This is a genomic window from Cryptosporangium japonicum (genome assembly GCF_039524755.1).
GTDB lineage: Bacteria > Actinomycetota > Actinomycetes > Mycobacteriales > Cryptosporangiaceae > Cryptosporangium > Cryptosporangium japonicum.
Genome location: NZ_BAAAGX010000027.1, coordinates 1 through 55,222 on the forward strand (window position 1 = coordinate 1; position 55,222 = coordinate 55,222).

Below are 55,222 nucleotides of genomic sequence, written 5' to 3' on the forward strand. Positions count from 1 at the left end.
GGTGTGGTGGCGGCGCAGGATCCGGGAAACAGTCCGCGGTGGGAGACCGAGGTCGGGGCCGAGCCAGTCCTGGCCGCGGCGCTTCTCGCGGCGCAGCGTGAGGACTTTCTGTTCCACCTCGGCCGGGGTGCGGCGCGGGCTGGAGCGCGGCCGGGACGAGCGGTCGTGCAGTCCGCCGGGGCCTTCGGCGTCGTATCGGACGAGCCAGTAACCCACGGTCTTGCGTGAGACGCCCATCTGTCGAGCCACGTGCGCACGCGGCATGCCCTGACGGCGGACGCGATCGACCAGCAGCATGCGGCCATGAAAGGTCAAACGGGCATTACGGTGAGACACGAGGGCCTCCGGTCAGGTGCGGACTCTAGACAAGCCACACCTCAACCGGAGTCCTCACCAGTTCAACCAACCCACCCGGCGTGTCGGGCAGGTCATCTGCCACCAACGTCCCGGCCGAGTACACCTAGGTCGTCGTGACCGCGCCGGTCTTGGAGTGGGTCAGCCAGTCTTCGAAGTCGAGCGTCCAGTCGCTGTAGCCGTTGCCGAGCTCGACCGTGGTCTCGGTGTTCTTGACCGTGACCGGGTCGCCGACCTGCACCCGCTCGTAGAGCCAGATCGCGTTCGCCTCCGACACGTTGATGCAGCCGTGCGAGACGTTCTCCTTGCCCTGCTGCGCCACCGACCACGGCGCCGAGTGGACGAACTCGCCGCCCCAGGTGAGGCGCATCGGGTACTCGACCTTGGTGCGGTAGCCGTCGGGCGAGTCGACCGCGAGACCGTAGGTCGACGAGTCGAACATCGCCTCGCGCCGCTTGTCGATGATGACCATCGTTCCGCTACTCGACGGGTACTTCGGCTTGCCCAGGCTGACCGGCATGGTCTTCACGACCTCGCCGCCCTCGGTCACCTTCATCGTGTGCGTCGAGGAGTCGGCGACCATCCGCCGGTCGGTGCCGATCTTGAAGTCGATGGTCATGTCGGTGCGGCCCCAGACGCCGTCGGCGACCGGCCGACCGGCGCTGTCGACCGTGACGTGGACCTTGCTGCCCGCGGCCCAGTACTCCGACGGCCGGAAGTGCAGCTCGGTGGAGCTGACCCAGCCCCACGCGCCGGTCGTCGGCGGCTCCGAGCTGACCTTGAGCATCTTCTCGTACGCGGTGCGCGCCGCGTCGCTCTTCACCGAGCGGCTCAGCTTCAGCACGATCGGCATGCCCACGCCGTAGGTCTTGTTGTCGCCGAGCGGGCTCGACGCGCGGACCGAACTGTCCGCGCCCGGCGTGGGAACGGTCGCGAACTTCGAGGTCAGCGGCGTCCCGCCGCCGGTCGTCGTGACCGAGACGGTGTACGTGGCGCCGAACGAGAGCTTGCCCTTGCTGGCCCAGCTCCGTTTGTCCGCGCCGAGCTCGCCCTCGACCGCATCGCCCTTGTCGGACTTCACCGACACCGCGCTGATCGTGTCCTTGTCGATCGACAGCGTGATCGGGTCCGTCGGCGGCACCGCCGTCGCGTCGGCGGCCGGCTTCACGGTGAGCTTCGGTCCGTCGGGCGAGGGGGACGTCGTCGGGTCGGCGCCCTTGCCGCCGCCGTCACCGCCACCGCTGCCCGAACCGGAGCAGCCGGCCACCAGAAGAGCGGTCGCGAGCAGCGCGACCAGCAGGATCAGACGGCCCCGGACGCCGCGGGGGCCGGCGCCAGAGAGGACGGGGGGAGTCACGAGCAGCTCCGGGGAGAGACGGTGCGCCACAGGACGACCTGGGGCGCGATCAGCCGCTCCATCGTGCCTCAAGATTTCAAGTCTGAAGGATGAGGCCAACTCGGGCGGTCGAAGGCGGTTAATAAGCTCCAGTTAACGCTAGTTGTGGTTCAGGCTAAGGCACGACCCCGCGACCCTTTGTCCGGTGTACCCCTCCGCCGAAGAGGCGGAGATTTCCGTCCGGACCGCTTGCAACCGACTCACTCGGGTGGGCCGTCGGGGCCACCGCGGGCCGCGAGCACGACCTTGGCGTCGTCGGGGTCGAGCGGCGGGTAGAAGAAGAAGCCCTGGGCACCGTGGCAGCCGAGTTTCATCAGCTCAGCGCGTTGCTCGGCGGTCTCGACGCCCTCGGCGATCGCGCGCAGGCCCAGCGTGTGGGCGAGGCCGACGGTCATCCGGACCACCGCCTCGGCCTGCCGGGAACTCTCCATCGCGATCACGAACTGCCGGTCGATCTTGATCTCGTCGACGGTGACGCGCGCCACCGACGTGAGCGACGAGAACCCGGTGCCGAAGTCGTCGAGCGAGAGCCGGACGCCCAGGTCACGCAGTGCGGTGAGCACCTCGTCGACGACCTCGAGCTCGCTCATCATCGCGGTCTCGGTGATCTCCAGCACCAACCGGTCCGGCGGCACCTGGAACTCGGTCAGCAGGCGGCTGACCTCGTCGGGCAGGTCGCGGTCGAGGAGTGACCGCGCCGAGAGGTTGACCGCGACCGGCGCGTCGATGCCGTCGTCGAGCCAGGTGCGGTAGGTGCCCAGCGCCAGCTCGAAGACCCGCCGGGTCAGCGGCGCGATCAGGTCGGTGTGTTCCAGGTCGGGGATGAAGGCGGCCGGGCTGAGCATGCCCCGGCGGGGGTGACGCCAGCGCACCAGCACCTCGGCGCCCAGCGGCTTGCCGGCGACGAGGTCGACGCTGGGCTGCAGCTGGATGACGATCTGGTCGTCGGCGGCGAGGGCGGCCTGCATCTCGGAGGCCAGCGCCAGCCGGTCGACGCTCGCGGTGTCGCGCTCGGCGTCGAACTCCAGCAGTTGGACGCCGCCGGCCTTGGCCCGGAACATCGCCGAGTCGGCCCGGCGAAGCAACTCGACCATGTCGCAGCCGCCGGTCTCCACCGCGACGATCCCGGCCGTGGCCTCGATCGAGAGCTCCACCCCGTCGACGACGAGCGGGCCGCCGAGCGCACCGAGGAGCGTCTCGGCCCGGGAGTGCGCGTGCGTCGACGCCGCCCGCTGGCTGGCCTGGCCGGGCATCAACAGGGCGAACTCGTCGCCGTGCAGCCGCGCGAGCGTCTCCCCCGGCGCCACCCGCACCCGCAGCCGCTCGGCGACCACACGCAGCAGGTCGTCGCCGGCCTCGTGCCCGAGCGTGTCGTTGACCTGGCGGAAGTGGTCGAGGTCGAGCAGGAGCAGGGCGAGGTTGCCGTGGCCGCTGGTCAGCACCGCGTTGCCCTCGGCCATCAGGCAGGCGCGGTTGGCCAGGCCGGTGAGCGCGTCCTGCGTGGCGAGGTCGTGCAGCTGCTGGTGGACGTACGCGTTCTGCATGGTGCCGGCCAGCGCGCTGCCCAGCGTGGCCAGCGCGAGCTGTTCGCGCTCGGGCAGCCGGACCTGGGAGCGGAAGCACAGCCGCAGTTCACCGAAGGACGGGCCGGAACCGTTGACCAACGAGACCGGGAACATCGTCTGCTCGGGGCGGTAGAGGCCCGGCTTGCCCTGCCAGATCTCGCCGGCGGCGTCACCGCGGGTGAGCACCGCGTCGCCGTTGGCCCGTTTCCACTCGACCTCCACGACGTCGGCGCCGAAGAGTTTGGCCGACTCGACGATGGCGGTGCGTAACACCGCGTCGATGTCGAGGTGACCCATTTCCTGGGTCGCCGCGGACAGCCGCTGCCACATCCGGCGCTCGATCCGGGTGCGTACCCGGCCGGCGAAGCCTTCGATCAGCAGCCAGAGCACCGGCGGGAGAACTATCAAGAGATAAGGCGCGTAGCGCGCGACCGCGAGAATGAGCGCGCCGATCGCGAGATTGAGCAGCAGGCCGAGCGCACGGGTGCCGACGCCTTCGAAGACGACCGAGCGGAACGTGTCACCGCGCGAATACGCGACCGCGGCCGCGCAGGCCAGCTCGCTCACCACCGCGGAGATCGCGGCCATGGCGGTCAGCGCGAGCGCACCGCGCCAGCTGATCGGGTCGGGTTGCGCGCCGGCGATCGCCACCATGGCGGTCGCGGCCGCACTGACTCCGACAATTGTCGTGGCGACGTTGAACCAGGCTTTGACCGGATCGAATCTCTTCCACGCCATCGCACCGGCGGTGCCGATCGCGGCGGTCAGGACGGTCCAGCCGGGCGGCAGCAAAACCAGCCCGACGATGAGCACGGCCTCGCCCCAGTCGACGAGGATGCCGCTGCCGCCGATGTAGCGGCGCACGATCCAGATCCGACTGATCGCCACCATCAGGGTGACGAGCGGGACCGCCCACCAGTCGGTGCCGGGCGCCGGCAATGTGAGCGCGACCCCGGCAATACAGACCGCGGCCAACACGGTCATACCCGTGATCAAGGCGCGAAGGCGACTGGGAAGTGACAGTCGCTGGGCGCTGATAACCGCGTCCACGCCGCCTCCCTCGATCTCGCCGACGCGACCGATACGGCCACGCAAGCACGATCCTCTCCGACGGAGGCCGGTGCGTCACGGGTTATGAGGCGATAGATGGGTGAGCTTTAACCACTCACGTTCGTAGAGCCCTTCCGGGCATCAATTTATGAGCCGTCAATGACCGGACGGCTACGCTGCGCAGTTTAGCCCCAGGTCGCGCCACGCATCACGCAACTCCCTTCTGGATGCAATTCCCTCCGGACGTCGGGCTTCAGCCCCAGGTCGCACCACGCATTGCGGTTCCCTCCATTCCCACCAGTAACGAATTTCCACTCCGACCACAAAGGGGGCAATCAGCCCCAGGTGGCACCGCGCATCGTCGAGCACCTCCTCTCGTCCTCCACTGCACTCGCCGTTCCTTCGTTCGGTTCAGTCCCTCGGACCTCGTACCGCTGTCCACATCCGACCGTCAGCCCCACGTCGCGCCGCGCACGGTCCACCTCCGATCGCGAGTTCCTGATCCGGCACATCGGACAAACTCAGCCCCAAGTAGCCCCACGCATCACTAAACACCTCCCTTCACTTCAGTCCAACCATTCCCACTATTCATTTAGATTAAATTCAGCCCCACGTCGCGCCGCGCATCGTCGCCTCCCCTTCCCGGAGATCCCCGACTCGGGTCGAAACCACACCGATCCGTACACGTTCGGTTACGGAAACAAGAAATTGATGTTCTGCGCGTATCGGCATCCGAACGCGAGACAACGCAACTAGAAATATCTGGCGGCAAATCTCGCCCGCACTTTCCGGGCTCGGTTCGAGATTTGATCTCGGATCGCGATACGCCGACCGTAGTGGCGTTATCGCAATGGGTGAAGACACTCAATGGCTACCAAAGAATGTGCGTTCGCCCGCTAGTCGAAAATGGTATAAAACGCTACTACGAGCGATACTGCGCGTGCATATCCCCGTGCGACGAGTTACTAGTCGGCGTTCGATCGACACCGACACGCGATAACGGCGCGGATACTCGTAGCGTCCGCGCCGTGCTGACCGCAGATTACTCTCCGTGCCCGGAGAAGGGAAGTCGGGGTCCCGGCGGCGCGCCTGGGTCAGGGCGCGCCGCTACGTCGACTAGTTGTTACCGAGAGTGGTCAGCTCTCGGTGGTGCTCCGCTTCGCGGCGGACTCCGCCTCGGCGACGGGCTCCGCTGCGGCCGGCTCGGCGGGGACCGCCTCGGTGTGCACGGTCGTGCTCTCGGCCTTCTCGGCCGGGAACGACGCGGGCAGCCGCTTGATCCGCGCCGTCATGTTGCGCCACAGCAGGATCGTCGCGATCGCGAGCAGCGCCACCACCGCCAGGGCCAGCGGGCCCGCACCGGCACCCTCCCGGGTGTCTCCGAAGTTGTTCGCCGCCTCGACCACCGTGTCCAGCGTCATCGTGCCTTCACCGCCTCGCGTACTCCTGCGAACAGATCATCTTCCGGCCGCTCGCTCTCCACGGCCGAGCGGGCCAGCTCGTAGTCCTCGGTGGGCCAGACCCGCTGCTGGATCTCCAGCGGGACGCCGAACCAGCGCCCGTTCGGGTCGACCTGGGTGGCGTGGGCACGCAGCGCGTCGTCCCGGACGCCGAAGTACTCACCGCAGTTGATCCGCGTGGTGATGCGCTCGGCGGGGTCGGGCCGGTCGTCCGGCCAGTTCTGCAGCCACTCGTCGTACGGCGACTCCAGGCCGGCGGCCTTCATCGCCTCGTCCAGCAGCAACACCCGGGCCTTGGAGAAACTCATGTGGTAGTAGAGCTTCAACGGCTGCCAGGGCTCGCCCTGCTCGACATAGCGCTCGGGATCACCGGCGGCCTCGTAGGCCTCGACCGACACCCGGTGGCACATGATGTGGTCCGGGTGCGGGTACCCGCCGTTCTCGTCGTAGGTGAGGATCACGTGCGGGCGGAACTCACGCACGAGACGCACCAGGGGCGCGGCGGCCACCTCGAGCGGCTGGGCCGCGAAGCAGCCCTCGGGCAGCGGCGGCAACGGGTCACCCTCCGGGAGGCCGGAGTCCACGAAGCCGAGCCACGCCTGGTCGACGCCGAGGATCGCGCGCGCGTTCGCCATCTCCTCGCGGCGCAGGTCGCTCAGGTTCGCCCAGACCTCGGGCCGGTCCATCTGCGGGTTGAGCACCGAGCCACGCTCACCACCGGTGCACGTGGCGACCAGTACCGAGACCCCATCGTGCACGTAGCGCGCCATGGTGGCGGCACCCTTGCTCGACTCGTCGTCCGGATGGGCGTGTACGGCCATCAGCCGGAGTTGCTCGTCGGACACGCGCCGGATCTCCCTCACCTAGGTGTCAGCCCGTCGGGATACGTTGCTGCGTAGCTGACAGATGAATTGTCCACGACCGGCGGCGCCGCCGTGACAGCGGCTCACCGGCCCCCGATAGCGGAGCGCTCGTGACGGCACCCGTATTTCCTCCCGGCCGCTACGGCCGTCGGCGTAGCCGGCGCGCCTATCCCCGTTGGCTGGTCCCGGCGTTGGTCGGAGCCGTCGTGGTGGCGGGCCTGGCGATCGCCGGAAAGCTCTACTCCACCTACGGCGACGACCACGTGGAAGGCCGCGTTCTCCGGTACGCGGTGGTCTCCGACCGCGAAGTCCGGATCGAGTTCGAGGTCTCCGGGTCCCGGGAGACGCCGATGACGTGCGCGGTGCGCTCGCGGGGGCAGGACGGTGCGGAGGTGGGTCGTACCGAGTTCACGGTTCCGGAGGGTGACTCCGTGATCACCCGGACGGTTACTCTGGCCACCTCGCAGCGCGCGGTCAGCGGCGAGGCCGGGGGTTGCACGCCGGCCGGCTGAACCGGCCACCACGCCCACCCGTGTTCCACGGGGAGGGGGCCGCTGTGCCCAACCGTTCCTCCGAACGACCGAGAGGCGCGTCGGACAGCGGGGTCGCATCCGGACATCACCCTCGCCGTCGTCGAAATCCCGGGGTTCCCTGGGAGCCATGGAAGGCAGTGAGTCGCGTCGCCGTTCGCGGCACTCGGTGGCGCAGACGGATCCGCTGTACTGGGCTCGGGCCCGTGCGGCCGAACAGGACCCGTTCGGCCGGCCGGTCGAGGAGGAGGCGGCCACCGAGGAGTTCCCGTCGGTCGCTCCGGAGTGGTCGGGGCGGCTCCCACTGCCGGCGCCCGCGAACCTGCCCGTCCGGCGTCCCTGGTCGGGCGAGGAGGCCACCACCGCCTCACTCCCGGCGATCCGTCCCGACGACGCCGCGACGACCGTCGACCTGCCCGCCGTCCCGTCCGACGCGGAGACCGTCGACCACCGCGACCGTCCACTGGCGCTGGTGCCGCACCCCTACACCTCCGGGCGCTCGTCGCTCGCCCGGCGGGGCTACACCGGGCGGCACCGCCCGCCGCCGGCCCCGTCGCCCACCCGGCTCGGGCTCTCCACGGTGGGGATGACGGTCGCGGTCGGAGTCCTGGGCGTGACGCTGGCCATGCTGCACGCGCAGCCGAGCGATCAGGCCGACCGCGGCACCCCGCCGCTGTCCGCCGTCTCGCCGACCGGCCCGTCCGACGGCGGCGACGTCGAGGCCACCGAGCCGCAGCCGACGCCGGGGCCGGACGGCAAGCTCATCCCCCGGCCCGCCGCGACCCCGAGCGACGGCCCGGCCGCCACCTCCGGTGCGGCCGTCCCGCGCGTCGGCCGGCCCGCGGTGGCGCCGGGAGCACCGGGCGCCGACTCCGGCGACGACGCCGACGACTCCGGGAACGACGGCGCGACCACCGAGGAGCAGCCGGCCGCACCCACCACCCCCCGCTCGAACGGCCGCCCGCCCCGCACCCGGCAGCCGGGCACCGTCGTCCGGCCGACGCCACGCACGAGCCCCCGCTGCGCGACCGGTCGCACCAACGCACTCGCGGGTGACCCGTCCGCGAGCGCGAGCGCCACGACGCAGGCCGACCCCGACGAGACGCCGTCCGAGCCGGCGGAGCCCACCGACCCGGCCACCGGAGACCCGAGCCCCAGCACCCCCGCCGGAGCGTGCTGACGGGAGCGGATCCGTCCCGGGCACTTCGAACCGCGCCGATCGTTGAACCAAACGGCGAGGAGATGTCATCCTGGACGTCCGGTCGCCTGGGGGCGTCCTCCCCGTGGCGACGAGAGGGGCAGTTGAACGTGGTGAGAGAGATGAGCGGCGATCACGCCCGGACACGCCGAAAAGTGCCGTGTCCGCGGCGGGGATGACGTCGGCTCACAGGCCTCTGCTGTTCACAGCTGAGTAACCGCGCGACTGCACAGGGTTCCCCGACCCCGGCCCGGAAGAGATCATCCGGGCTATCCTTTTAGTTTCCCCGCAGTGTGGAACGACCGATATCCATTGACCCCCGAGGAGCACCCGTGTCTACGACCGATGAGGCGCGCGCAACCTGGCTCACCCAGGAGGCGTTCGACCGGCTGAAGGCCGAGCTCGAGGAGCTCAAGGCGAACCGCCCCGTGATCGCGGCGGAGATCAACGCCCGGCGCGAGGAGGGCGACCTCAAGGAGAACGGCGGGTACCACGCCGCCAAGGAGGAGCAGGGCAAGCAGGAGGGCCGCATCCGGCAGCTCGAGGACCTGCTCCGCAGCGCGCGCGTCGGCGAGGCACCCACCACGGCCACCGTCGTGGTGCCCGGCACGGTGATCACCGTTCACTTCGACGACGACCCGGACGACGCCGAGACGTTCCTGCTCGGCTCCCGCGAGATCTCGTCGACCACCGACCTGACGGTGTACTCCCCCGAGTCGGCGCTCGGTGCGGCCATCCTGGACCACAAGCCGGGCGACAAGGTGTCCTACGAGGCGCCCAACGGCCGCACGATCAACGTCACGATCGCCAACCTCGAGCCGTTCGCGGGCTGAGCCCCCGGCTGCGGGCCGCGGCTACTCCACCGAGTAGCCCGCGGCCCGCAGTGCGTTCACCGTCCGGTGTGAGTGGTCCGGGCCGTCCGTCTCCACCGTCAGCGACACCTCGACCTCGCCCACCCGCAGCGCGGCGTCGTGCCGGACGTGGGCGATGTCGAGGACGTTCGCCCGCTGTTTGGCCAGCGCGCCGAGCAGGCCGGCCAGCATCCCCGGCCGGTCGGCGAAGCGCACGGTGATCTCCAGGTAGCGCCCGGCGGCACCCATGCCGTGCTCGATCACCCGGAGCAGCAGCAGCGGGTCGATGTTGCCGCCCGACAGCACCACCACCACCGGAGCCTCGAACGTCTCCGGCTCGGCCAGCACCGCGGCCAGCGCCGCCGCACCGGCCGGCTCGACCACCATCTTGGCCCGCTCGAGGCTGAACAGCAGTGCCTGCGAGAGCTGCTCCTCGGAGACCGTGCGCACCTCGTCCACCTGGGCGGCGATGTGCGCGAACGTCAGGTCGCCCGGACGGCCGACCGCGATGCCGTCGGCCATCGTCCGCATCCCGTCGAGCGTCACCGGTCGCCCGGCGGCCAGCGACACCCGCACCGCCGCGGCGCCGGCGGCCTGCACACCGACCAGCCGGACGTCCGGCCGCTCCGCGCGGAGCACGGCCGCGACGCCGGCCACCAGGCCACCCCCACCGGTCGGGACGACGACCGTCCGCACGGCCGGACACTGCTCCAGGATCTCCAGCCCGACGGTTCCCTGGCCGGCGACGACGTCCGGGTGGTCGAACGGGTGCACGTAGACCGCGCCCCGGTCCCGGGCGAACGCGGTGGCCGCGGCCATCGCGTCCTCGATCGTGGCGCCGACCAGCTCGACCGTGGCGCCGTACTCGCGGGTGGCCGCCACCTTCGGCAACGACGCCCCGACCGGCATGAACACGGTGGCGTGCGTGCCGACCGCGCGAGCCGCCAGCGCGACGCCCTGGGCGTGGTTGCCCGCGCTGGCCGCGACCACGCCGCGCGCCCGCTCCTCCGGGGACAGCCGGACCAGCCGCAGGTAGGCGCCACGCAGCTTGAACGACCCCGCGTGCTGCAGGTTCTCGCACTTGAACAGCACCGGGCCGCCGACCGGCCCGCGCAGTGGCTCGCACTCCTCCAGCGGCGTGCGGCGCACCACTCCGGCCCCGGCCAGCACCTCCTGGGCGGCCCGGACATCGGCCGACGTCACCAGATCAGGTGGGGTGACGACAGCGTCCGCGCTCGGCATGCGGAGAATCGTGCCAGGGCTCGGATTCCTGACCACTCTTGGGTGGCCAGCGGTACGGGAGGACAGAAACGGTGGTTACGCTGGCCCGCGCCGGGGTGGTTATGAATTCGCTGGGCGGGTAGTGCCGGTGCAAGTGAGAGACGACTGGCAGGAGAAGACTGTGCGTGCTGCGGGGCGGCCTTGACCGCGGCACAGATCGATGGTGACCCTCCGCCCGACGCGGGCCCGGTGCTCGGCCATCAAGCGCTGATCTACTCCTCCCCCGACGAGCTGGCCTCGTGCGGGGCCGACTTCCTGCGCCAGGGCATCGAGCGCGGCGACGCGGTCGTGCTGGCCATCCCGGACGCGGCCGGGTTGGTGTCCGCGCTCGGGTCGCACGCCGACCGGGTCGACGTCGTGGACGACCGGGCGTGGCATCGCGTCCCGGCCTGGACGATCGGCGGGTACGCCCGCCGCTCCGAGCGCGCCGCCCGGAAGAAGCAGCGGCTGCGGGTGCTGACCGAGATCCGCTGGGACCAGCCGTCGGCCATCGCCGAGTGGCAGTGTTACGAGGCCGTGCTCAACACCGCGCTCGCCGGCCTGCCGGTCGACCTGTGCTGCGCGTACGACGCGCAGGGCCTCGCCGAGGACGTGCTCGACGCGGCCCGACGCACGCACCCATCGACGCTCGGGCCGAACGGTGTCGCCCCGTCGGACAGCTTCGTTCCGGCGGTCGAGTTCCTCGCCTCCGGTTCGCAGGCTCCCCGCCTGACCGTGCCGCCGGACGCGCTGCGGGTGGAGTTCGGCGCCGCCGAGATCCCGGCCGTACGGCAGACCGCGCTGCGCTGGGCCCGCGACGGCGGCATGAACGAGGACGACGCGAGCGAGTTCCTGATCGCGATCTACGAGATCGCCAGCAACGCGGTCGAGCACGGGGGCGGCCGGGGCGTCGGACGCTTCTGGTCCGAGGCCGACCGGCTGTTCTGCGACATCTGGAGCGCGCAGCAGATCGGCGACCCGCTGACGGCCGGTTACCGCCCGCCCGGCACCGCCCAGGAGCGCGGCCGCGGCCTCTGGCTCGCCCGCCAGATCTGCGAACAGGTGACGATTTACAACAACGGTGGCGCAACCGTGCAATTGGCGCGCTCGGTCGAGTCGCGCTGATCCACCTCGCCAGCCACGGGATTCCGACGTAGCGTCGAACTGTGACGCGTGATGCCTCGGCGGCCGAGGCGGCAGCCCGGCCCGAACCCACCACTCTTGGCGCCCTCCGGGACGCCGGGACCCCCTACCGCGGCGTGAAGGCCGAAATCCGGCACAACCTGCTGGCCCGGCTCCGCGCCGGCGAGCCCTCCGTCCCCGGAATCCTGGGATTCGACGACACCGTCCTCCCCGAGTTGGAGCGAGCGCTGCTCGCCGGCCACGACCTCGTGCTCCTCGGTGAGCGCGGTCAGGGCAAGACCCGCCTGATCCGGTCGTTGATCTCCCTGCTCGACGAGTGGACTCCGGTGATCGCCGGTTCCGAACTCAACGACCACCCGTTCGCGCCGATCAGCGTGTACGGCCAGAACCTCGTCGCCGAACTCGGCGACGCCACTCCGGTCGAGTGGCTGCACCGCTCGCTCCGGTTCGGCGAGAAGCTCGCCACCCCCGACACCTCCGTCGGTGACCTGATCGGCGACGTCGACCCGATCAAGGTCGCCGAGGGCCGCACCCTGGGCGACCCGGAGACCATCCACTACGGACTCATCCCACGCACCAACCGCGGCATCATCGCCGTGAACGAGCTGCCCGACCTGGCCGAACGTATCCAGGTGGCGCTGCTCAACGTGCTCGAGGAGCGCGACATCCAGGTCCGCGGCTACACGCTGCGGCTCCCGCTGGACCTGCTCGTGGTGGCCAGCGCCAACCCGGAGGACTACACCAACCGCGGTCGGATCATCACCCCGCTCAAGGACCGGTTCGGGGCCGAGATCCGCACCCACTACCCGCTCGACCTGCCCGGCGAACTCGCCGTCATCGAGCAGGAAGCGCTGGTCAGCTGGCCCGACGAGCCGCTCGGCGACCCGGTCGTGCCCGACCACCTGCGCGAGATCATCGGCCGCTTCACCCGCGAGGTCCGCGAGGCTCCGCAGGTCGACCAGCGCTCCGGCGTCTCGGCCCGGTTCGCGATCGCGGCGCTGGAGACGGTGGCCGCCTCCGCGGTGCGCCGGGCCGCCCGCACCGGCGAGTCGCCGGTCGCGCGGGTCAGCGATCTGCCGTCGGTGGTTCCGGCCAGCCGGGGCAAGGTCGAGTTCGCCGACCTCTCCGGCGACCTGGAGGACGGCCGCGAGCTGGAGATCCTCGATCACCTGCTGCGCCGGTCGATCGCCAGGACGTTCCGCCGCTACCTGGCCGGCGTCGACCTGTCCGGCCTGCAGGCCAAGTTCGAGGGCGGCAGCACGGTGATGGCGGGCGAGAACGTGGCCGCGGCCGACCTGCTGCACCAGCTGGGCACGGTGCCCGGCCTGGCCCAGATCCTCGAGCGCGTCGGGGTGCCGGACGGGGCGGAGTCGCCCGGTCTCGCCGCGGCCGCGCTGGAATTCGCGATGGAAGGGCTCCACCTCAACCGGCGGTTGGCCAAGGACGTAGCCGAAGGCCAGACGTTGTACGGCTCCTAAGGAGCTCTTCACGACCGAGCGCTTGCGCGAGGTCCAGCTAGCAGAGTCGCCGTGCGCTCATGACGGCTCCGACCGTAGGGAGGCGCCGCCATGAGCGCAGAACCACTGGAACCGCCACCCCCGCCCCGCCGCCGCGGCGGCTACAAGTACGGCCGCTGGTCGGGCGGCGCCGACCCGCTGGCACCTCCGTTCGACGTCCGCGAAGCCCTGGACGGCATCGGGGACGACATCCTGTCCGGTTCCACCCCGGCCGACGCGTTGCGCCGGCTGCTGCAGCGGGGCCGCGACGGCCTCTCGGGCCTCGACGACCTGCGCCGCCGCCTGCGCAAACGCCGGGAGCAGCTGCGCCGCTCCGGACGCCTGGACGGCACCCTGGACCAGGTCCGGGAGCTGCTCGACCAGGCGCTCGAGGCGGAGAAGCGCGCGTTGTTCGCCGACCCCGACGACATGGCGCGCTTCGAGGAAGCCGAGCTCGACGCGCTGCCGAACGAGACCGCCAGCGCGGTGCGAGCGTTGTCCGAACGGCAGTGGCGCTCGCCCGAGGCGGCCCAGAAGTATCAGGAGATCCAGGAACTCCTGCGCCGCGAGGTGCTCGACTCGCAGTTCGCCGGCATGAAGAACGCGCTGCAGAACGCCTCGCCGGAGGACATGGCCCGGGTCCGGGACATGATGGCCGACCTGAACGACCTGCTGTCCAAGCACGCCCGCGGCGAGGCGTCGCCGGCCGATCTGGACCAGTTCCTCGACAAACACGGCGAGTTCTTCCCGGAGCGGCCGAACAGCATCGACGAACTGATCGACCAGCTGGCCCGGCGGGCGGCCGCTTCGCAACGCATGATGGACGGCCTCACCGCCGAGCAGCGCGCCGAGCTGGGCGACCTGATGGACCAGATGCTCGGTGGTGACATCGGGCTCTCGGCCGAGATGGAGCGGCTCAACCAGCAGCTGCGCGCGGCCCGGCCCGATCTGCGCTGGGGCGGCGACCCGCGGATGCAGGGCCAGGAAGGCATGGGCATGGGCGACGCCACCAGCGCGGTCGCCGAACTGTCCGACGTCGAGTCGCTCGACCGGCAACTCGGCCAGCAGTACGCCGGAGCCGGCCTGGACGACGTCGACGAGGAGCTGGTGCAGCGGGCGCTGGGGCGGGAAGCCGTCGACGACCTCAACAACCTGCGGCGGATCGAGAAGGAGCTGTCCCGGCAGGGCTGGCTGCAGAACCGCAACGGTCAGCTGGAGCTGGCGCCGAAGGCGCTGCGACGGCTGGGCGCGACGGCGCTCAAGCGGGTGTTCGCCCAGCTGCACGACGGTCCGCGCGGCGACCACGACATCCCCGACGCCGGCGCCGCCGGTGAGCTCACCGGCAGCAGCCGGGCCTGGCAGTTCGGCGACACCCAGCCGCTGGACGTGGTCCGCACGGTGCGCAACGCGGTACTGCGTACCGGGCCTTCGTCGGACGGAGTGCGGCTCACCGTCGACGACTTCGAGGTCGTGGAGACCGAGCGGCGCTCGCGGGCCGCGGTGGCGCTCCTGGTCGACCTGTCGTACTCGATGGAGCTCAACGGCACCTGGGGCGCGGCGAAGTCGACCGCGCTGGCGTTGCACCACCTGGTGACGACGCGTTATCCGCAGGACTCGATCGAGCTGATCGGGTTCAGCCAGTACGCTCGGCCGCTGCGCCCGGCGGAGCTGGCCGGGCTCGACTTCGACCCGGTGCAGGGTACGAACCTGCAGCACGCGCTGATGCTGGCGCGGCGGCACCTGACCCGGCACTCGGACGCCGAGCCGATCCTGCTCGTCGTCACCGACGGCGAGCCGACCGCGCATCTGGAGCGCGACGGCGAGGCGGTGTTCATGTGGCCGCCGATGCCGGAGACGCTCGCGCTGACGTTGGCCGAGGTCGACCGGGCCACCCGGGCCGGCGTCGCGATCAACGTGTTCATGCTGGGCGAGGATCCGCGGCTGGTCGACTTCATGACCGAGGTGGCCCGCCGCAACGGCGGCCGGATCTTCACGTCCGACGCCGACAACCTCGGCGAGTACGTGGTCCGCGACTTCCTGGCCCGCCGAACCGCTATCGCGTCGGGTCGACGGCGCTAGAGCGTCAGGACCTCGATGTTGCAGATGTACCAGCCGTTGGTTTTCAGGGCCTGAAGGCGCATGGGGAAGGGGCGGTCCGCCCGTTCTTTCGTGCGTTTGTCGGCCACGACGAAGGTGACCCCGACGTCCAGCTCCACCTCGGTCGAGCTGCGTCGGGTCTCCTTCGTGATGCTCCAGTTGATCGTCCGGAGCTCCTGGCCGACGTCGATCAGGCCGCGGTTGAACTCACGCAGCGTGGCGCCCGCCTGATTGCGCTTCGGCTCGCACAGCGCCTGCTCGAACTCGTTGATGCTGTTCTGCGACATGCTGCGCAGGAGCTGGTCGGCCGCGGCCTTCGGTGTCTCCGGCCCCTGCTCACCGGTGCGGTGGACGAACACCGCGGTCACCGTGCAGACGACGACGGACATCGTCGCGGCGAGTAGTCCGAACAGCACGAGCCGACGCTTCCGCCGTTTGCGCCGACGCTCCCAGCTGCGGCTGCGAGTCGTCAGCTCCGGCGGCGGGGGCGCAGGGAGCATCGACCCTCCTTCGTGAGCGCCGTTCACAGTAGTGGCGCCGGGCGCATCGTGTCCCCCACACCGGGGTAGAACTGTGCCATGACGAAGTTCGTGTTGACGCTGCACGTCCTCGCGGCCGTGTTCCTCATCGGACCGATGGCGATCGCCCCGATGATCGGGATGCGTGCCATCCGCAGGCACGACGCGCGCGGCGTCCACGAAGCCGCACGCACCACCACGCTCTACACACTGCTGTCGCTGGTGGTGGCGGCGCTCGGCTTCGTGCTGATCGGCGTCAGCAACGGCCGGTGGTCGTTCGGCGACGCCTGGATCACGATCTCGATGACCCTGTACGTGATCGCGCTGCTGCTGGGCATCGGCGTGGTCGCACCGGGGCTGACCGGCGCCGCGCGCCTGCTCGACGCGTCGACGCCGGTGCCGGCGACCCAGGTTCCGGTCACCGACACCGCGGTCGAGACGCCGGAGCCCGCGGGCACCGACACCGCGACGATCGACGTCGAGACCCGCCGGAAGGTCGACGCCGCCTACGGGCGGGTCGCGGCTTCCAGCGGGATCGTCGCGCTGCTGCTGATCATCATCGTGATCTTCATGGTCGTGCGGCCGTTCCGCTGAGTTGCTCGGGGTGCCGCGGCCACGACAGGTCGGCTGCGGCACCCAGCAGCAGGTCTTCGCTTCCCGGCGGGCCGACCAGCTGCACCGACGCCGGGAGGCCGTCCGAACGCATCCCGGCGGGCACCGCGAGCGCCGGGAACCCGGCGAGGTTCCACATCCCCGGATACGGGGCCAGCCGCGTGGACATCTGGGCGTTCGGCCACCACGGCTTCGCCGACCACGCCTCGGCCCGCGCCGGCGCCTTCGCCAGCACCGGCATCACCAGCACGTCGACGTCGTCGAAGAAGGCCAGCGCCCGGTCGCGCCAGCGGTCGCGCTGACGCTCGTCGGCCAGACCGGCCCGGAGCGCCGCCCGGCCGACCGCCACGTGCGTGCGGGTGCGTGGCTGCAGCGCGGACTCGTCGATGTTGGGCGGGAGTTCGGCGGCGACCGCGCCGGTCCAGAACGCTCCGGCGAGCGTCTGGAGGCTCGCCGGAATCTTCGGGTTGCGCGCGAACGTGGAGTGCCCGGCCAGCGCGAACGCCCGGCCGACGCGGTGCAGCCCGTCGCGGGTCTCGGAGTCGGGCTGGGCGAACACCACCGGGGAACGGGACGAGATCGCGACCCGCAGCGGCTTCTTCCTGACCGTGATCTCCCGGCCGGCCATCACGCCGAGGCCGAGCGCCACGTCGTCGACCGTGGTGGCCAGGACGCCGTGTTCGGACAGGCCCAGCCAGCCTTCGCCGTCGGCGTGCGGGGTGACGCCGGCGCCGGGCTTGAAGCCGAGCACACCGCAGCACGCGGCCGGGATGCGGATCGAGCCCATGCCGTCGCTGCCGTGGGCCAGCGGCACCATGCCGGCGGCCACCGCCGCGCCCGCGCCGCCGGAGGAACCGCCGGCGCTGTAGTCGGGGTTCCACGGGCTGCGCGCGACGCCGTCGGGGTCGTCGCTGGTGGGGAAGATGCAGAGCTCGGGCACCCGGGTGAGGCCGACGACCACGGCTCCGGCCTCCCGCCAGCGCCGGACCAGGGGGTGGTCCTCGGTCGCCGGTGCGGACGAGGTGGCGAGGGAGCCGTCCCGCCGGACCTCGCCGGTGACCTCGACGTGGTCCTTGATCGCGACCGGTACGCCGGCCAGCGGGCCCTTCTCCGTTCGCTGGTCGACGGCGTCGGCCTCGCGCAGCGCCTCGGCGGTTCGGACGCGCCGGAACGCACCGTACTTCGGGTCGACCCGCTCGATGTGTTCCAGGTGCTGCTGGACCAGTTCGCGTGCCGTGATGCGGCCCTCGCGGACCGCGGCGGCCATCTCGGTGGCGGTCGCTCCGATCATGCCAGCGCCTGGAGGAGGTCCCCGATCAGGTCGTCGACGTTCTCGATGCCCACCGAGAGGCGGATCAGGTCGTCCGGCACCTCCAGCGGCGAGCCGGCCACGCTCTGGTGGGTCATCTTCCCCGGGTGCTCGATCAGCGACTCGACCCCGCCGAGCGACTCGGCCAGCGTGAAGAGCTGCGTCTTCGCGACGACCTCGAGCGCGGTTTCGAGGCCACCGTGCAGCCGGAGGCCGACCATGCCACCGAAGCGGCGCATCTGCTTGGCGGCGACCTCGTGGCCAGGGTGCTCGGGCCGGCCGGGGTAGAGCACGGTCTTGACGGCGGCGTGGCTGGCCAGCACCTCGACGATGCGCTCGGCGTTGTCGGAGTGCCGGTCCATGCGCACGCCGAGCGTCTTGATGCCGCGCAGCGTCAGCCAGGAGTCGAACGGGCCGGCGATCGCGCCGACGGCGTTCTGGTGGTAGCCGATCTTCTCCGCGAGTTCGGCGTCCTTCACGACGACGGCGCCGCCGACGACGTCGGAGTGACCGCCCATGTACTTGGTGGTGGAGTGCACGACCGCGTCGGCGCCGAGCGCGAGCGGCTGCTGCAGGTACGGCGACGCGAACGTGTTGTCGACGACGAGCAGTGCGCCCGCGTCGTGCGCGATGCCGGCCAGCGCCGCGATGTCGGCGATGCCGAGCAGCGGGTTCGTCGGGGTCTCGCACCAGAGCACCGCGGTTTCCGGGCGGATCGCGGCGCGCACGGCGTCGAGATCCGACAGGTCGACCGACGTGTGGCTGATGCCCCAGTTCGACAGCACCCCGGCGATGAGGCGGTAGCTGCCGCCGTACGCGTCACCGGGCATGAGCACGTGCGCGCCCGGCCGGGTGACGCTACGCAGCAGCGTGTCCTCCGCGGCGAGCCCGGACGCGAACGCGAAGCCCTTCAGCCCACCCTCGAGCGCGGCCAGGCACTCCTCCAGCGCCTGGCGCGTCGGGTTGCCACTGCGGGCGTACTCGAAGCCGCCGCGCAGGCCGCCCACGCCGTCCTGCTTGAACGTGGAGGACAGGTGGAGCGGCGGTACGACCGCACCGGTGCTCGGATCGGGGTCCTGACCGGCGTGAATGGCGAGCGTCTCGAAGGCGTGGGTCATGTAACGATGCTAGGCCGCCGCGGGGAGTTCGCCGTCGTCGGATGATCCGGCTGTGGACAACGGTGCGGTGCTGGGCACGGTGAGCAGCGGGAGAGCCAGGTGCACGACCGGGCCGATGCTGAGCGCGTAGAGCACGGTGCCGATGCCCACCGTGCCGCCGAGCAGCCAGCCGATGCCGAGCACGGCGATCTCGATGCCGGTGCGGATGATGCGGATCGATCCCCCGGTCTTCGCGACCAGCCCGGTCATCAGCCCGTCCCGTGGTCCCGGACCGAGCCCCGCCCCGATGTAGCAGCCGCCGGCGATGCCGTTGAGCACGATCGCCGCGATCATGAACGTCCACCGGCCGGGCAGCCACGTCATCGTCGGGAGCAGCCAGAGACTCGCGTCGACCGCCACCCCGATCACGACGACGTTGCTCAGCGTGCCGAGCCCCGGACGTTGCCGCAGCGGGATCCAGAGCAGCAGCACCGCCGCGCCGACGACGATCGTCACCGTCCCGAACGACCAGGGAACGTGGGACGCGATGCCCTGGTGGAACACGTCCCAGGGGTCCAGGCCGAGGTCCGCGCGGATCATCAGGGCCATCGAGAAGCCGTACAGTGCGAGGCCGACGTAGAGCTGGACGAGGCGACGAACCCGGTGATCGGGCGGTAGGAGGCTGTTCACGCCTCTACGGTTACTCCAATTGGCCTTCTATCCAATAGCCAATTTCGGGATAGTGGACTGGTGACCACCGATCGCCGGGTCAACGGCGCCCATCTGGTCCGCCTCCTCGGTGACTGGCGGAACGGGCCACTGCCGACCGCGCACGCCGGCCTGGCCAGCCGTCTCCGCCTGTTGATCCTGGACGGCCGGGTACCGCTGCACACCCGGATTCCCGCGGAGCGGGAACTCGCCGAAGCGCTCGGAGTGTCGCGGACCACCGTCGCGGCGGCGTACGAACGGCTCCGTTCGGACGGTTTCCTGGTCAGCCGCCGCGGCTCGGGCACCTGGACGCACCTGCCACCGGCCGGCGTGTCCGCGGCCGGCCCGGTCGCGACGCTCGGGGACGGGCTGCTCGACCTGGCGCACGCCGCGGCGCCGGCACCGGAGGAGTACCTGCACGCGGCGGCGGAGACCGCGGTCACCCAGCTGGCCCGCTTCCTGCCGACGCACGGCTACGACCCGCTCGGGCTGGTCGAGCTGCGGAGCGCCGTCGCCGACCGGTACACCGCGCGCGGCGTGCCGACCACCCCCGACCAGATCCTGGTCACCGGCGGCGCCCATCACGCGTTCGCGCTGGCCCTGCGCGCGTTGACGACACCCGGCGACCGCGTCGTCGTCGAGCACCCCACCTACCCGAACGCGCTCGAAGCCATCCGCTGGGCCGGCTGCCGCCCGGTGCCGGTGCCGTTCGGGCCGGACGGCTGGGACCTGGAGATGTTCGACGCGACGATCCGGCACGCCAACCCGCGGGTCGTCTACCTGGTGCCGGACTTCCAGAACCCGACCGGTTTCTACATGTCGGCCGCGGACCGCGCCGCGGTGGTGGAGACGACCACGCGGTCGGGCACCACCCTGGTCGTCGACGAGACCGTGGCCGAGCTCTGGCTGGACCGGCCCCCGGTGACGCCGGTGGGCCTCGACGCGGTGCTCACCACCGGCTCGACCAGCAAAGCGTTCTGGGGCGGGCTGCGTGTCGGCTGGCTGCGAGCCACCCCGGCGATGGTGCGGCGGGTGGGCGCGGCGCGGGCGTCGATGGACCTCTCGAGCCCCATCCTGGAGCAGCTGATGGCGGCCGCGCTGGTGCCGCGCACGCTCGAGGTCGTATCCGCGCGGCGCGCCTGGCTCCGGGACGCGCGGGCCCGGCTGCGGTCACGGCTCGCTACCCGGCTCCCGTCCTGGACGCTCAACTCACCGGCCGGCGGCCTGGCGTTCTGGGTGGACCTCGGCGCGCCGGTCTCGTCGTCGCTGGCGATCGCGGCGGAGCAGCACGGGGTCGCGCTCGCCGCCGGGCCCAGGTTCGGGCTCGACGGCGCGTTCGAGCGGTACGTCCGCCTGCCGTACACGCTGGAACCTTCGTCGGCGGACGAGGCCGTCGACCGGCTGGCGGCGGCGTTTCTCGCGGTGGTGGAGGATCCCCGGAACACCCGGTCGGCTTCCGGTGTTGAGATGGACGTGAGCCGGGCCGCCCGGCTCACTTGAATCGCAGGAGGCGAAACCATGCTGTTCGGCCGCAGCAAGTCCGAGCTGATCGCCGCGGAGAACGCACTCCCCGGCCGGGCGCAGCCGCTGCCGGTCGCCGCCCGCCACACCGTCCTCGACACCCCCCTGACCGGCCCCTGGCCGGAGGGCTACGAGACCGCCGTCTTCGGAATGGGCTGTTTCTGGGGTGCCGAGCGCATCTTCTGGCGGATTCCCGGCGTCTACTCCACCTCCGTGGGCTACGCGGGCGGTTACACGCCCAACGCGACCTACGAGGAGGTCTGCTCCGGCCTGACCGGACACGCCGAGGTCGTCCTCGTCGTCTACGACCCCGCGAAGGTCTCCTACGAGACGCTGCTCAAGGCGTTCTGGGAGAACCACGACCCGACGCAGGGCATGCGCCAGGGCAACGACCGAGGCACCCAGTACCGCTCGGCGATCTACACCACCACCGACGCCCAGGCCGCGACCGCGAAGGCGAGCCTGGAGGCCTTCCAGCCGGTAGCGACGGCGGGTGGCTTCGGCACGATCACCACCGAGATCGCCCCTCTCGGCGAGTACTTCTACGCCGAGAACTACCACCAGCAGTATCTCTCAAGTGCAAAAAACCCCAATGGGTACTGCAACCACGGCCCCAATGGGCTCAGCTGCCCCATCGGGATCGGGAACATGCCGGCGCAGACCTCCATCGAGGCTCCGGGCGCCGCGCACTGACGCGATGACGCACTAGCACTCCGCACGACGACGGGCGGTCCGACGAGCAGTCGGGCCGCCTGTGTGCTTAGCGGCCCCCGTCGATCACTGCTGCTTACTTGCACGATCATTCGACGCGGCCAGCCGTAGGACTGTGTACGACCATCTCTGGTTAGCTCGTTTGGTCTAGTCTTCCACCAGATTGCCGAGCGACCGAGGAGCAGCAGTGAGCCCCGAACGGGCATACGACTGGTTGATGAGCCTCGTTCGCGAGTTGATCGATCTACCACGCGAAACAGAATGGGTGGAGTACAAGCACAATAACTCCTCTCATGAACAGATCGGGGAATACGTCTCCGCTCTCGCGAACTCGGCCGCCCTCGATGGGCGTGACCGCGGATACGTTCTGTGGGGCGTCGAGGACAAGACACGGCGCCTAGTCGGAACTAGCTTTCGGCCACACGAAGAGAAGGTAGGAAATGAGCACCTTGCTAACTGGCTACTCCGCCACCTGTCGCCGCAAGTACATTTCGAGTTTTATGAGGTAGAAGTCGATGGACTCCCGATCGTCTTGTTGATCATCGGCCATGCAGAGGTTCAGCCGGTCGCCTTCAAGCGGGTTGAGTACATACGAATCGGTTCGTACAAGAAGAAGCTAGCGGAACATCCCGAAACCGCCCGCCGCCTTTGGAAGCAGTTCGTTCTAGGCTCGTTCGAAGATGGGACAGCGACCGACCGCCTGACCGAGTCAGAAGTTTTGCAGTTGCTCGACTACCCCGCCTACTTCGATCTGATGGCACTGCCGCTGCCGGAAGATCGCGGCGGAATCATTTCGACACTATCCGTCGAGGGCTTCATTTCCCGCGACGACTCGGGCCGACTCAGCATTACCAATCTTGGCGGGATTCTGTTCGCAAAAAGGCTCGACGACTTCCCGTCGCTTCGACGAAAAGCCGTGAGAGTTATTCAGTACTCGAGTAACAGCCGAGTTGCAACCGTCAAAGAGCAACTAGGCGTTCACGGGTACGCCGCCGGATTCGCTGGACTAATCTCGTACATAAATGGCCTACTGCCTTCAAATGAGGTGGTCGGGCAGGCTTTGCGGCAGACAGTCAAGATGTACCCGGAGTTGGCGATCCGCGAGTTGGTCGCCAACGCGCTGATACATCAGGACTTTTCGATCACCGGCGCAGGTCCGATGGTAGAGATTTTTGATGACAGGATCGAGATTACAAACCCTGGCTTGCCTCTTATTGATCCGCTGCGCTTCATCGACAGTCCTCCCCGCTCTCGGAATGAACGACTCGGCACGATAATGCGCCGGGGCGGAATATGCGAAGAACGGGGCAGCGGATGGGACAAGATCGGACTCGAAATTGAGCTTCACCAACTCCCCGCGCCGCTGATCGAGGTAGACAACGATCATACGCGCGTAACTCTTCTCAGCTATCGAGCCTTGAAGGACATGGATCGATCCGACCGCGTTCGAGCTGTCTATCTGCACACTTGCTTGCGTTACGTGAGTCGCCAGAAAGTAACAAATACGTCGATACGCGAACGCTTCGGAATCAGCCAACAAAACAGCGCCAAAGCTTCCCGCCTCATCAAAGAGGCGGTAGAGGACGGGATGATTGCGCTACGCGACCCTCACGCACCCCTGAGACTTCGCGAGTATGTGCCTAGCTGGGCCGCTTCCAGCACTCTGTGAGACGGAGGCTGGCTGATGAGTGGCACGCTTCCTTTGATGAGCTGGCCGCCATGAGACGCCACGCGCGCCTCACGAGGCCCTGACCAGCATGTATGTCACCAAGTTTGTTTGACGGTTGTTTGACGATGGCTTGCGGAACCGCAAGCTAACTACCTTCCCCCCCGGCACTGGCCGCGAGCTGACGCCGCAGTGACAACCGATCGCTGGAGCACCCAGAGTTAGGGCCGCGCCTGCTCGCATGGCGCGCGGGCGGGGAGCTCTCCCATCTCAGCCTGGCAACCCCACCGCAGCCGTCTGCGCCATCCAGCCGCGCAACCCCTACGGGCTAAATCGAGCCGGACAACTACCACCAGCAGTACTTGAGCGACGCCAAGAACCCGAACGGGTACTGCAACCACGGGCCGAATGGGCTCAGCTGCCCCATCGGTATCGGGAACGTGCCGGCTCAGACCTCGATCGAGGCTCCGGGCGCCGCGCACTAGCGCGCTAGCTCTTCGCATCGCCGCGGGCGGTCCGACTACACGTCGGGCCGCCCGTTTCGCTTTCGTCACGGTGACGCTACTTGATCTCTTCCGCCCACTCATCCCAATGAGGGGCGACGTTGCCGCTGATACCTAGCGCGCTTTCGATGCCCCGGCGCTGACGCGCCACCCCACCGCGCGAACGCGGCCGGAGGCGCTCGGGGGATCAGGCAGGAACCGGAGCGAGTGCGCGCGACAAGGCCCCGAGCGCCTCGGGGACGAGGCGGTAGTACGCCCACTTGCCTCGCTGCTCACGGACAACCAGGCCGGCCTCGGCGAGCAGCCTCATGTGATGAGACACGGTCGGCTGCGCGAGTCCCACCGGCTCGGTGAGGTCACAGATACACGCCTCGCCACCTTCCGACGCGGCGATCAGCGACACGAGTCGTACGCGGGTCGGATCACCGAGCGCCTTGAACACTCGCGCGAGCGCCGCCGCGGCATCCTCATCGAGCACGCCGCCAGTCACCGGTGAGCAGCAGGCATCCATCGCCAGGGGGAGTGCCGTACGAAGAGCCATGACATCAGTCTGCCAGTTCGCATTGACAGTTGTCGATGGGAGCGGCACGCTAGGACGCATTCAAGTTCTTCGATGCATGGAGGTGCGGGGTGTCTGATCTTCCGGTCGTCGTGATCGGCGCGGGTCCGCAAGGACTCGCAGCTGCGGCTCACCTGCGCGAGCGCGGGTTGACGCCGCTGGTGCTGGAAGCCGGTCCCGTTCCGGCCTTCGCGGTGAGCCAGTGGGCGCACGTCCGGCTGTTCTCCGGGTGGAACGAGTTGGTGGACCCCGCCGCTGCTCGACTGCTGGAGCCGACCGGTTGGTCCGCGCCGACCGAGGGCTACCCCACCGGCGGAGAGTGGATCGACTCGTATCTGGCGCCACTGGCCGCCGCTCTCGGCGACCTCGTCCGGACCGGAGCACGAGTCACCGGCGTCTCTCGTAAGGGCCGTGACCGGCTGATCGACGCCGGCCGAGACGAGCAGCCGTTCACCGTCCACGTCACGACCGCCGGAGGCTGCGAAGGCAAGATCGACGCCCTCGCGGTGATCGATGCCTCCGGAACCTGGACCTCACCGAATCCGGCCGGCGCGGACGGACTCCCCGCCATCGGAGAACGGGCAGCGGCCGAGGCCGGAGTGATCACGTACCTCCCACCCACGCCCGAGCAGGCCGACGGTTTCGCCGGGCGCCACCTCGTGGTGGTCGGCGCCGGCCACTCGGCGATGACGGCAGTGATCCAGTTGGGTGCGATCGCCGAAACGAACCCCGGGACGCGGGTCTCGTGGGTGGTTCGTCGCGGCGGAAGCGGTGTTTCGTTCGGTGGTGGAGCGGCCGACCAGTTGCCTGAGCGCGGCGCCCTCGGTCTCGGCGCGAAGGCCGCTGTAGACAAGGGACTCGTGGAACTGGTGACCGGATTCCGCACCGACGCCGTCACACTCGCCGACGGACGAGCGGTACTACGCGGCGAAGACGGACGCGAGCTAGCGCCGGCCGACCACGTCATCGTGCTGACCGGGTTCCGTCCGGACCTGTCGTTCCTCACCGAAATGCGCCTGGAACTCGACGCCACCCTCCAGGCACCTGTGCGGATCGCCGCCGAAGTCGACCCGAACATCCACAGCTGCGGTGACGTCCGCGCCACCGGTGCGGCCGACCTGTCCCACCCCGAGAAAAACCTCTACTTGGTCGGGATGAAGTCCTACGGTCGTGCGCCGACGTTCCTCGCGATGACTGGCTATGAGCAGGTGCGCTCGGTCGCCGCGGAGCTGGCCGGGGACCACGAGGCCGCCGCACGCGTCGAACTGGTGCTGCCCGACACCGGCGTCTGCGGGGGTAGCGGTGCGTTCGACGACCCGGCCGGATCATCGGGTGGATGCTGCGGTCCCGCTTCCGCGGCGCCCGAGCTCATTCAGCTGACTGCTCCAGGACGCTGACCTCAAGCACGAGCACGAAAGATCATCGATGACCCAGCGCTCAGCCCGGCCCAGCACCACGGCCCCGAGCACCATGCCGACCGGACGGGCGTTGGGTTGGGCGCTGGGTGTGCTCTGCCTGACCGAGATCGTCTCGTGGGGCGTCCTCTACTACGCCTTTCCCGTGCTCGCGGCCGGCATCACCACCAACACCGGGTGGTCGACGCCGACCATCACGGCCGCGTTCTCAGCGGCGCTCGTCGTCTCCGCGCTGGCCGGAATCGTGGTGGGTCGAATCATGCACCGCCACGGACCGCGCTGGCTGATGACCGGTGGCTCACTACTCGCGGTCAGTGCCGTCGTCCTCATCGCCTCGGCGCCGTCACTGCCGATCTTCGTCGCCGGATGGCTACTGGCCGGGCTGGCCATGTCGTGTGTCCTCTACGCGCCGGCCTTCGCCGCTGTCACCGTCTGGTTCGGGCCTCGGCGACTGCGCGCGCTGACCGCGATCACGCTGGTTGCCGGCCTGGCAAGCACGGTGTTCGCGCCGTTGACCGCGGCCCTCGACACTCACCTCTCGTGGCGAGGCACCTACCTCGTTCTCGCCGTCGTGCTCGCGGTGCTCACCGTGCCGACCCACTACTTCGGCCTCCGTCCGGCGTGGCCACCTGCGTCACCCCGCCCCGTAGAGAACGAGTCGTCCGCGGACCCGGCCGACGTACGGCCCGTGCACTGGCCTCAGTTCTGGCTGCTGGCGACCGCGTTCACGATCAACACGGTGTGCCTCTACGCCACCGTTATCAACCTCGTGCCGCTGCTGCACGATCGCGGGTACAACAGCACCGCAGCTTCCTGGGCGCTGGGCATCGGCGGCGTCGGACAAGTCCTCGGACGGCTTGGATACGCCACGCTGACCCGCCGCACCGGCCTCACGCTCCGCACTGCCGCGATCTTCGCCGGAGCGGCGATCACGACCGGCCTGTTTGCGCTTCTGCCCGGCCCCTACCTGGTGCTGCTGTTCGTCGCGCTGATCGCTGGAAACGCCCGCGGACTGGCCACCCTGCTTTCCGCGACCGCCGTCTCCGACCGATGGGGCACCGCCCGATACGCCCGCCTCAACGGCCTCTTCCACGCCCCGCAGATGCTCGCCTCCGCGCTGGCGCCATTCCTCGGCGCCTGGCTTGCCGGAGTCCTCGGCGGTTACCCGATTGCATTCGGTGCCCTCGCCATAGTCGGAGCCGTAGCAGTCGCCGCCGCGACGTTCTCAGGCTCCCGACGGACGGCTGAGCGATAGCTTGCTGTTCTCGCTGGGGACGACAGCGTCCGCAGCTTCGGTCGAGGTGAGCCCCGGGTAGAGCACGCGCACCAGCACGACACCCAGCGCGCCTCCGGCGAGTTGCGCTACGACGAATGCGGGAGCCGATGAGGGAGCGATGCCGGCGAAGGTGTCCGAGAACATCCGGCCGACCGTGATCGCCGGGTTCGCGAAGCTGGTCGACGACGTGAACCAGTACGCCGCGCCGATGTAGGCCGCGACCGCGCCCGGCGCGATGGACGCCCGGCCCGAACGAGCCAGCGAAAAGATCACCAACACCAGTCCGGCAGTGGCCACGACCTCGGCGAGCAAGTGCGGGCCGGTCGCTCGCTCCGTGTTGCTGATACTGACGGCAGGCTGCGCGAACATCACGTTGGCGAGCACCGCGCCAGCCACACATCCGAGCAACTGCACCAGGACGTACGCAGCCGCGGTCCGCCAGGGCAGTGCGCCGAGCACGGCGTCGGTCAGCGAGACCACCGGATTGAAGTGCGCGCCGCTGACCGGTCCGAACATCAGGATGATCGCGAACAGGCCGGCCGCCGTCGCTGCGGCGTTCTCCAGCAATTGCAGCCCGACGTCGTCGGACAGCTGTTGAGCAGCGATCCCCGATCCGACGACCAGGGCAGCCAGCAATGCACTACCAAGGCCCTCCGCTAGCAGCGTCCGCCCCAGCGACTTGACTCCTGACATGGGCACACCATACTTGACTCAAGTTTCATTGAGTCAATATTGATTGAGGTGAGTCGGTGCCTCGGACGTCCGAAGACTTCCAGCGCCGCGCAGCGATGCATGCTGCGCTCGGGGAGCCAGTCCGCCTGGCGATCACCGACCGCCTCGCCCTCGGTGACGCGTCACCCGGCGAGCTGAGCACCCAGCTGGGAATGCCGACGAACCTCCTCGCCCATCACCTCCGCGTACTGGAGGAGGCCGGGCTGATCCACCGCGGACGATCGGAAGGCGACCGACGGCGCAGTTATCTGCGGCTCGCTCTCGATGACGAACAGGTCGCGCGCCTGACCACGCCCATAACGACGTTCGACGAAGCCAGCACCGAGCGAGTCGTGTTCGTCTGTACTCACAACTCCGCCCGCTCGCAGCTGGCCGCCGCCGCCTGGGCACGCGTGAGCCCGGTGCCCACTGCCTCGGCCGGGACGCACCCGGCGGCCCGCGTCCATCCCCGGGCGGTTCAGGTCGGTCGTCGACATGGCCTGCATCTCGACACCACCGCAACCGCCCACCTCGACCAGGTGGTGCGCACGGGAGACCTGATCGTCGCCGTCTGCGACAACGCGCACGAGGAACTCGCCGAGCCCGCCGACCGGCTGCACTGGTCGGTTCCCAACCCCGCCGTAGTCGATACCGACGCGGCCTTCGAAGAGGCCTATCAGCAGATCGCCGAGCGCGTCGACCGGCTCGCCCACGCCGTCCGCTCTGCCTGACCCGAGGAGCCCCACCATGGCCGATAAACCCAGCGTCCTGTTCGTCTGCGTCCACAACGCCGGCCGCTCCCAGATGGCCGCCGGATGGCTCACCCACCTGGCCGGAGACGCCGTCGAGGTGCGCTCCGCCGGCTCCGCACCCGCCGACACCATCAACCCCGTCGCCGTCGACGCCATGCGCGAAGTCGGCATCGACATCACGGGTCAGACGCCGAAAATCCTCACCGTCGACGCTGTCCAAGCCTCCGACGTCGTCATCACCATGGGCTGCGACGACACCTGCCCGATTTTCCCGGGCAAACGCTACGAGGACTGGGACCTCACCGACCCCGCCGGACAGGGCATCGAGACGGTACGCCACGTCCGCGACGAGATTCGTGCGCGCATCGAGAAACTGCTGGTGGAACTCGACGTGGCGTCATGACGTCGAGCCGGAGCGTACGTGCTCCGGCTCTCACGCCGCATCATCCGCGCTGGCGTCATCCGGCCCGCGCGCTTTGGGTTCTTCGTCCTCGGAGTCGAGTAGATCGACACCGAGTAGGCGACCGATCCGGTGCCACTTGACTTCCGACCACACCGGCGCATGTGCGCGTTGCACGGCGTGCCGTCGGGGCGGGTTTTGCCGCAGCGGAGAATGCCACATTGCGCAGCGCACGCACCGTGGCAATTGCGCCTTCGCCCGAGGCGGCAAGTCCTCGCTCCCACCTCGTCGCAGCCGCGTCCGTCGCCGCGGCGAGGACCAAGCGGCGAGCCCTCATGCAAGCTGGACGGGCGACCACGGCCCAGGTCTCGATCGCGGTTCCGGTCAACGTGTCCGACCCTGGTGGGGACCTCCGCAGTAGCGAGGCTGTGGCTTGCCCCAGGGAACTCGATGGCGATCCCCAGCGCCCGCGCCCCGAGCGCGAAAATAGCGTCCTTCCCGCACATCAAGCCCGGTAACAGCGGCGGGAAGGACGTACGACGGTGAGCAAGAAAGCCTGGACCGCACGGATCGCCCTCTGGAGCGCACGGCATTCGTGGGCGGCGATCGCCCTGTGGATTACGTTCGTGGCGCTCGCGATCGTCGCGGGGAACGCGGTCGGCACGAACTCCGTGCCGGACGACGAGACCGGCGTCGGGGAGTCCGGTCTGGTCAGCCGCATCGTGGCGTCCGGGCACTTCCCGGAGAAGCCGGAAGAGAACATCCTCGTCACCGCCCGGAACGGGCCGCTCGACTCGGGGATCGCTCGCGCAGCGGTCGATGACCTGACCGAGGGAATGCGCTCTCTCCCCCAGGTGGAATCAGTCGGTGAGGCCATTCCGTCGGTTGATCGACGCGCCCTGCTCGTCCCGGTCGTGATGACCGGCGATACGGAAACTGCTGATCGCCGCGTCGAACCTCTACTGGCGGTCAGTGCGCGAACCCAGGCGGCTCATCCCTCGCTCCGCATCGAACAAGTCGGAACCGGATCGACGGCAAAGGGACTGACCGAGACGCTGGGCGAGGATTTCACCCGGGCCGAACTCGTCAGTGTCCCACTTACGCTCGTGATTCTGCTCGGCGTCTTCGGAGCGCTCGTCGCCGCCAGCGTGCCGGTTGTCGTCGCGCTCACCTCGGTCGGCGCCGCGCTCGGTCTCTCCTCGCTGGCCTCCCAGGTGCTACCCGCGACCAGCCTGGTGAGCAGCGTCGTTCTCCTGATGGGGATGGCCGTCGGCGTCGACTACTCGCTTTTCTACCTCTCGCGGGAGCGCGAGGAACTACGGAACGGCGTGTCCCGTCCCGACGCGGTTCGAATCGCCGCGCAAACGTCAGGGCACACGGTCGTGGTCTCGGGCGCCACCGTGATCGTCGCGATGGGCGGGCTCTACCTCGCCGGTCAGGCGACGTTCCGATCGCTGGCCACCGGCTCGATCATCGTGGTGGCCGTCGCGGTGCTGGCTTCGCTCATCGCGGTACCCGCTCTGCTCGCGAGGCTGGGCGGCTGGGTCGATCGGCTCCGAGTGCCGGTCCTCTGGCGGTTGTCCGTCCGCTCGGGTGAGCCCCGGCTCTGGCCGCGGCTGCTCACGCCGTCACTGCGTCACCCGGCGACAACGTTGATGGTGTCGGTCGGGCTCCTGCTTCTTCTCGCCGCCCCGGCGCTGACCATGACGTTGAAACAGCCGGGCACCGACGATCTGCCGCGCGACATCCCGGTGGTACAGGCGCTCGAGCACGTCAGGACGGCGTTCCCGAGCGAGGGGACGACGCACGTGGTGGCCGTGCGTGCGCCTGCCCACGCGGCGCCGGAGGTCCGAACCGCTCTGCAGCTGCTCGCTGATCGGGTCGAGGCCAGCGACCTGTTCGCGCACGACCGTGAACCCCAGCTCCAGGTTTCCGGCGACGCCCGCGTGCACGTGCTCACGGTCGGCACCCCGTTCGGCTCACGGAGCGAGCAAGCAGCCACGTCGCTGCGGACGCTGCGCTCCTGGCTGCCGGAGTCGCTCGACGGGACGCCCGACCTCGAGAGCGGAGTCGGTGGGAAGGTCGGCCAGAGCCTCGATTTCACGGACCACCTGAAACGGCGTACACCGTGGGTGTTCGGATTCGTGCTGACCCTCACGTTCGTCGCGATGGCCTGGGCTTTCCGCTCGCTCGCGATCGCCGTCACCGCCGTGGCGCTGAACCTGCTCTCGGCCGCCGCGGCGTTCGGAGTGCTGGTCGGCGTGTTCCAGCACACCTGGGCAGAATCCGTTCTGGACTTCCGATCATCGGGTGCGGTTGTCTCCTGGCTCCCGCTCTTCCTCTTCGTCGTCCTGTTCGGGTTGTCGATGGACTACCACGTGTTCGTCGTCAGCCGGATCCGAGAAGCAGCCGTCCGACGGGTCCCGCTCCGAGCGGCGATCGCTCAGGGAATAACCGGGTCCGCCGGAGTCGTCACCAGCGCCGCGTTCGTCATGGTCGGGGTGTTCTCGATTTTCGGAACACTCAGCCTGATCGAGTTCAAGCAACTCGGGGTCGGCCTGGCCGCCGCGATCCTGATCGACGCCGTGGTGATTCGGATCTTCGTGCTGCCGGCCGCGATGGCGCTCCTCGGACCGTTCAACTGGTGGCCAGGAAACCTCGCCGCGCCGACCGGCAACCGCGCCACGCCCGCCGAGGAGATCACCCAGAAGCTACCGATTCGACTACCGCACTGAGGAGTAGCACGATCGTCGACCCAACTCCTACCGCGCGGCGGCTACGTGCGCGTCCATCGATCGGTTGACCCGGTGACCCCGACGAGCCACGACGATCGTGGTCGTGACCGACGCATTCGCCATCGAGACCAAGGGCCTGCGCAAGACCTACGCCACCCACCACGCAGTCGACTCGCTCGACCTCACCGTCGAGCGGGGTGAGGTGTTCGCCCTGCTCGGGCCGAACGGGGCCGGCAAGACCACGACCGTCGAGATGCTCGAGGGATACCGCAAACGGAGCGGCGGCGACGTCAGCGTGCTCGGCGTCGATCCGCAGCGGCGCACGCTGGACTGGCGAGCGCGGATCGGGATCGTGCTGCAGTCCACCGGCGAATTCGAGGATCTCTCGGTGCAGGAGGTCGTGGAACACTTCGCGCGGTACTACCCCCACCCTGACCAGCCGATGAAGGTGATCGAGCGGGTCGGGCTGCTCGACAAACGCAAGGACCGGGCCAGGGTGCTCTCCGGCGGGCAGCGGCGGCGGCTCGACGTGGCGCTGGGCATCATCGGCCGGCCGGAACTGCTGTTCCTCGACGAACCGACGACCGGCTTCGACCCGCAGGCAAGGCGCGAGTTCTGGGAGCTGATCCGGGATCTCGCCGCCGGCGGTACGACGATCCTGCTCACCACGCACTACCTCGACGAGGCGGAGACCCTCGCCGACCGCGTCGGCGTGATCGCCCGCGGCCGGCTGGTGGCGGTCGCCACGCCGGCGACCCTCGGGGGTCGGGGCACCGCGGCGGCGAAGGTGCGCTGGGCCACCCCCGACGGGCCGCAGGAGCACGACACCGACACCCCGGCGACGTTCGTGGCCGACCTGGTCACGCGGTTCGGCGGTGAGGTGCCGGAGCTGACGGTCACCCGACCGTCGCTGGAGGACGCGTACCTCTCGATGATCCAGGAGACGGCATGACCCTCACATTACGTCTCGGGCTGCTACGCAGTGGCCTGGAGGTGCGCCAGTTCTTCCGCGGCCGCGAGTCGGTCATCTTCTCCTTCGCGCTGCCGATCCTGCTGCTCGTCGTGTTCGGGTCGGTCTTCGGCGGCGCGGACGCGGCTCCCGGGGTGACGCTCACGCAGTACTTCGTGCCCGGCATGATCGCCGCCGCGCAGCTCACGAACGGCTTCCAGACCCTCGCGATCCAGATTCCGGTGGAGCGGGACCGGGGCGTGCTGAAGCGTCTCTACGGAATGCCGATGCCGGCCAGCTCGTACTTCATCGGCAAGGTCGTCATGGTGTACCTCGTCGGGGTGGTCGGGACCGCCGTCATGCTGGCCATCGCGACCGCGTTCTTCGACGTGACGCTGCCCTCGACCGGCCGGCAGTGGTTCACGCTGCTCTGGGTGTCGCTGCTGGGCATCGCCGCCTGCACGCTGTGCGGGATCGCGTTCTCCTCGGTCCCGCGGGAAGCGAAGCGGGCGCCTGCCGTGGTCACGCCGGTGGCGCTGGTGCTGCAGTTCATCTCGGGCGTCTTCTTCGTCTTCACCGACCTGCCCGGCTGGATGCAGCAGGTCGCCGCGGTCTTCCCGCTGAAATGGATGGCGCAGGGCATGCGCTCGGTGTTCCTGCCGGACTCGTTCGCCGTGAACGAGGCGGCCGGCTCTTGGGAGCTGGACCGGGTTGCCCTCATGCTGGGGGTCTGGGTGATCGTCGGGCTGGCGCTGTGCCTGCTCACGTTCCGCTGGACCGGCCGGGAGGATCGTTGAGCGCTGCGCCGCTGGGCGAGCACGTCTGGGATCGGTTCCACGCCGGCTGGCACGCGGTGGCGGTCGTCGTGCCGGTCTCCACCGGTGTGCTGGTCTGGGTCGACGACGCGCTGAGTACACGCGCGCGTCTGCTGGCGTCGCTGTTGCTGTGCGCTTTTCTCCTCTGGTACGGCTCGATCGGCGCCCGCCTGATCGGACGCCCCGACGAGCGCCGCGCCAGGGTGCAGCTCGCCGGGGAGCTCGCCCTCTTCGCCGGACTCGTCGTCGTGTCGATGACCGCGCTGTTCCTGCTCTCGGTGCTCTTCCTGCACGTGTTCCTGCTGCTCGGCCGGTGGCGCAACCGACTGATCGCCCTCGGGGTCCTCGCCGCGGTGATCCTCGGCGGCACGTTCGTCCACCTCGGGGTCTCCACCGCCACCGCGCTCGCCCTCCTGCTGACGGTGGTCGTGCCGATCCTGTCGGCCGTCCTGATCGGCGGCTTCATCTCCGCGCTCATCACGCAGAGCCGCGCCCGCGGCGCGCTCATCGCCGAGCTGACCGAGACCCGAGCCGCCCTCGCCCGCGAACGACACGCGGCCGGCATGACGGCCGAGCGCCAGCGGCTGTCGGCCGAAATCCACGACACGCTCGCGCAGGGCTTCACCAGCATCCTGATGCTCACCCAGTCGGCCCGGATGACCCTGGAGCGCGACGCCGCACCGGTGCCGGACCAGCTCGACCTCATCGAGCGCACCGCCCGCGAGAACCTCGCCGAGGCGCGCTCCCTGGTCGCCGCACTGCGCCCGCCCGACCTCAGCGCGCACGGCCTGGCCGAGGCCCTGGCCCGGCTGGCCGAGCGGCACACCCGCGACACCGGCGTACCGGTGACCGTCGAGCTGGCCGAGCCCGCGGACGGCGGGTCCCCCGAGCACGACGCCGTGCTCCTGCGGGCCGCCCAGGAGGCCCTCACCAACGTGCGGCGGCACGCGAACGCGTCGTCGGTCCGCATCGTGCTCTCCTCCGGCGCGCTCGCCGTCACCGACGACGGCCAGGGCTTCGAACCGGATCGCCCGCACGACGGCTACGGCCTCGCCGGGATGCGCAGCCGCGCGATCGGCTTCGGCGGCACGTGCACGGTCGTCTCGGCGCCGGGCGAGGGCGCGACGGTCCGGGTGGAACTGCCACCCCCGGTTGCGACGTCACCGCCGGAGTCTTCCCCGTGACGGTCCGCGTGCTGCTCGTCGACGACCATCCGGTGGTCCGCGTCGGTCTGCGCGGCATGCTCGACCTGTCCGACGACCTGCACGTCGTCGGTGAGGCGGCCTCCGGCGACGAGGCCCTGGCCCTCACCGCGACCCTGCGCCCCGACGTGGTCCTCATGGACCTGCGCATGCCGGGCATGGACGGCGCCGACGCGACCGCGCGCATCGTCACCCGCGTCCCCGGCGTGCGTGTCCTGGTCCTCACCACTTACGACACCGACGACGACATCCTGCGCGCCATCGAGGCGGGCGCGGCCGGCTACCTGCTCAAGGACACGCCGCTCGCCCAGTTGGTCGCCGCGATCCACGCCGCGGCCCGCGGCGAGTCGGTCCTCGCCCCACCGGTCGCCGCGCGACTGGCCGACCGGCGGCGCACCTCGCCCGCCGAACAGCTCACCCCGCGCGAGGTCGAGGTGCTCAGCCTCGTCGCCCAGGGCCTGTCCAACGCGAAAATCGGGCGCGTGCTGTTCATCAGCGAGGCGACGGTCAAAACCCACCTCTTACGCACGTTCATGAAACTGGGCGTGAACGACCGAACCGCCGCCGTCACCGCCGCCTTGTCCCGCGGAGCACTCCGCGCCTAGTAGCCACGCTCGCCAAGCGCCACTCCTCGTCGTTCGCAGCCCAGTCGTCGTCCGCGAAGACGCACATCGTTCGGCGGCTGAGACCAGCAGTGTTTGAGCGACGTCAACAACCCGAACCGGTGCTGCAGTCACGGGCCGAACGGGCTCTCGTGCCCGACCGGGATCGGGAAAGTGCCACCCCAGCCTTCGGTCGAGGCTCCATGCGCCACGCGCTGACGCGGTGAAGTACTAGGACCGAGCTCGGCACCGGGCAGTCACTGGACAGCCAGGCCGCCGCTTGGTCTGCCATACGTGGAGTGTAAGCGCCGGTCAACACGTTCCCAGCCGCCGAACTTCATGTCGCGAGGAGTGCACCGAACCCTTCGGCATCGGCCCCGACCGACGTCTCTCTCTGAACCTTGCATGCGATCGGGCCGCCCGTCCCTGCAACCGGGGCGTCGGATGATGGCGTGTATGCGTCTCCCGGGTGGGCGGTCCGCCACTGTCGCTACGGCTTACGTCCTTGCCGTGGCCACTCTGGTCGGAGCGGCCCTCGCCTTCCAGGACGTCCGCCCGCTCGCCCCGATCCTCTACTTCACCGGCTGGGCGTTGACCCTTCCTATCGGCGTGTTGATCTACCCCGCGCTGTGGGTCAACAGCTTCGTCGCCGGTCTCGCTCCTACCGATGAGTGGTCCACGCGCATAGGAACGTGCGGCGTGCTGGCCATCTTCGTCGCCGCTGCCTCGGTCAACGCGCTCGTCGGCCGAGCCTGCCTGCCGAGACGCAGACACCGACTATGACCCCGATCCGGCCGCCTTGTCACCCAGCTCAGCTGGAGCTGGCGCATCGGGCAGACCGAAGAACGGTGCAATCGGCTGCCCGGACGACTCGCAGACGCGCCACACGGCCATACCCGTCGGATCCACCTCGTCGACGCCCGAAGTCTGACCAATCGTCCATGAATCCCGATGCCCATTCAGTGGGCACCTCCGGACTCGTTCCTCCAGCGCGTGGTCTTCAGCCCAGACCGCCAGATTGTCGAACAGCGCAAGCGCGTCGTATCGGAGATTCGGCTCGGCACTGTATTGCGTCAGGAGACCACCCGCGTGGGCCGGGAACCGCAGCTCGATCATGACGCCGCCGCGGCCGGTTAGTCTCACCGCAGCCTCCAGCAATTGACCGGGGACGAGGATCGACCCGCAGACGAGATGGGCCAGTTCGAGGTACCTGGCCAGATCGATCCCGCCGATCGGTGTGGTGGCTGCGCTGGAGCGCTCCCGGGTGTGTTCGGCTAGGAATTCACGCAATTCATCCGGTGACCTGCCGCTAAGACCGCCCACTGCTGCTCCCACCCCCGATCGAATGTCTTGCACTGCATTTCGGTGGTGACACCACTCCTCGCCCAGCCGCCAGGACGTATACCCCCAGCACTACCGCTCGCCGTCGAAGAACTCAAAGAGGTACTGCAACCGCGGCGCAGCGGGCTCAGCTGCGCCGCCACTGGTAGGCACCGGGAAAGGGGCTCTCGACCTCCCGAGGCCAGACAGCACGAACACGGCGCAGTCGTTCGTGGTGGTCATCAGCCCATCCATCGGACAGGCGCACCGGTATCCGAACCGATGTACCAGAGACGGCTACGTCCTCCACCGAAACGACGATGAACCCGTCCTCGTCCGACACGTCGAGCCCGATCTGGGGGTTCCGTCCATCGTCCATCCAGACCGCGTTCCGCCCAGCGGCTGCCTCGCCCAGCACGTCGGCCCAATCGTCCAAGTCGTTCGGGGCCAAACACACCTCTAAGCGCCCCCGGGCGAACCCACTCAGGACGACGATCTCGGCATCGAGGTGATCGTGCAGCGTCAGCACCCCGGGCATCGTGCGGCCGAGAACTCGAACCACGACGCTGCTCTCTTCGTCGGCCAGGCGGATCAGATCCGCAGCGCTGCCCTCGTCCATCGTTCCTCACCTGGCATTCGGCTGTCTCGTGATCCTGGTACTACATCCGCAGGCTGGACGGGCTCTCGTGTCCGATCGAGATCGGGTACCTGGCGTCCACCGCATTGGCCCCTGGCTGCCCGCTACAGCGGACCGAGAACCTGGCTCGGATGGGCGTCCAGCCGTAGCGTCTCCAGGACCGTCAGGAGCATGCGCTCCTCGTAGCGAAAGTGGGATTCCATGATCGCGGCCACCCCCTCGAGGTGATTCGTCAGTTCGGCGGGAGGCGCCGAGCGGTCGACGGCGGCCTGCAGGCCGCCGAGCAGGTGCCCGATCATCGAGTGGTCCTGCTGCAGGGCGCGGAGGGTGTCGCGCAGTTCGGGGTGCTGCTCGGCGATCGCCGGGAACAGTTCGCGGTCCTCGCCCTCGTGGTGCCCGGTCAACGCGGCGCAGAAGCCGTGGCAGAACAGCAGCAGGTCGTCGACGTTCGACGTCTCCCGCGTCACGCGCAGAGCATTCCGCAGCCGCTCGTGCACGGTTCGAAGTTCGGTGCTCCAGGCCACCAGCCTGGTCTTCTCGCCCTCACCCACGGGTGACGGGCGAAGGAAACGACGAGATCACGTCGCGCTCCTTCGGTCCGGCGCCTCCATGCCTGACACGATCTGCCACCGGCACGCGACGCTGGTGTCACCTTAACCGACCGCGCCGACGTTCCTCGGCCGACTGCTGATCCTCAGTGGTCATGTCCCTTCCACCCTTGACGCCGGCTCGGCGCGTGACCATCGCCGCGTTCGTCTCCCGGAACAATGGCCGCACGTTCTGGGCGGGGCGGTGGCGCTGCCGAGGGCTGCCATCCGGCCGATTCCAGAACTCGTGCCGACGAACGGGCTGTCGTGCCGATCGGGATCGTGCCGGCCGGTCCGGGGCGCCGTGCGCTGACGCAGTGAATCGCCTACCGGGCGGTGCGGCTCAACCGGGTCGCCCGTTCGCTCAGTCAGTTCGTCTGTTGCCGCGGCTGCGGCGCGGCGAGCCCAAATTTCAGCAATGCCCCTGAAGGAACAACAGCGTCTTGCCGTTCTCGTCGGTGTAACGGTCCGCCGTATAGCGCACATCATTTGATGTGGGAAGCCATTGCCGAGCGGCCGATCGCTCGTCGGCGCTGAGAGTCTCTACCGGTCCGATGCTCAACTGACGAACGACCACGTCCGCCGTCCGGGAGAGGTCCAGCATCGTCGGGAGATCGAGAATCCGCTCGACTCGCCACCATCGGACTGCGTGACCCGCCAAGAGCTGGCCGGGGTTACCGACACGCAGTGTCGTCCGATCGGGTCCCGCTCCACCCCGCTTGGTCATGGCATCCGGTCTCCACTCACGCATCGAGCTCCTCGGGCAAATCAACTGGCGTCACCACGCCGCTCCCCGTGCGCCACGACGCAACCGACCATGTAGACGCCACCTCGCGACGCGATAGCGGAGCCGTTGGAAGCGGCTGGAGCGCTCGTCTATCCCCATCTCCACACGGAGGCGTGCTTCTTCCTTCCGCAGGGTGTCCTGCAACACCGCACGTGGATCAACAAAGCCTGTCACCGCGGCTCCTCAAGCATGCTTTCCCTCGGGCCTCTGTTCATCGTGGGTGTCGAAATCGCCCGATCTCACGCGCTCCACCAGTTCGCCTATCCGCACGCCCGGCTCGACGCCCGCGGGTAGCACCTCCTTGTGGACGACCTTGATACGACCCACCGGGCCCCATCGCGACCCCTTGACCCGCAGAACGCCTACCTTCCAGCGTGCACGAGGGTCCCAGAACCGCACGAAAATGACGTAGAGCAGGCCGAAAAGCACCATCAGCACGACGCCCGACAGATCAGTTGGGTCTCCGTCGGACACGCTGCGGGTGAACGACTCGTAGCGTTTGACCCCTCGCACCCAGAAGACCCAGGGAGCACGTTCGACCCGGATGTCGTGCTCGCCCGGCTCGAAGCCCATTTCCTGGGGTAGCTCGCTAAACGCCATCGTGTTCACCACGGAACATCGGCCCGGCTCGGAAGCGCTGCACGTCACTCAGTTCGGCCGAGGCGACGGGGTTCTGACGATGTCACCACCTCGAACAGCGTGAAGTCGAGATTCGGTTCCGAATTAGTGGACAGCGCGCTCAGGGCGAGTTGAATTCAATGGCTCGGCCACGATCGCCGAGCACCGACCCGTCACCCTCACAGGGACTCAACGACGAACCGTGCTGGCAGGGCAGCGGCTCCGCCGATCGTGAGGACGAAGAAAAACGTCGCCTGGTTGCGTCGGGCCGGTCGTCGGAAGAGTTTCCATCCCGTTCGCAGACAGATCGCGGTCATCGCGATCAGGCCGAGCAGAAGTGCGGCGTCGAAGTTCGTCGGCGAGTAGAACGACGCCATCGACCTTTCCGGCGCGTCGATGGTCTGGAAGCCGAGCGTCAAATACAGCATCCCGTCGAACCAGAGGCCGGCAACACCCGCGATCGTCGCGAGAACCGGCAAGACGTGCGTCGTCCGACCGTCATCCGTCATTTCGCGATCGTAAGATCCTCCGCGGCTTTACTCGGAACTCTGGGCCTCGATCAGGTCCAGATCACGGACGCAGAAGCCGTGATGTTCGAACGTCTCGTTGAGCACCGTGCGCAGGCACTGCCGCACCGAGCGGCCGCGGGCGTACGGCGGCCAGACGTCGTCGTCCGGTATTGGCGCGGGCGCGTCGAGTTGCGCCGCGGTGACCCGGTCGAGCCAGGCCTCGAGTTCGGCGGCCTGGGCGTCCCGGACTTTCACGATCTCGTCGAAAGCCGGATCGAGCGTGAGATCGATGCCGTGCGCTCCGCGATAGGGCTCGACGGTCGTGCCGAGGCCCATCGGGGTGAACCGGTCGGTCGAGCCCAGGCAACAACGGCGGAACCACGAGTCGTGGACAAAAACCAGGTGGCGCATCGTCTCCGCCGCCGACCATTCGTCGTTCACACTGCGGCGCTCGACGCCGGGCGTGCGGCGGATCCGCTCGAGCGTCGCGGCCCAGTCGGCACGCAGCTGACGCGCGGCTCCGCGCAGGTCGGCCGGGTCGTCGGAGCGGATGAGCACCCGCACCGGGTGACGCCGGTCGAGCTCGGCCTCGACGTAGCCGGTGACCTCGACGCCGTTCACGACGAGGTTGGTGACGAGCCCGTCGATGACGGCGTCCTGCAGCACGACGCCGACCAGGCGCGCCTCGGTGAGATCACATTCGCGGAACTCGGCACCGCGGAGATCCTGGTCGACGTAGCGCGCCATGCTCCGCATGATAGGTCCGGCACCAAACCGCTCATTCCGGCGACGCCCGGCGGCTCGTTCGCGGAGAAACAGCGCTACTACGACGAGCAACTACGTGGCGACAGGGACTACCGCGTCCACGTTCTGGCGGTCGCCACGGCGCAGTAACGTCGCGGAATGCCTGATTCTTCGCCGGACGGACGGCAACCGTTTCGCCTCGTGATCGATGTGTTGGCCACGGCCGAGCAGGCGCGGCGACTGCAGGAGACGCTCGGAGAGGCGGTGTGCGGCGCGCCCGGCGACCATGCCGGGCCGTGTCGGATCGCCTGGACCGCGTCCTACGCCGGCGGTGACGACGTCGACGGTTCCTACGGCCTCGACGCCGAGGACGCGGCGTTCATCCGCGAACAGTTGGAGCCGGTCGCCGTGTGGCCCCGAGCGGACGTCGATCGCAGCCTCGGCCTGTAGGGCGGCCGGCCTCAATCGCGAAGAAGCCGGAGATGCACGCCCTTCGCCGGAGACTGCGCATCGGACGTCAGCGCACCTCCGCGAGGCCAGGTGACCACCGGCGTGATGTATTCGTCGATGGCGGCCAACACGACGTCTTCGAGGCTCCGGCCCCCCACCGTCGCCCAGCGGCGAAGCTCCCACAACCGCTCGTCATCCAGACGAACGGTGACGAACGTCGGCAAGCTCGAACCAACGTCTGAATCAGCCATGCTCAAAAGCTAAAGCAGTGCGGGTTCCAAAACCACTCCGACATGCATGTACTGAAGTAATCGGGTATCAGGCCTCAAGGCCGGACGAACCCGCCGGGCATGGGGTGGGCTTCGACTTTCAGGCCGGCCCGCACCGCCGGGTCGGCCGCCGCGATCCGGTCCACCTCGGCCTGGTCCCCCACCTCCACCACGGCCAAGCCGTACGGACCCGCCGGATCCAGCACCGCGCCGAAACACACCGCGACACCGTCGGCGAGCAAGCCTTTCCAGTACTCGGTGTGCTCGGCCATCACCGCCTTCTCCTCGTCGGTCATGTCGGTGACGAACGTGGGCCGAGGCGACCGCAGCTGATACGCGTAGATCATGACGTGAACTCCCGGAATCGATCGAGGATCAAGGTCCACCCCTTGCTGTACGAGCCGCCGAGGTAACCGCCGCCCGGCAGCGCGCAGTCCTGGGCCAGCTCGGCCTCGGACAGCGCCTCCCAGCCGCGGTGCTCCACCTCGACGCGCGTCAGGCCCGGGCCGAGCGGGGTGAACCGGAGCTCGACCTCGGTAGCGGCGGCGGTCATCCGCCAGGTCAGGACGAACCGGTTCGGCGGGTCCCACCCGACGACCTTGGCCCACGGCACGGTCGTGCCGTCGTCCCAGCGTTCGTAGACGCGGCCGCCGACGCGCTGCTCGAAGACGACGTCCACGGCCCGGGCGGGGTCGGCCGAGATCGGGCGCAGCGGCCACCACTGGCCGATCGTGGTGACGAACGACCAGAACGTGCCGGCGACGTCGCGCCGGACGACGGTGGCCTGGCGAACCGGCGGGCGCCGGGCCTCCACCGGGTCAGCCGGCATCGCGCACCTCCTGCTCGCCCTCGGCCAACCCGCGCGCGATCTCCAACGAGGACGCCCACATGTCGTCGAGCAACCGCCGCAGCGCGTCGAGGCCGTCGGGCCGGGCGCGGTAGAGCCGGCGTGTGCCGTCCCGGCGTTCGCTCAGCAGGCCCGCACCCTTGAGCACGGAGAGGTGCTGGCTCACCGCCGTGCGGGTGACGTCGAACGCGGCGGCGATCTCACCGGCCGCCAGCTCGTCCCGTGCGACGAGCTGCAGGATCTCGCGCCGGCGCGGCTCGGCCAGCGCCTTCAGGATTTGGTCGATCGATAGGTTAGCGATGACTAACGTTAGCCATCACTGACGCAATCGGTCAAGCGGGAACCGGGACGCCGCACACCACCTGATACGACTACGATGGGTGCCCGCGACCGAGCCGCCGACCAGCGCGACGCACGCGCCTCCGCCCGGGACGTGGCCGCGGCGGAGCGTGACGCGGCCACCGTGGCCCGCGAGCGGATCCGGATAGAGGCGGCGCACCACCTCGAGGAACTGCTGTCCGCCGCGGCCGAACGGGACCGGGGCGCCCCGGATCGGGATCAGGACGCGCGGGACCGCGCCGCGATCCGTCAGGAATTACACGAACAACGCCTGGCCCGACGTCAGGCAACGCGCGATCGGAGCGCGGCGGCCGACGACCGCGAGGCGGCGGCGCGCGACCGGGCGGCAGCCGTCCGGGACCGCGACCAGGCGTCCGCCGACCGCGACCAGGCCGCGATCCGCCGGGCGCAGGACCCCTAGCCCTCCGCGGCCACCAGTCCGACGAGCATCTCGACGAGCTCCTCGGCGGACGTGCCCCACTTCTCCGTGGTCAGGTGACCGCTGACCTCCATGCTGGTGACGCCGTGCGCACTGGTCATCAGCAGCGCCCCGTAGCGGCGGGCGTCCTTCTCCCCGACCAGTTCGGCGACGATCGCGAGGAACTCGTCCTGGCTGCGCCCGGCCGCCCGCACCACCGCGGTCGGATCCCCGCTGGGCTGGGTGAACATCAGCCGGTAGAGGTGCGGCTGCTCCCGGCCGACCGCGATCAGCCCGCTCAGCGCGGCACGCAACTTCTCCGGCGCCGAGAGCTCCGACGACGACCGCAACGCGGAGACGTCGGCACCCACCCGCTCCCACGCCTCGGACGCGACCGCCGTGAGCAGGCTCTCCTTGTCGGCGAAGTGCCGGTACGGCGCGCCGCGGCTCACGCCGGCCCGCGCGCCGACCTCACGCAACGTGACCGCCTCGACACCGCCGGCACCGAGCAGCGCCGCGGCGGCGTCGAGCAACGCCCGGCGGGTGGAAGCGGCGGACTCCTCACGGCTGACCATGACGTCGAGTTTACTGTTGACAACGTCAACCCAAACCACCTACCGTCGTTCAGGTGACAACGTCATCTGAAATTGTGGTCGTAACCGGAGCATCTACTGGAATCGGCGCCGCCACCGTGCGCGAACTGGCCGGCCGCGGCTACCGCGTGCTCGCCGGGGTCCGGCGCGAACAGGACGCGCAGAACGTCGAAGGCCGGAACGTCGAGCCGGTGATCGTCGACATCACCGATCCGGCGCAGGTCGACGCGCTCGCCGTCCGAGTCGGGAACGCCTCGGTCAAGGCACTGATCAACAACGCCGGCATCGCGGTGAACGCTCCGGTCGAAGCACTGCCGCTGGACGAATGGCGCCACCAGTTCGAGGTCAACCTGTTCGGGCACATCGCCGTCACCCAGGCGCTGCTGCCCGCCCTCCTGCGCAGCCACGGCCGGGTCGTCAACATCAGCTCGATCGGCGGCAAGCTCGCGCTGCCCACGTACGGCGCCTACGCCGGAACGAAGTTCGCCCTGGAGGCGGTGAGCGACGCACTGCGCCGGGAGCTGGCACCGCACGGAGTCCAGGTCGTGGTCGTCGAGCCCGGCGGCGTCCGGACGGAGATGAACAACCGTGGCACGGCCGTCGCGAACCGGTTGGCCGCGGACATGACCCCCGAGCAGCACGAACGCTACGGTCCCCTGGTGCGGGCCATCGTGTCCCACTCGGCCGCGTTCACCAAAGCCGGCAAGTCGGCCGAGGACGCCGCGAAGATCGTCGCCAAAGCCGCCACCGAACGCCGGCCGCGCACCCGCTACACGATCGGCCGCGACGCCGCCCTGATGAGCCGGCTGTCCCGGGTCCTGCCCGACCGGGTCCTCGACCGGATGCTGGCCGCCGACCTCCGCCCGCACTTCTCCTGACGCCTCACCGCTCGGCGAAGTCGGCGCCGACCGTGGCGAGGAAGTCCAGTTTGCTGCGGGCGTCCGAACCCGGCCGGGGCGTGTACACCACGACACGCAGGTTCGACCCCTGGGTGGTGAGGAGGTCGGAGTCCAGGTCGACGGCCCCGACCACGGGGTGATCGACGATCTTGTGCGAGCTCTGGTGTTCGGCCACCGATCGTCGCGCCCACATCTCGCGGAAGCGGGGAACGCGCTGCAGCCGCGTGATCAGCGCGGCGAGGTCGGGATCGTCGGGGTACCGGCTGGTGGTGGCGCGCAGGTCCGCCACCATGGACTCCTCGAACGCGTGCCGCTCCTCGGCGGTGAACCGCACCCGGGACAGGTTCTGCTCGAACTGGCGGAGCAGCACGCTCCGGCCGCCGGCCGCGTCCGCCGTGGGATCACCGAACACCGCCCCGAACAGCGGATTCCAGTGCAGTAGCCGCCAGGTGGCGTCGTAGACCGCCAGCGGGTGGCCGGAGAGTTGCTCGATGATCCGACGCACGCTCCCGGGGATCAGACGCGGCACCCGGCTCGGGTCCGCGGCGTGGCCCGCGAGACGCATCAGGTGGGACTGCTCCTCGTCGGAGAGTTGGAGTGCGCGGGCCAGCGCCAGGCAGACCTGGGCCGACGGCGCCACGGCCCGGCCCTGCTCGAGCCGGACCACGTACTCGATCGAGATGCCGGCCAGCACCGCCAGCTCCTCGCGTCGTAGCCCGGGAGTGCGGCGCGGCCCGCCGTGCGGAAGCCCGGCCGCGGCGGGGTCGAGCCGGTCCCGCCAGGCCCGGAGCGCGGAGCCGAGGTCGTCCATGAGCACATCTTCGCCCCCGACGGCGTCGACGTCCTGCTACTGGCGATACCAGGACCGTTGACAGGTAGGTTTTTTCCTACCTAAAGTCGGGGCATGCCGCACCGCGTGAAGATGTCGCCGGCGGACCGGGTGTTCGCCGCGCTGGCGAACCCCACCCGCCGGGACGTGCTCGACCTGCTCCTCGACGGCCCGCGCCCGGTCCAGGAGATCGCCGAGCACTTCGACATGGCCCGGCCCAGCGTGTCCGAGCACCTCAAGGTCCTGCTCGACGCCGAGCTGGTCACCGAGACCCGGCAGGGCCGCCACCGGTACTACGCGGTGACCCCGGATCCGCTGCGTGAGCTGCAGAGCTGGCTGGCGCCGTACGAGCGGTTCTGGCGGTCGAAGCTCACCGGCCTGCGCACCTACCTGGAGGAGCACAACCCATGAACGACACCATCCACGTCGACGAGTTCCTGCCCCACCCGCCCGCCACGGTCTGGCACGCGCTCACCGATCCCGACGCGCTGAACGACTGGTTCATGCCCAACGACTTCAAGCCGGTCGTCGGCCACCGCTTCCAGCTGCGTGCGGCCCCGATCGAGGCGACGAAATTCAGCGGGGTCATCGCGTGCGAGGTGCTCGAGCTGCAGCCCGGAGAGCGGCTGAGCTACTCCTGGGCCGACGCGAACGACCCGGGCGGACTCGACTCGGTCGTGACCTGGACCCTGCGCCCCGACGGCACCGGCACCCGGCTCTTCGTCGAGCACCGCGGTTTCGACCCGGACGACGCACACCAGCAGCTCGCACGCACGATCATGGACGGTGGCTGGCGCAGCCATGTCCTCCGCCGTCTGATCGAGCACCTGGAAGGCTGAATTCCGATCGCGGCCTTCCTGCTCAGCGCCTGATCCCGCGGGCGACGGCCGTCAGTTCGGCGGCCGGGAGCGCCCCGTTGCCGGTGATCGAGACGACGATCCCGTCCGCGGTCGTGAGCACGATCGAGTACACGGTCACCTCGGAGCCGCGGGCAGCGACCAGCCGGGCCCGACCGGCCGGCGCGTCGAACGTCGAGACCGAGCTGGTGCCGATCGTCAGCCAATCGACCAGTTGCCGAGCCATCGTCGCCGAGTCGCCGCCGGGCACCGGCAGCGGTCGCAGCACGGTGATCCACATCCAGGCGGCGCCGGAGTCCCGGTCGTACCGGCGCTGGAGCAGGGTCGCGGCCGGCACGCCGGGCCCGGGCTGACGGCACTCGCGCATCCCGGCCGTGACCGCACAGCTGAACGACCCGTCACGCGTCTCCGCCCGGACGCCGCTCGGGACGTAGCCGACCTCGAAGCCGCCGAGCGGGGAGCCCACCGGAGCCGTCGCCGGTGGCACGACCGCCGTGGTGGTGTCGCTGCCGGTCAGCACGAGCGCCGCGACGAGAGCGACCACCGCGGCGCTTCCCGCGGCCGCGGCCCGGCGCACCAGCCGCCGACGCCGCACACCGCGCCGCACCCCCGCGACGAACTCCTCGGTCAACGGCAGCTCCCAGTCCGCCGCGAGCAGCGACTCCGGATCGTCGGGCACGGGCTTCACCTCTCTGCCGCCAGCCGTCGGCGCAGCGCGGCCAGACCACGGGACACCTGTGAGCGCACGGTCTGCGGTGTGCACCCGAGCAGCCGGCCGATCTCCTCGTCGGGCAGGTCCGCGAAGTACCGGAGCGCGATCGCCGCGCGTTGTTTCGGCGGCAGCCCGGCGAGCACCTGCCTGGTCGCCGCCGCGGAGTCGACCGCCGCCAGCGACGGGTCCTCGCGCCCGGCGTCGGGGAGGCGTTCGACGGGCAGGTCCACGGCACGCCGACGCCGGTTGAGAAAGACGTTGACCATCGTGCGGTGCGCGTAGCCCAGCGGGTTGCCGTCGCGCCGGATCCGCGGCCAGGCCAGGCCGACGCGGATCAGGGTCTCCTGCGCGAGGTCCTCGGCGGCGTGCCGCTCCAGCGTCAGGACGTGCCCGAACCGCAACAGGTCCGCGCCGGAAGCACGGACGAACGCCTCGAACTCGGCGTTGCCCGCGGGGAATCCAGACCGGCTCACACTGGTACTACACCGTCAGCACGCCGGAACGTTGCATTGTTTTCACAGTTGGTAGCAGGCGTCGACGTCGCCGTGGTAAAGCACCCGGTCGGGTTCGGCGGTCGTCGCGTCCAGGCGGACGTCGAACTTCTCCCCGTCGGAGCGGTGGAGCCGGATCGTCGACGTATCGATCCACTCCAGGAGCTTCAACCACCCGCCACCGTTGCCGTCCTGGCACCCCACCAGGTACTCGCGGCTCCGCAGTCCTTCGCGGGACCGCACGACGATCAGGTGCGCCGGGCCCTGGAGCTTGTTCCAGCGGGTCACCTCGGCCGTGAAGCGCCCGTCCGGAGAGCCGTACTCGGCGATCCGACGGCCGCCGGTCGGCAGCCCGGGCCCGGAGCGCACCGGCGTGCCCAGCACGACCGCGAAACCGGTCAGCAGCACCGCGATGCCCACCGCTCCGAACTGGAGGAACCGCTGCCGCGACGCCACCGCCAACGCGACCAGCAGCGCGACGACACCGCCGGCCGCGAGCAGCACCGGGTGCTCGAACACCCGGTTGAGCGCCGCGTAGTGCCCGGGATTGACGACCCACGCCGGGCCGATCAGCACGGCCGCCGCGCCTTGGAGGGCGGCGGTCATCAGCACGGCACCGACGACGACCAGGGTTCCGATAACGACGCGGCGCATGCGCACACCTAACCGTGGACGCGCAAGGGATCCTGGACGCATGCCCCTCTCCACCCCGGTCCCCGCCGCGGAGTACGAGGCGTGCCCGGTCACCGACGTGCTGCGGCGGTTGAGCGACAAGTGGACGCTGCTGGTGCTCACCCTGCTGGGGCAGCGCCCGTACCACTACAACGAGCTGCACCGCGCGATCGAGGGCATCAGCCGGCGCATGCTCACCCGCACTCTGCGTGTGCTGGAGACCGACGGCCTGGTCGCGCGCGAGGTCTTCCCGACCGTGCCGCCGACCGTCGAGTACCGGTTGACGCCGCTCGGCGTCTCGTTTCTCGGGCCGATCGGCGCGGTGGCCCAGTGGGCGGTCGCGCACGGCGACGAGATCACCGCGGCGCGCAGGCGCGGCGGATTGACTCCGGCAGCGTCCAGAGGAGACTGATGCGGTGGTCAAGACGCTGCGTCCGCAGAACTACAACGAGGTTTTCTACGTCGGCGACTGGTTCCGCTGCGGCACCCCGGTTGTGATGGACCTGAGCGAGTTCGACGAGTCCGACGCGATGCCGCTGGTCGACTTCGCCACCGGCCTGGTGGTGGGGTGCGGCGGGGCGATGGAGAAGATCGCGCCGCGCCTGTTCCTGCTGCTTCCCGAAGACATGGTCAACGCCGCTAAGGGCGCTTCGCAGCCGCGCTGAGCGTGCGCAACGCGTCGACGAACACCGCCCGCTGATCGGGCGGCAACACGTCGAGGATCCGCTCCTCCTCGTCGCGGATCTCCGACTGAACGGCGTCCCGTAGCCGGCGCCCCTCCGGGGTGATCGACAGGACACGGGCCCGCCGGTCACCGGGCGCCGGGCGGCGTTCGATCAACCCGGCCGACTGCAGGTCGTCCAGCACGGCGATCAGCCGCGTCTTGTCCGCGCCGATCGCCTCGGCCAGTGCCGTCTGGGTGTGCACCGGCTGGTCGTCGAGGTTCGAGAGCACGGCGTACCCCCACATCGAGACGCCGTGCGCGCGCAGGATCGGCAGCTCCATCGCGACGAGCGTCCGGCCGATCGGCCCCATCATCGCCGCCAGGTCCGGCCGTGCCTCCATGCGGTGAAGATACCGCTTGACAAATCATAAGCACCTGCACATCGTAAGCACATGCTTATTGAATTGTCAGACCTCCGCGACCTCGACGCCCGCGCGGTCACCCTCAGCGCACACGTCGTCGACACCGTCACGCCGGACGACCTCGGGCGTCCGACGCCGTGCACCGGCTGGACCGTGGCCGACCTGCTCCGGCACCTGATCGCCCAGCACCGCGGGTTCGCCGCGGCCGCGCACGGCGGCAGCGACTGGGAACTGCCCGCCCTCGACGACGACCCGGCGGCGCAGTACCGGAAAGCGGCCGACGATCTCGTCGCGGCGTTCGCGACGATCGAGGATCCGCACCAGCCGCTCGCGATCCCGGACTTCGGGGCGCAGCCCACGCCGGCCGGGTTCGCGATCACCGCCCACGCGGTGGACTACCTGGTGCACGGGTGGGACGTGGCGGCCGCGGTGGGGCAGCCGTTCACCCCGGAGAATGACCTGGTCGACGCCCTGCTCCCGATCGTGCTGTCACTCCCCGACGACGAGCGCCGCACCGAACCGGGCCGCCCGTTCGCGCCGGGCCTTCCCCAGGTGCCGGGCACCCCGGCTCTCGACCAGCTCCTCCGAGCGCTGGGCCGGGACCCCCACTGGCTCCCGAGTTAGGCCCTGTCCTGCGAGTCCGTGCTCGCAGGACAGGGCCTAGCTCGCGACGCGGTCGCGGTGGCGGCGTACCGCGTCCCGGTTCGCGCAGGCCGGTGAGCAGTAGCGCTGGCGGCCGGTGCGGCTCACGTCGGCGAACGGGCGTGCGCAGTCGACCACCGCGCACCGCCCCAGGCGGTGCATTCCCCGCCCGGTCAGGTGCAGTGCCGTGCCGACACCGATCAACGCACGCAGCACCCCGGCCAGCGGCAGGTCGGCGGCCCGGTAGTGCACGTGCCACCCGTCCGACGCGTGGTTGGTCAGCCGCGGATACGCCGACGCCTCCGCGAGCAGCACGTTCAGCCGCGCGGCCCGGGTCTCGTCGTCGGGTGCGTCCACGACACCGAGCCAGTCGGTCAGGAACGCACGCACGTCCGCCAGGTCGACGTCGCCGGGAGGGATTTCGACGCCGGCCGCGCGGCAGCGCGCCACCAGTTCGGCCGCGCTCGCCGGGAAGTCGGCCGCCAACGAGATCGCCAGCCGCACCGGATCTTCGCCGTAAGGGTTGATGTGCACAAGACCATTACAGCACGCTTGAGCCATGAAGCACTTCTGGAAGACGATCTCGAGCCACCCCACCAGCGAAGGCCGTGTCCACTACCAACGCTGCGCCTGCGGGCGCTGGAGGGTCACCCGCGGGGTTCAGATCCAGGAGTCGAACCACATCCGCGAATGCCAGGAGTCGTACGTCATCTGCTCGCCGGTGTAGATCGGGTAGAAGTACGCGAACGTCGCCGCGATCACCACCAGGTAGGTGCCCACGGCCACCGCGCCGATCAACCGCCGGTCGCGGTCGTCGATGTTCGCCACCAATCCGGGCGCGGCGGAGCGTCCAGGGCCGAGCACCATCCCCAGCGCGAGCGTCACGGCCAGGATGAGGAACGGCAGCGCAGGCAGCGTGTAGAAGTAGAACATCGTGCGGGTGGGGTAGAACGTCCACGGCACGATGCCGGCGCCGAGGCTCATCAGGAGGATCGCGCCGGCGCGCCAGTCGCGCCCGGCCAGCCACCGCCAGCCGGTCATCACCAGCGCCGGGATGAACGACCACCAGAGCAGCGGGGTACCCAGGGCCAGCACCTCGGCTGAGCAGTTGTCGCTGCCGCAGCCGGGGTCGCTGGAGTAGTAGTAGGCCACCGGCCGGCCGAGGAGCAGCCAGCTCCACGGCGTCGACTGGTAGTCGTGCTTGGCGTGCAGGCCGGTGTGGAACTCGTACGCGTGGACGTGGTACTCCCACAGGTTCCCGATCGACGCCGGGAGCCACGACGGGCCGGGCCACGGGTCGCCGTTGCGGTTCCAGCCGTTGTCGGACAGGAACCAGCCGGTCCACGTCGAGAGGTACACCGCGAGCACGACGACGCCGAACACGACGACCCAGCCGGCCTCGCGCACGAGCGTGTCGCGCACCGGGCGCAGCACACCGGCGCTCTGCCGCGCCTGCACGCACCACCAGAGCGTGATCGCGACCAGCGCGACGATGTACCAGGTCGCGCTCCACTTGACGCCGAGCGCGCACCCGGCGGCCACCGCCGTCGCGAGCCGCCACCACGGGACCCGGAACCCGGAACCGCCGGACAGGTCGTGCCCGGCCTCGGCCCGGCGCAACAGCCACGACCGGGTGGAGTCCCGGTCGCGCAGCGCGAAACCGAACGCCAGCAGCAGGAAGAACATCAGGTAGATGTCGAGCAGCGCGACCCGGCTCATCACGAAGTGCAGGCCGTCGAGCGCGAGCAGCAGGCCGGCGACGCAGCCGAGCAGCGTCGAGCCGAACATCCGACGCGCGATACGTGCCAGCAGGAGCACCGAGAGCGCCCCGACGAACGCGGCCGAGATCCGCCAGCCGAGCGCGTTGTAGCCGAAGAGCTGCTCGCCCCCGGCGATCAGCCACTTGCCCAGCGGCGGGTGGACGACGTAACCGGCGCCGGTGCCTTCCTTGTCCCGCTCGACGCCGAACAGCAGCAGGTCGTGGGCCTCCTTGGCGTAGTAGACCTCGTCGAAGATCTTCTCGCCCGGCTTGTCCAGCCCGACCAGCCGCAGGATCAGCGCGAGGAGCGCGACTCCCCCGGTCCACAGCCACGAGGCCGCCTGGTCGGTCGGCAGGCCGCTGCCCAGCCGGTGACGCAGGGAAGGCCGAGCCCGCTTCTCGGCGCTCGGCGGGGACGGCGTTTCGGTCACGGCCACGCGAGTGATCGTAGGCGCCGGGGACCAGACAGACGCGTATGGACCGGAGAGTGCGGGTAACTCACAGCGTGTTGAACCCAACGCAGCGGTATGGTCACTGGGAGGTATCGGGTACCTTCTCGGTGAGCAACGGCGGGCCGGAAGGACGGTGCCATGCAGCGAAGGATCGGCTTAGCGACGTTGCTCTCCGCGGTGTTGATCGTGCTCGTGTTACCCGGTAGCGCGCTCGCCGCCCCGGTCGCCGGGGTCAACGCGCAGGACCAGTCCTTCCTCCGCGGCGCGCACCAGGCCCACCTCGCCGCCGTGGCCGCGGCACGCATCGGCCTGCGCAAGGGTGACGCGGAGACGCGCGAGCTGGCCAACCAGTGGCTCACCGACCACTCCCGGCTCGACAACCAGCTGCGCCCGGTGGCGAAGAAGCTCGGCGTCGACCTGCCAGCCCGCCCCGACGCCACGCAGCAGGCGATGCTCAACCGCTACGAGCGGACCACCGGCCCCGCGTTCGACGGCCTCTGGGTGTCCACGCAGCGGCAGGCCCAGGCGTCGCTGCGTCGCCAGGTGGAGGCCGAACTCACCGGCGGCCAGAACGAGGAAGTGAAGACGCTGGCCCGGCAGACGTCACCGGTGGTGGCCAAGCACGCGGAAGCGCTCGACGACACCGCGCCCGCGGTGGGTGCCGCGCCGGGACAGGTCGACGCCGGACGGGGCATCTCGGCGGGGAACCGCCCGGTCATCGCCGGTACGCTCGCTGCGGTCGGCGTCGCCTTCCTGCTCGGATCCGCCTGGTCGTGGCGCCGTCGGAGCATCCTTCGCCAGAGTGGACAGCCCTAGGCATGAGCGAGCCCCGGCGGTTCCTGTTACCGGCCCGTCGGAAGTTCTCCCTTCCCGCCCCCGACCGATCCAGCCGCTGGCCGGCGTATGCCGGTCTGGCGACCGGCGTCGTCTGCCTCGCCGCGGCGGCGATCTACGCGCTGCTGCCGCCCCCGCCGCCGGATCTGCCGAGCGAGGTGGGCGTCGTGCCGGGTCAGTCGGCGCAGGCCGCGCCGCGATCTCCGGCGGCGAGCAAGACCACGGCGGCTCCCCGGGAGACGCTCACGGTGCCGCCCGACCCCGCGGTCGCCCGGCCCCGCCGCCTGAAGATCCCGGTGCTCGACGTCGACGCGGTCGTGGACTCGGAGATCGTCAACACGGTCGGCGGCCTCACGCTGCCCGACGATCCGCGCCGCGTCGGCTGGTGGTCGGCCGGTGCCGGCCCGGGCTCGACGTTCGGGTCGGTGATCCTCGCCGGTCACGTCGACGACCGCGACCTGGGCCGCGGAGCCCTCTACGACATCGGGAAGCTCTCGGTCGGCGACCTGATCTGGGTGGACAGCACCGCCGGGCGGCGCGCGTACCGCGTGGCCGCCCGGCGGGTCTACCAAAAGGCGAAACTCCCCGGCGACGTGTTCGCCCAGGGAGTTCCGGAACGCCTCGTTCTCGTCACCTGCACCAGCCCGTACGACCGGAAGACCCAGTCGTACGAGGCCAACGTGGTGGTCTATGCGTCACCCGCCACGGGTTAGGACTTGCGGTACCGCGCGTCGAAGAAGCAGTAGACGCCGTAGCAGACGAACCCGAGCGCGACGAGCCAGAGCAGGATGCCGCCGAACGGCTGGTCGGCGATCGTCTTCATCGCACCGTCCAGACCGGACGCCTTCTCCTTGTCGAAGCTGATCGCCGCGGCCATCACCAGGCCACCGACCACCGCGTAGGCGACGCCCACGGCCATGTACCCGATCTGGCCGGTGCGCTCGGCGGCCTTGCGGGCCCGGGCGTCGGCGTGCGAGAGGTCCAGGTCCTCGCGGAACTTCTTCTTCCAGCCGTGCCACACCACGAACGCGGAGCCGACGACGATCGCCAGCCCGACGATGATGACCAGCCCGCGCCCGAACGGGGCTTCGAGCAGCTTGCCGGTGAACGACTGGGTCTTGCTGCCGTGCTGCGGGTTGCCCATCGCGAACTTCGCCGCGGTGAAGGCCAGGAAGCCGAAGATCGCGGCTTCGAGCGCGCTGGTGAGGCGCTTCTTGAGCCGCTTGTCACCGGCGTTCGCGTGGCCCCAGACCGCCTCGGCGATCTGCCAGATCGTCAGCGCGACCAGGCCGACCGTGACGATCCACAGCACCGCCTGACCGAACGGCTTCTCCGCGACCTGCGAGAGAGCGCCGTTCTTGTTGGCCTCCTCGCCGCTGTCGCCGGTCGCGACCTGGATCGCCAGGAACGCGATCAGCAGGTTCACCACCCCGTACGCGACCAGCCCGACACGACCGATCCTGGTGATCCAGTCGTTGCGGGCGGCGCGGCGTGCGGTGTTACTAGCTCCGCTCACCGAGGCGGTGGTCATGGGGGCCTCCTGATTAGTGGCTGTTGAACGCCTGGCCTATCAGTCGCCACTGGATGCTTGCGTCAAACCAGCATCGGCGATCGGCGGCGTTTCGTTCAGCTGGCCCACCAGTTCCTCGAGCAGATCCTCCAGCGCGACGACCCCCACTCCGACCACCAGGCCGAGGTGCGCTCCGTCGCGTCGCAGCGCCTCCACCGCGTCGGCGAGGGGCGCGTCGGCGTCGACCTCGGGCATCGTTCGGATCAGGCGGTCGGGGAGCGGCGCGTCGAGCTCGTCCGGCCGGGCCTCCAGCAGGTCCTTGGCGTGGATGTAGCCGGCGAACCCCTCCAGCGGGAAGCGCGAGTAGCCCGACGAGGCCACCAGCTGTTCGACGTCACGGACCGTCGCGCCGTCCGGGACCACGCGTACCCGGTCGTCCGCCAGCGCCACGTCACCCGCGGTGCGGGCCTCGATGGAGAGCGCCCGGGTCAACCGCGCCTCGGCGTCGGCGTCCAGGTATCCCTCGGCGCGCGACTCGGCGACCAGCTCGGTCAGGTCCTCGGTGTTGTAGACGGTGTCCAGCTCGTCGCGGGGCGTGATCCCGAACAACCGGAGGACACCGTTCGCGGTCGCGTTCAGGCTGACGACGATCGGGCGGGTGATCCGGCACCAGGTCACCATCGGCGGCCCGAGCAGCAGGGCCGCACGCACCGGGCCGGCCAGCGAGATGTTCTTCGGCACCAGCTCGCCCAGCACCAGGTGCAGGTACGACACGATCGACAGCGCGAGCACGAACGCGATCGGGTGCAGCATGCCCTCGGGCACGTGCGCGAGCTCCAGCGGCGCCTCGATCAGGTGCGCGATCGCCGGTTCGCCGGCCGCGCCGAGCCCGAGCGAACACAGCGAGATGCCCAGCTGCGCACCGGCCAGCATCAACGAGAGGTGTTCCACGCCGTAGAGCGCGGTCTTCGCCGCACGGGAGCCGCGCGCGGCCCGTGGTTCGAGCTGGTCGCGACGGGTGGTCACGAGCGCGAACT

63 protein-coding genes and 1 pseudogene (1 of these 64 cut by a window edge) are annotated in these 55,222 nt (G+C 69.7%); 31 read left to right on the forward strand and 33 right to left on the reverse strand.

Annotated features, from left to right (window positions below; genetic code table 11):
* The 5 genes from ABD437_RS31005 to mca all read right to left on the reverse strand — a co-directional run.
* Positions 1-336, reverse strand: a 336-nt coding sequence (locus ABD437_RS31005) for a leucine zipper domain-containing protein (protein ID WP_344652495.1), incomplete at its 3' end; no start/stop codon positions are given.
* 124 nt (positions 337-460) lie between these two features.
* Positions 461-1,711 (reverse strand): L,D-transpeptidase, encoded by a 1,251-nt coding sequence (locus tag ABD437_RS31010; RefSeq protein ID WP_344652496.1) that lies wholly within the window; start codon positions 1,709-1,711, stop codon positions 461-463.
* 239 nt (positions 1,712-1,950) lie between these two features.
* Entirely contained in the window at positions 1,951-4,299 is a 2,349-nt protein-coding gene (locus ABD437_RS31015; protein ID WP_344652497.1) for a putative bifunctional diguanylate cyclase/phosphodiesterase, read from the reverse strand.
* Positions 4,300-5,501: 1,202 nt separating this feature from the next.
* Entirely contained in the window at positions 5,502-5,786 is a 285-nt protein-coding gene (locus tag ABD437_RS31020; RefSeq protein ID WP_344652498.1) for a hypothetical protein, read from the reverse strand.
* Positions 5,783-6,646, reverse strand: coding sequence for a mycothiol conjugate amidase Mca (gene mca, locus ABD437_RS31025; protein ID WP_344652585.1), 864 nt, complete (start codon positions 6,644-6,646; stop codon positions 5,783-5,785). The genes ABD437_RS31020 and mca overlap by 4 nt, the downstream gene beginning before the upstream one ends.
* 152 nt (positions 6,647-6,798) lie before the next feature.
* Here mca and ABD437_RS31030 point away from each other — a divergent pair, with 152 nt between their 5' ends.
* From ABD437_RS31030 to greA, 3 genes are all read left to right on the forward strand, one after another.
* A complete protein-coding gene (locus tag ABD437_RS31030) occupies positions 6,799-7,200 on the forward strand; it encodes a DUF4307 domain-containing protein (protein ID WP_344652499.1) in 402 nt (133 codons plus the stop codon).
* A 148-nt stretch (positions 7,201-7,348) separates the two neighbouring features.
* Positions 7,349-8,398: a hypothetical protein gene (locus ABD437_RS31035; protein WP_344652500.1), complete on the forward strand. Its 1,050-nt coding sequence runs from the start codon at positions 7,349-7,351 to the stop codon at positions 8,396-8,398.
* Between the two features lie 350 nt (positions 8,399-8,748).
* Positions 8,749-9,249 carry a transcription elongation factor GreA gene (greA, locus tag ABD437_RS31040; RefSeq protein WP_344652501.1) on the forward strand — a complete coding sequence of 167 codons (501 nt, stop codon included), beginning with the start codon at positions 8,749-8,751 and terminating at the stop codon, positions 9,247-9,249.
* 21 nt (positions 9,250-9,270) lie between these two features.
* Here greA and ilvA read toward each other — a convergent pair whose 3' ends face one another.
* Positions 9,271-10,509, reverse strand: coding sequence for a threonine ammonia-lyase (gene ilvA / locus ABD437_RS31045; protein ID WP_344652502.1), 1,239 nt, complete (start codon positions 10,507-10,509; stop codon positions 9,271-9,273).
* Positions 10,510-10,689: 180 nt separating this feature from the next.
* On the opposite strand from ilvA, the gene ABD437_RS31050 reads away from it, so the two are divergent.
* From ABD437_RS31050 to ABD437_RS31060, 3 genes are all read left to right on the forward strand, one after another.
* Positions 10,690-11,652, forward strand: a complete 963-nt coding sequence (locus tag ABD437_RS31050) for an anti-sigma factor RsbA family regulatory protein (protein WP_344652503.1) — start codon at positions 10,690-10,692, stop codon at positions 11,650-11,652.
* Positions 11,653-11,693: 41 nt separating this feature from the next.
* Positions 11,694-13,148: a sigma 54-interacting transcriptional regulator gene (locus ABD437_RS31055; RefSeq protein ID WP_344652504.1), complete on the forward strand. Its 1,455-nt coding sequence runs from the start codon at positions 11,694-11,696 to the stop codon at positions 13,146-13,148.
* 90 nt (positions 13,149-13,238) lie between these two features.
* Entirely contained in the window at positions 13,239-15,245 is a 2,007-nt protein-coding gene (locus ABD437_RS31060; protein WP_344652505.1) for a vWA domain-containing protein, read from the forward strand.
* Here ABD437_RS31060 and ABD437_RS31065 read toward each other — a convergent pair.
* Positions 15,242-15,763, reverse strand: coding sequence for a hypothetical protein (locus ABD437_RS31065; RefSeq protein ID WP_344652506.1), 522 nt, complete (start codon positions 15,761-15,763; stop codon positions 15,242-15,244). The genes ABD437_RS31060 and ABD437_RS31065 overlap by 4 nt on opposite strands.
* Before the next feature lie 78 nt (positions 15,764-15,841).
* Here ABD437_RS31065 and ABD437_RS31070 point away from each other — a divergent pair, with 78 nt between their 5' ends.
* Entirely contained in the window at positions 15,842-16,375 is a 534-nt protein-coding gene (locus tag ABD437_RS31070; protein WP_344652507.1) for a DUF2269 family protein, read from the forward strand.
* Here ABD437_RS31070 and ABD437_RS31075 read toward each other — a convergent pair.
* Genes ABD437_RS31075 through yczE form a run of 3 tightly spaced genes read right to left on the reverse strand, consistent with a single transcriptional unit; the run spans position 16,350 to position 19,489 of the window.
* Entirely contained in the window at positions 16,350-17,684 is a 1,335-nt protein-coding gene (locus ABD437_RS31075; protein ID WP_344652508.1) for an amidase, read from the reverse strand. The two genes, ABD437_RS31070 and ABD437_RS31075, sit on opposite strands and share 26 nt — an antisense overlap.
* Entirely contained in the window at positions 17,681-18,820 is a 1,140-nt protein-coding gene (locus tag ABD437_RS31080) for a cystathionine gamma-synthase (RefSeq protein WP_344652509.1), read from the reverse strand. Before ABD437_RS31080 ends, ABD437_RS31075 begins: the two co-directional genes overlap by 4 nt.
* A 9-nt stretch (positions 18,821-18,829) precedes the next feature.
* Positions 18,830-19,489 (reverse strand): membrane protein YczE, encoded by a 660-nt coding sequence (gene yczE, locus ABD437_RS31085; RefSeq protein ID WP_486304010.1) that lies wholly within the window; start codon positions 19,487-19,489, stop codon positions 18,830-18,832.
* 60 nt (positions 19,490-19,549) lie between these two features.
* On the opposite strand from yczE, the gene yczR reads away from it, so the two are divergent.
* The 4 genes and pseudogenes from yczR to ABD437_RS31105 all read left to right on the forward strand — a co-directional run.
* Positions 19,550-21,007, forward strand: a complete 1,458-nt coding sequence (gene yczR, locus ABD437_RS31090) for a MocR-like transcription factor YczR (protein ID WP_344652510.1) — start codon at positions 19,550-19,552, stop codon at positions 21,005-21,007.
* Between the two features lie 18 nt (positions 21,008-21,025).
* Positions 21,026-21,721 (forward strand): peptide-methionine (S)-S-oxide reductase MsrA, encoded by a 696-nt coding sequence (gene msrA / locus ABD437_RS31095; RefSeq protein WP_344652511.1) that lies wholly within the window; start codon positions 21,026-21,028, stop codon positions 21,719-21,721.
* Between the two features lie 205 nt (positions 21,722-21,926).
* Positions 21,927-23,408 carry an ATP-binding protein gene (locus ABD437_RS31100; RefSeq protein WP_344652512.1) on the forward strand — a complete coding sequence of 494 codons (1,482 nt, stop codon included), beginning with the start codon at positions 21,927-21,929 and terminating at the stop codon, positions 23,406-23,408.
* A gap of 338 nt (positions 23,409-23,746) precedes the next feature.
* Positions 23,747-23,890 (forward strand): annotated as a pseudogene (locus tag ABD437_RS31105) (peptide-methionine (S)-S-oxide reductase MsrA); the annotation flags it as partial.
* A 205-nt stretch (positions 23,891-24,095) separates the two neighbouring features.
* Here the strand turns inward: ABD437_RS31105 and ABD437_RS31110 are convergent.
* Positions 24,096-24,449, reverse strand: coding sequence for an ArsR/SmtB family transcription factor (locus ABD437_RS31110; RefSeq protein WP_344652513.1), 354 nt, complete (start codon positions 24,447-24,449; stop codon positions 24,096-24,098).
* An 89-nt stretch (positions 24,450-24,538) separates the two neighbouring features.
* Here ABD437_RS31110 and ABD437_RS31115 point away from each other — a divergent pair, with 89 nt between their 5' ends.
* A complete protein-coding gene (locus tag ABD437_RS31115) occupies positions 24,539-25,864 on the forward strand; it encodes an NAD(P)-binding domain-containing protein (protein WP_344652514.1) in 1,326 nt (441 codons plus the stop codon).
* Between the two features lie 73 nt (positions 25,865-25,937).
* Entirely contained in the window at positions 25,938-27,137 is a 1,200-nt protein-coding gene (locus tag ABD437_RS31120; protein ID WP_344652515.1) for an MFS transporter, read from the forward strand.
* Here ABD437_RS31120 and ABD437_RS31125 read toward each other — a convergent pair.
* Positions 27,108-27,851: an MIP/aquaporin family protein gene (locus tag ABD437_RS31125; RefSeq protein WP_344652516.1), complete on the reverse strand. Its 744-nt coding sequence runs from the start codon at positions 27,849-27,851 to the stop codon at positions 27,108-27,110. The genes ABD437_RS31120 and ABD437_RS31125 overlap by 30 nt on opposite strands.
* 95 nt (positions 27,852-27,946) lie before the next feature.
* On the opposite strand from ABD437_RS31125, the gene ABD437_RS31130 reads away from it, so the two are divergent.
* From ABD437_RS31130 to ABD437_RS31165, 8 genes are all read left to right on the forward strand, one after another.
* The gene (locus ABD437_RS31130; protein WP_344652587.1) at positions 27,947-28,600 is read left to right on the forward strand and encodes an arsenate reductase/protein-tyrosine-phosphatase family protein; all 654 of its coding nucleotides are present in this window, start codon (positions 27,947-27,949) and stop codon (positions 28,598-28,600) included.
* Positions 28,601-28,616: 16 nt separating this feature from the next.
* Positions 28,617-29,024 carry an arsenate reductase ArsC gene (locus ABD437_RS31135; protein WP_344652517.1) on the forward strand — a complete coding sequence of 136 codons (408 nt, stop codon included), beginning with the start codon at positions 28,617-28,619 and terminating at the stop codon, positions 29,022-29,024.
* A 539-nt stretch (positions 29,025-29,563) separates the two neighbouring features.
* The gene (locus ABD437_RS31140) at positions 29,564-31,756 is read left to right on the forward strand and encodes an MMPL family transporter (RefSeq protein ID WP_344652518.1); all 2,193 of its coding nucleotides are present in this window, start codon (positions 29,564-29,566) and stop codon (positions 31,754-31,756) included.
* 103 nt (positions 31,757-31,859) lie between these two features.
* The gene (locus tag ABD437_RS31145; protein WP_344652519.1) at positions 31,860-32,708 is read left to right on the forward strand and encodes an ABC transporter ATP-binding protein; all 849 of its coding nucleotides are present in this window, start codon (positions 31,860-31,862) and stop codon (positions 32,706-32,708) included.
* Positions 32,705-33,502, forward strand: a complete 798-nt coding sequence (locus ABD437_RS31150; protein WP_344652520.1) for an ABC transporter permease — start codon at positions 32,705-32,707, stop codon at positions 33,500-33,502. The genes ABD437_RS31145 and ABD437_RS31150 overlap by 4 nt, the downstream gene beginning before the upstream one ends.
* Entirely contained in the window at positions 33,499-34,704 is a 1,206-nt protein-coding gene (locus ABD437_RS31155; RefSeq protein WP_344652521.1) for a sensor histidine kinase, read from the forward strand. The genes ABD437_RS31150 and ABD437_RS31155 overlap by 4 nt, the downstream gene beginning before the upstream one ends.
* Positions 34,701-35,327, forward strand: a complete 627-nt coding sequence (locus ABD437_RS31160; RefSeq protein ID WP_344652522.1) for a response regulator — start codon at positions 34,701-34,703, stop codon at positions 35,325-35,327. Before ABD437_RS31155 ends, ABD437_RS31160 begins: the two co-directional genes overlap by 4 nt.
* A 507-nt stretch (positions 35,328-35,834) precedes the next feature.
* Entirely contained in the window at positions 35,835-36,107 is a 273-nt protein-coding gene (locus tag ABD437_RS31165) for a hypothetical protein (RefSeq protein WP_344652523.1), read from the forward strand.
* Here ABD437_RS31165 and ABD437_RS31170 read toward each other — a convergent pair.
* From ABD437_RS31170 to ABD437_RS31200, 7 genes are all read right to left on the reverse strand, one after another.
* Entirely contained in the window at positions 36,102-36,647 is a 546-nt protein-coding gene (locus ABD437_RS31170) for a hypothetical protein (RefSeq protein WP_344652524.1), read from the reverse strand. The genes ABD437_RS31165 and ABD437_RS31170 overlap by 6 nt on opposite strands.
* Before the next feature lie 145 nt (positions 36,648-36,792).
* Positions 36,793-37,263 (reverse strand): DUF5959 family protein, encoded by a 471-nt coding sequence (locus ABD437_RS31175; protein ID WP_344652525.1) that lies wholly within the window; start codon positions 37,261-37,263, stop codon positions 36,793-36,795.
* Between the two features lie 122 nt (positions 37,264-37,385).
* Positions 37,386-37,832, reverse strand: coding sequence for a hemerythrin domain-containing protein (locus tag ABD437_RS31180; RefSeq protein ID WP_344652526.1), 447 nt, complete (start codon positions 37,830-37,832; stop codon positions 37,386-37,388).
* Positions 37,833-38,280: 448 nt separating this feature from the next.
* Positions 38,281-38,595 (reverse strand): hypothetical protein, encoded by a 315-nt coding sequence (locus ABD437_RS31185; protein WP_344652527.1) that lies wholly within the window; start codon positions 38,593-38,595, stop codon positions 38,281-38,283.
* Positions 38,596-38,838: 243 nt separating this feature from the next.
* The gene (locus ABD437_RS31190) at positions 38,839-39,264 is read right to left on the reverse strand and encodes a hypothetical protein (protein WP_344652528.1); all 426 of its coding nucleotides are present in this window, start codon (positions 39,262-39,264) and stop codon (positions 38,839-38,841) included.
* Between the two features lie 188 nt (positions 39,265-39,452).
* On the reverse strand, positions 39,453-39,752 hold the full coding sequence (locus tag ABD437_RS31195) for a hypothetical protein (RefSeq protein WP_344652529.1): 300 nt from the start codon (positions 39,750-39,752) through the stop codon (positions 39,453-39,455).
* A 57-nt stretch (positions 39,753-39,809) separates the two neighbouring features.
* The gene (locus tag ABD437_RS31200; RefSeq protein WP_425558286.1) at positions 39,810-40,538 is read right to left on the reverse strand and encodes a DinB family protein; all 729 of its coding nucleotides are present in this window, start codon (positions 40,536-40,538) and stop codon (positions 39,810-39,812) included.
* A gap of 189 nt (positions 40,539-40,727) precedes the next feature.
* Between ABD437_RS31200 and ABD437_RS31205 the strand changes: the two genes are divergently transcribed.
* A complete protein-coding gene (locus tag ABD437_RS31205; protein ID WP_344652531.1) occupies positions 40,728-40,976 on the forward strand; it encodes a hypothetical protein in 249 nt (82 codons plus the stop codon).
* Positions 40,977-40,987: 11 nt separating this feature from the next.
* On the opposite strand, the gene ABD437_RS31210 is transcribed toward ABD437_RS31205, so the two are convergent.
* The 4 genes from ABD437_RS31210 to ABD437_RS31225 form a co-directional block, all read right to left on the reverse strand.
* On the reverse strand, positions 40,988-41,227 hold the full coding sequence (locus tag ABD437_RS31210) for a hypothetical protein (RefSeq protein WP_344652532.1): 240 nt from the start codon (positions 41,225-41,227) through the stop codon (positions 40,988-40,990).
* 74 nt (positions 41,228-41,301) lie between these two features.
* On the reverse strand, positions 41,302-41,592 hold the full coding sequence (locus tag ABD437_RS31215) for a YciI family protein (RefSeq protein ID WP_344652533.1): 291 nt from the start codon (positions 41,590-41,592) through the stop codon (positions 41,302-41,304).
* Entirely contained in the window at positions 41,589-42,074 is a 486-nt protein-coding gene (locus ABD437_RS31220; RefSeq protein ID WP_344652534.1) for an SRPBCC domain-containing protein, read from the reverse strand. The genes ABD437_RS31215 and ABD437_RS31220 overlap by 4 nt, the downstream gene beginning before the upstream one ends.
* On the reverse strand, positions 42,064-42,378 hold the full coding sequence (locus ABD437_RS31225) for an ArsR/SmtB family transcription factor (protein WP_344652588.1): 315 nt from the start codon (positions 42,376-42,378) through the stop codon (positions 42,064-42,066). Before ABD437_RS31225 ends, ABD437_RS31220 begins: the two co-directional genes overlap by 11 nt.
* A 90-nt stretch (positions 42,379-42,468) precedes the next feature.
* On the opposite strand from ABD437_RS31225, the gene ABD437_RS31230 reads away from it, so the two are divergent.
* A complete protein-coding gene (locus tag ABD437_RS31230; RefSeq protein WP_344652535.1) occupies positions 42,469-42,852 on the forward strand; it encodes a hypothetical protein in 384 nt (127 codons plus the stop codon).
* Here ABD437_RS31230 and ABD437_RS31235 read toward each other — a convergent pair.
* Positions 42,849-43,424 (reverse strand): TetR/AcrR family transcriptional regulator, encoded by a 576-nt coding sequence (locus tag ABD437_RS31235; RefSeq protein WP_344652536.1) that lies wholly within the window; start codon positions 43,422-43,424, stop codon positions 42,849-42,851. The genes ABD437_RS31230 and ABD437_RS31235 overlap by 4 nt on opposite strands.
* A 53-nt stretch (positions 43,425-43,477) precedes the next feature.
* On the opposite strand from ABD437_RS31235, the gene ABD437_RS31240 reads away from it, so the two are divergent.
* Positions 43,478-44,320 (forward strand): SDR family oxidoreductase, encoded by an 843-nt coding sequence (locus ABD437_RS31240; protein WP_344652537.1) that lies wholly within the window; start codon positions 43,478-43,480, stop codon positions 44,318-44,320.
* A 4-nt stretch (positions 44,321-44,324) separates the two neighbouring features.
* Here ABD437_RS31240 and ABD437_RS31245 read toward each other — a convergent pair whose 3' ends face one another.
* Positions 44,325-45,152 (reverse strand): MmyB family transcriptional regulator, encoded by an 828-nt coding sequence (locus ABD437_RS31245; protein WP_344652538.1) that lies wholly within the window; start codon positions 45,150-45,152, stop codon positions 44,325-44,327.
* Positions 45,153-45,245: 93 nt separating this feature from the next.
* Here ABD437_RS31245 and ABD437_RS31250 point away from each other — a divergent pair, with 93 nt between their 5' ends.
* Positions 45,246-45,581 carry an ArsR/SmtB family transcription factor gene (locus ABD437_RS31250; RefSeq protein WP_344652539.1) on the forward strand — a complete coding sequence of 112 codons (336 nt, stop codon included), beginning with the start codon at positions 45,246-45,248 and terminating at the stop codon, positions 45,579-45,581.
* Positions 45,578-46,009 carry an SRPBCC family protein gene (locus tag ABD437_RS31255; RefSeq protein WP_344652540.1) on the forward strand — a complete coding sequence of 144 codons (432 nt, stop codon included), beginning with the start codon at positions 45,578-45,580 and terminating at the stop codon, positions 46,007-46,009. Before ABD437_RS31250 ends, ABD437_RS31255 begins: the two co-directional genes overlap by 4 nt.
* A gap of 22 nt (positions 46,010-46,031) precedes the next feature.
* Here ABD437_RS31255 and ABD437_RS31260 read toward each other — a convergent pair whose 3' ends face one another.
* Genes ABD437_RS31260 through ABD437_RS31270 form a run of 3 tightly spaced genes read right to left on the reverse strand, consistent with a single transcriptional unit; the run spans position 46,032 to position 47,884 of the window.
* Complete coding sequence (locus ABD437_RS31260) at positions 46,032-46,706, reverse strand: hypothetical protein (protein WP_344652541.1); 675 nt, start codon at positions 46,704-46,706, stop codon at positions 46,032-46,034.
* Positions 46,707-46,711: 5 nt separating this feature from the next.
* Positions 46,712-47,212: a SigE family RNA polymerase sigma factor gene (locus ABD437_RS31265; protein ID WP_344652542.1), complete on the reverse strand. Its 501-nt coding sequence runs from the start codon at positions 47,210-47,212 to the stop codon at positions 46,712-46,714.
* Positions 47,213-47,254: 42 nt separating this feature from the next.
* Positions 47,255-47,884 carry a hypothetical protein gene (locus ABD437_RS31270; RefSeq protein ID WP_344652543.1) on the reverse strand — a complete coding sequence of 210 codons (630 nt, stop codon included), beginning with the start codon at positions 47,882-47,884 and terminating at the stop codon, positions 47,255-47,257.
* 40 nt (positions 47,885-47,924) lie between these two features.
* Here ABD437_RS31270 and ABD437_RS31275 point away from each other — a divergent pair, with 40 nt between their 5' ends.
* Both ABD437_RS31275 and sepF read left to right on the forward strand, forming a co-directional pair.
* On the forward strand, positions 47,925-48,314 hold the full coding sequence (locus ABD437_RS31275) for a winged helix-turn-helix transcriptional regulator (RefSeq protein WP_344652544.1): 390 nt from the start codon (positions 47,925-47,927) through the stop codon (positions 48,312-48,314).
* A gap of 4 nt (positions 48,315-48,318) precedes the next feature.
* Complete coding sequence (sepF, locus tag ABD437_RS31280; RefSeq protein WP_344652545.1) at positions 48,319-48,567, forward strand: cell division protein SepF; 249 nt, start codon at positions 48,319-48,321, stop codon at positions 48,565-48,567.
* On the opposite strand, the gene ABD437_RS31285 is transcribed toward sepF, so the two are convergent.
* Positions 48,542-48,967 (reverse strand): MarR family winged helix-turn-helix transcriptional regulator, encoded by a 426-nt coding sequence (locus ABD437_RS31285; protein ID WP_344652546.1) that lies wholly within the window; start codon positions 48,965-48,967, stop codon positions 48,542-48,544. The genes sepF and ABD437_RS31285 overlap by 26 nt on opposite strands.
* 51 nt (positions 48,968-49,018) lie before the next feature.
* Here ABD437_RS31285 and ABD437_RS31290 point away from each other — a divergent pair, with 51 nt between their 5' ends.
* Positions 49,019-49,612, forward strand: coding sequence for a TIGR03086 family metal-binding protein (locus ABD437_RS31290; protein WP_344652547.1), 594 nt, complete (start codon positions 49,019-49,021; stop codon positions 49,610-49,612).
* 36 nt (positions 49,613-49,648) lie between these two features.
* Here the strand turns inward: ABD437_RS31290 and ABD437_RS31295 are convergent, their stop codons facing one another.
* Together ABD437_RS31295 and ABD437_RS31300 are read right to left on the reverse strand one after the other, a co-directional pair.
* Complete coding sequence (locus ABD437_RS31295) at positions 49,649-50,164, reverse strand: CGNR zinc finger domain-containing protein (protein WP_344652548.1); 516 nt, start codon at positions 50,162-50,164, stop codon at positions 49,649-49,651.
* Positions 50,165-50,290: 126 nt separating this feature from the next.
* Positions 50,291-51,835 (reverse strand): dolichyl-phosphate-mannose--protein mannosyltransferase, encoded by a 1,545-nt coding sequence (locus ABD437_RS31300; RefSeq protein WP_425558289.1) that lies wholly within the window; start codon positions 51,833-51,835, stop codon positions 50,291-50,293.
* A gap of 144 nt (positions 51,836-51,979) precedes the next feature.
* On the opposite strand from ABD437_RS31300, the gene ABD437_RS31305 reads away from it, so the two are divergent.
* Positions 51,980-52,657: a DUF4142 domain-containing protein gene (locus ABD437_RS31305; protein WP_344652550.1), complete on the forward strand. Its 678-nt coding sequence runs from the start codon at positions 51,980-51,982 to the stop codon at positions 52,655-52,657.
* A 2-nt stretch (positions 52,658-52,659) separates the two neighbouring features.
* The gene (locus ABD437_RS31310) at positions 52,660-53,388 is read left to right on the forward strand and encodes a class F sortase (RefSeq protein WP_344652551.1); all 729 of its coding nucleotides are present in this window, start codon (positions 52,660-52,662) and stop codon (positions 53,386-53,388) included.
* On the opposite strand, the gene ABD437_RS31315 is transcribed toward ABD437_RS31310, so the two are convergent.
* Together ABD437_RS31315 and ABD437_RS31320 are read right to left on the reverse strand one after the other, a co-directional pair.
* Positions 53,385-54,206, reverse strand: a complete 822-nt coding sequence (locus tag ABD437_RS31315; RefSeq protein WP_344652552.1) for a DUF1206 domain-containing protein — start codon at positions 54,204-54,206, stop codon at positions 53,385-53,387. The two genes, ABD437_RS31310 and ABD437_RS31315, sit on opposite strands and share 4 nt — an antisense overlap.
* A 39-nt stretch (positions 54,207-54,245) precedes the next feature.
* Positions 54,246-55,222, reverse strand: partial view of a hemolysin family protein gene (locus ABD437_RS31320; RefSeq protein WP_344652553.1) — the 3' portion only. The gene runs 67 nt beyond the window's last position; 977 of the gene's 1,044 nt are visible here — the last part of the coding sequence; the start codon falls outside the window, past its right edge — the gene reads right to left on this strand; the stop codon is at positions 54,246-54,248.

Bases quoted from the DNA above. Each gene is read 5' to 3' on its own strand.
- ABD437_RS31015 (WP_344652497.1), bottom strand. From the start codon at position 4,299: ATGACCGTGTTGGCCGCGGTCTGTATTGCCGGGGTCGCGCTCACATTG.
- ABD437_RS31020 (WP_344652498.1), bottom strand. From the start codon at position 5,786: ATGACGCTGGACACGGTGGTCGAGGCGGCGAACAACTTCGGAGACACC.
- mca (WP_344652585.1), bottom strand. From the start codon at position 6,646: ATGGCCGTACACGCCCATCCGGACGACGAGTCGAGCAAGGGTGCCGCC.
- ABD437_RS31035 (WP_344652500.1), top strand. From the start codon at position 7,349: ATGGAAGGCAGTGAGTCGCGTCGCCGTTCGCGGCACTCGGTGGCGCAG.
- ilvA (WP_344652502.1), bottom strand. From the start codon at position 10,509: ATGCCGAGCGCGGACGCTGTCGTCACCCCACCTGATCTGGTGACGTCG.
- ABD437_RS31060 (WP_344652505.1), top strand. From the start codon at position 13,239: ATGAGCGCAGAACCACTGGAACCGCCACCCCCGCCCCGCCGCCGCGGC.
- ABD437_RS31065 (WP_344652506.1), bottom strand. From the start codon at position 15,763: ATGCTCCCTGCGCCCCCGCCGCCGGAGCTGACGACTCGCAGCCGCAGC.
- ABD437_RS31070 (WP_344652507.1), top strand. From the start codon at position 15,842: ATGACGAAGTTCGTGTTGACGCTGCACGTCCTCGCGGCCGTGTTCCTC.
- ABD437_RS31075 (WP_344652508.1), bottom strand. From the start codon at position 17,684: ATGATCGGAGCGACCGCCACCGAGATGGCCGCCGCGGTCCGCGAGGGC.
- ABD437_RS31080 (WP_344652509.1), bottom strand. From the start codon at position 18,820: ATGACCCACGCCTTCGAGACGCTCGCCATTCACGCCGGTCAGGACCCC.
- msrA (WP_344652511.1), top strand. From the start codon at position 21,026: ATGCTGTTCGGCCGCAGCAAGTCCGAGCTGATCGCCGCGGAGAACGCA.
- ABD437_RS31110 (WP_344652513.1), bottom strand. From the start codon at position 24,449: ATGGCTCTTCGTACGGCACTCCCCCTGGCGATGGATGCCTGCTGCTCA.
- ABD437_RS31120 (WP_344652515.1), top strand. From the start codon at position 25,938: ATGCCGACCGGACGGGCGTTGGGTTGGGCGCTGGGTGTGCTCTGCCTG.
- ABD437_RS31125 (WP_344652516.1), bottom strand. From the start codon at position 27,851: ATGTCAGGAGTCAAGTCGCTGGGGCGGACGCTGCTAGCGGAGGGCCTT.
- ABD437_RS31130 (WP_344652587.1), top strand. From the start codon at position 27,947: ATGCATGCTGCGCTCGGGGAGCCAGTCCGCCTGGCGATCACCGACCGC.
- ABD437_RS31135 (WP_344652517.1), top strand. From the start codon at position 28,617: ATGGCCGATAAACCCAGCGTCCTGTTCGTCTGCGTCCACAACGCCGGC.
- ABD437_RS31150 (WP_344652520.1), top strand. From the start codon at position 32,705: ATGACCCTCACATTACGTCTCGGGCTGCTACGCAGTGGCCTGGAGGTG.
- ABD437_RS31175 (WP_344652525.1), bottom strand. From the start codon at position 37,263: ATGGACGAGGGCAGCGCTGCGGATCTGATCCGCCTGGCCGACGAAGAG.
- ABD437_RS31185 (WP_344652527.1), bottom strand. From the start codon at position 38,595: ATGACCAAGCGGGGTGGAGCGGGACCCGATCGGACGACACTGCGTGTC.
- ABD437_RS31200 (WP_425558286.1), bottom strand. From the start codon at position 40,538: ATGCGGAGCATGGCGCGCTACGTCGACCAGGATCTCCGCGGTGCCGAG.
- ABD437_RS31210 (WP_344652532.1), bottom strand. From the start codon at position 41,227: ATGGCTGATTCAGACGTTGGTTCGAGCTTGCCGACGTTCGTCACCGTT.
- ABD437_RS31215 (WP_344652533.1), bottom strand. From the start codon at position 41,592: ATGATCTACGCGTATCAGCTGCGGTCGCCTCGGCCCACGTTCGTCACC.
- ABD437_RS31220 (WP_344652534.1), bottom strand. From the start codon at position 42,074: ATGCCGGCTGACCCGGTGGAGGCCCGGCGCCCGCCGGTTCGCCAGGCC.
- ABD437_RS31230 (WP_344652535.1), top strand. From the start codon at position 42,469: ATGGGTGCCCGCGACCGAGCCGCCGACCAGCGCGACGCACGCGCCTCC.
- ABD437_RS31235 (WP_344652536.1), bottom strand. From the start codon at position 43,424: ATGGTCAGCCGTGAGGAGTCCGCCGCTTCCACCCGCCGGGCGTTGCTC.
- ABD437_RS31245 (WP_344652538.1), bottom strand. From the start codon at position 45,152: ATGGACGACCTCGGCTCCGCGCTCCGGGCCTGGCGGGACCGGCTCGAC.
- ABD437_RS31250 (WP_344652539.1), top strand. From the start codon at position 45,246: ATGCCGCACCGCGTGAAGATGTCGCCGGCGGACCGGGTGTTCGCCGCG.
- ABD437_RS31255 (WP_344652540.1), top strand. From the start codon at position 45,578: ATGAACGACACCATCCACGTCGACGAGTTCCTGCCCCACCCGCCCGCC.
- ABD437_RS31270 (WP_344652543.1), bottom strand. From the start codon at position 47,884: ATGCGCCGCGTCGTTATCGGAACCCTGGTCGTCGTCGGTGCCGTGCTG.
- ABD437_RS31275 (WP_344652544.1), top strand. From the start codon at position 47,925: ATGCCCCTCTCCACCCCGGTCCCCGCCGCGGAGTACGAGGCGTGCCCG.
- ABD437_RS31285 (WP_344652546.1), bottom strand. From the start codon at position 48,967: ATGGAGGCACGGCCGGACCTGGCGGCGATGATGGGGCCGATCGGCCGG.
- ABD437_RS31290 (WP_344652547.1), top strand. From the start codon at position 49,019: ATGCTTATTGAATTGTCAGACCTCCGCGACCTCGACGCCCGCGCGGTC.
- ABD437_RS31305 (WP_344652550.1), top strand. From the start codon at position 51,980: ATGCAGCGAAGGATCGGCTTAGCGACGTTGCTCTCCGCGGTGTTGATC.
- ABD437_RS31310 (WP_344652551.1), top strand. From the start codon at position 52,660: ATGAGCGAGCCCCGGCGGTTCCTGTTACCGGCCCGTCGGAAGTTCTCC.
- ABD437_RS31315 (WP_344652552.1), bottom strand. From the start codon at position 54,206: ATGACCACCGCCTCGGTGAGCGGAGCTAGTAACACCGCACGCCGCGCC.